53 protein-coding genes and 2 riboswitches (1 of these 55 running past the window's edge) are annotated in these 56753 nt (G+C 62.3%); of the genes, 15 read left to right on the top strand and 38 right to left on the bottom strand.

Going from position 1 to position 56753, the window contains the following annotated elements; all coding sequences use genetic code 11:
• On the top strand, positions 1-506 hold the 3' portion of the coding sequence (locus C8D99_RS05350) for an FmdE family protein (RefSeq protein ID WP_133957093.1). It extends 94 nt beyond the left edge of the window; 506 of the gene's 600 nt are visible here — the last part of the coding sequence; the start codon falls outside the window, past its left edge; its stop codon occupies positions 504-506.
• Between the two features lie 70 nt (positions 507-576).
• Here the strand turns inward: C8D99_RS05350 and C8D99_RS05345 are convergent, their stop codons facing one another.
• The 23 genes from C8D99_RS05345 to C8D99_RS05235 all read right to left on the bottom strand — a co-directional run bounded on the left by C8D99_RS05345 (position 577) and on the right by C8D99_RS05235 (position 24853).
• Entirely contained in the window at positions 577-1842 is a 1266-nt protein-coding gene (locus C8D99_RS05345; protein ID WP_243833838.1) for a hypothetical protein, read from the bottom strand.
• A 94-nt stretch (positions 1843-1936) separates the two neighbouring features.
• Complete coding sequence (locus C8D99_RS05340) at positions 1937-2341, bottom strand: OsmC family protein (RefSeq protein ID WP_166670018.1); 405 nt, start codon at positions 2339-2341, stop codon at positions 1937-1939.
• Between the two features lie 166 nt (positions 2342-2507).
• The gene (locus tag C8D99_RS05335; RefSeq protein ID WP_133957091.1) at positions 2508-3815 is read right to left on the bottom strand and encodes a DVU_1553 family AMP-dependent CoA ligase; all 1308 of its coding nucleotides are present in this window, start codon (positions 3813-3815) and stop codon (positions 2508-2510) included.
• Between the two features lie 97 nt (positions 3816-3912).
• Entirely contained in the window at positions 3913-4374 is a 462-nt protein-coding gene (locus tag C8D99_RS05330) for a DVU_1555 family C-GCAxxG-C-C protein (RefSeq protein WP_208321090.1), read from the bottom strand.
• Complete coding sequence (locus tag C8D99_RS05325) at positions 4374-4589, bottom strand: DVU_1557 family redox protein (RefSeq protein WP_166670017.1); 216 nt, start codon at positions 4587-4589, stop codon at positions 4374-4376. Before C8D99_RS05325 ends, C8D99_RS05330 begins: the two co-directional genes overlap by 1 nt.
• Positions 4586-6862: a pyridine nucleotide-disulfide oxidoreductase/dicluster-binding protein gene (locus tag C8D99_RS05320; protein ID WP_133957090.1), complete on the bottom strand. Its 2277-nt coding sequence runs from the start codon at positions 6860-6862 to the stop codon at positions 4586-4588. Before C8D99_RS05320 ends, C8D99_RS05325 begins: the two co-directional genes overlap by 4 nt.
• 63 nt (positions 6863-6925) lie before the next feature.
• The gene (locus C8D99_RS05315; RefSeq protein WP_133957089.1) at positions 6926-9670 is read right to left on the bottom strand and encodes a molybdopterin-dependent aldehyde oxidoreductase; all 2745 of its coding nucleotides are present in this window, start codon (positions 9668-9670) and stop codon (positions 6926-6928) included.
• A 222-nt stretch (positions 9671-9892) separates the two neighbouring features.
• A riboswitch (molybdenum cofactor riboswitch) is annotated at positions 9893-10011 on the bottom strand.
• 75 nt (positions 10012-10086) lie between these two features.
• Entirely contained in the window at positions 10087-10518 is a 432-nt protein-coding gene (gspG, locus tag C8D99_RS05310) for a type II secretion system major pseudopilin GspG (RefSeq protein WP_133957088.1), read from the bottom strand.
• Between the two features lie 32 nt (positions 10519-10550).
• On the bottom strand, positions 10551-11702 hold the full coding sequence (locus C8D99_RS05305) for a type II secretion system F family protein (RefSeq protein ID WP_133957087.1): 1152 nt from the start codon (positions 11700-11702) through the stop codon (positions 10551-10553).
• 3 nt (positions 11703-11705) lie between these two features.
• Complete coding sequence (locus C8D99_RS05300; RefSeq protein WP_133957086.1) at positions 11706-13214, bottom strand: GspE/PulE family protein; 1509 nt, start codon at positions 13212-13214, stop codon at positions 11706-11708.
• 17 nt (positions 13215-13231) lie between these two features.
• Positions 13232-15172, bottom strand: a complete 1941-nt coding sequence (gene gspD, locus C8D99_RS05295) for a type II secretion system secretin GspD (protein ID WP_133957085.1) — start codon at positions 15170-15172, stop codon at positions 13232-13234.
• A complete protein-coding gene (locus tag C8D99_RS05290; RefSeq protein WP_208321089.1) occupies positions 15169-15558 on the bottom strand; it encodes a type II secretion system protein in 390 nt (129 codons plus the stop codon). The genes gspD and C8D99_RS05290 overlap by 4 nt, the downstream gene beginning before the upstream one ends.
• Positions 15555-16457 (bottom strand): type II secretion system protein GspC, encoded by a 903-nt coding sequence (gene gspC, locus C8D99_RS05285; protein ID WP_133957083.1) that lies wholly within the window; start codon positions 16455-16457, stop codon positions 15555-15557. The genes C8D99_RS05290 and gspC overlap by 4 nt, the downstream gene beginning before the upstream one ends.
• Positions 16444-17064 carry a type II secretion system protein GspN gene (gene gspN / locus C8D99_RS05280; protein WP_133957082.1) on the bottom strand — a complete coding sequence of 207 codons (621 nt, stop codon included), beginning with the start codon at positions 17062-17064 and terminating at the stop codon, positions 16444-16446. Before gspN ends, gspC begins: the two co-directional genes overlap by 14 nt.
• Positions 17061-17612, bottom strand: a complete 552-nt coding sequence (gene gspM, locus C8D99_RS05275; RefSeq protein ID WP_133957081.1) for a type II secretion system protein GspM — start codon at positions 17610-17612, stop codon at positions 17061-17063. Before gspM ends, gspN begins: the two co-directional genes overlap by 4 nt.
• Complete coding sequence (gene gspL, locus C8D99_RS05270; protein ID WP_338024415.1) at positions 17609-18811, bottom strand: type II secretion system protein GspL; 1203 nt, start codon at positions 18809-18811, stop codon at positions 17609-17611. Before gspL ends, gspM begins: the two co-directional genes overlap by 4 nt.
• Before the next feature lie 15 nt (positions 18812-18826).
• Positions 18827-19750 (bottom strand): type II secretion system minor pseudopilin, encoded by a 924-nt coding sequence (locus C8D99_RS05265; protein ID WP_166670016.1) that lies wholly within the window; start codon positions 19748-19750, stop codon positions 18827-18829.
• A complete protein-coding gene (locus C8D99_RS05260) occupies positions 19725-20348 on the bottom strand; it encodes a type II secretion system protein (RefSeq protein ID WP_133957078.1) in 624 nt (207 codons plus the stop codon). Before C8D99_RS05260 ends, C8D99_RS05265 begins: the two co-directional genes overlap by 26 nt.
• Positions 20333-21208 carry a DUF2156 domain-containing protein gene (locus C8D99_RS05255; protein WP_166670015.1) on the bottom strand — a complete coding sequence of 292 codons (876 nt, stop codon included), beginning with the start codon at positions 21206-21208 and terminating at the stop codon, positions 20333-20335. Before C8D99_RS05255 ends, C8D99_RS05260 begins: the two co-directional genes overlap by 16 nt.
• Positions 21209-21513: 305 nt before the next feature.
• Positions 21514-23544 carry a ferrous iron transport protein B gene (gene feoB / locus C8D99_RS05250; protein ID WP_133957076.1) on the bottom strand — a complete coding sequence of 677 codons (2031 nt, stop codon included), beginning with the start codon at positions 23542-23544 and terminating at the stop codon, positions 21514-21516.
• Positions 23544-23837 carry a FeoA family protein gene (locus C8D99_RS05245; RefSeq protein WP_133957075.1) on the bottom strand — a complete coding sequence of 98 codons (294 nt, stop codon included), beginning with the start codon at positions 23835-23837 and terminating at the stop codon, positions 23544-23546. Before C8D99_RS05245 ends, feoB begins: the two co-directional genes overlap by 1 nt.
• Before the next feature lie 91 nt (positions 23838-23928).
• The gene (locus tag C8D99_RS05240; RefSeq protein ID WP_133957074.1) at positions 23929-24156 is read right to left on the bottom strand and encodes a FeoA family protein; all 228 of its coding nucleotides are present in this window, start codon (positions 24154-24156) and stop codon (positions 23929-23931) included.
• Positions 24157-24181: 25 nt separating this feature from the next.
• Positions 24182-24853, bottom strand: coding sequence for a metal-dependent transcriptional regulator (locus C8D99_RS05235; RefSeq protein ID WP_133957073.1), 672 nt, complete (start codon positions 24851-24853; stop codon positions 24182-24184).
• Between the two features lie 224 nt (positions 24854-25077).
• Here C8D99_RS05235 and C8D99_RS05230 point away from each other — a divergent pair, with 224 nt between their 5' ends.
• Entirely contained in the window at positions 25078-26382 is a 1305-nt protein-coding gene (locus C8D99_RS05230) for an MFS transporter (protein ID WP_133957072.1), read from the top strand.
• Here the strand turns inward: C8D99_RS05230 and C8D99_RS05225 are convergent.
• Positions 26369-28819: an HD domain-containing phosphohydrolase gene (locus tag C8D99_RS05225; protein ID WP_166670014.1), complete on the bottom strand. Its 2451-nt coding sequence runs from the start codon at positions 28817-28819 to the stop codon at positions 26369-26371. The genes C8D99_RS05230 and C8D99_RS05225 overlap by 14 nt on opposite strands.
• A 7-nt stretch (positions 28820-28826) precedes the next feature.
• Positions 28827-31253: an HD domain-containing phosphohydrolase gene (locus C8D99_RS05220; protein ID WP_133957070.1), complete on the bottom strand. Its 2427-nt coding sequence runs from the start codon at positions 31251-31253 to the stop codon at positions 28827-28829.
• A 183-nt stretch (positions 31254-31436) separates the two neighbouring features.
• Here C8D99_RS05220 and C8D99_RS05215 point away from each other — a divergent pair, with 183 nt between their 5' ends.
• Positions 31437-32351: an EamA family transporter gene (locus C8D99_RS05215; RefSeq protein WP_133957069.1), complete on the top strand. Its 915-nt coding sequence runs from the start codon at positions 31437-31439 to the stop codon at positions 32349-32351.
• Here C8D99_RS05215 and tatC read toward each other — a convergent pair.
• The 4 genes from tatC to C8D99_RS05195 are packed head-to-tail and all read right to left on the bottom strand — an operon-like array spanning position 32323 to position 35669.
• Positions 32323-33069: a twin-arginine translocase subunit TatC gene (gene tatC / locus C8D99_RS05210; protein WP_133957068.1), complete on the bottom strand. Its 747-nt coding sequence runs from the start codon at positions 33067-33069 to the stop codon at positions 32323-32325. The genes C8D99_RS05215 and tatC overlap by 29 nt on opposite strands.
• Entirely contained in the window at positions 33035-33226 is a 192-nt protein-coding gene (tatA, locus tag C8D99_RS05205) for a twin-arginine translocase TatA/TatE family subunit (protein WP_133957067.1), read from the bottom strand. The genes tatC and tatA overlap by 35 nt, the downstream gene beginning before the upstream one ends.
• A gap of 24 nt (positions 33227-33250) precedes the next feature.
• On the bottom strand, positions 33251-34720 hold the full coding sequence (locus C8D99_RS05200) for a 4Fe-4S binding protein (RefSeq protein WP_166670013.1): 1470 nt from the start codon (positions 34718-34720) through the stop codon (positions 33251-33253).
• A 37-nt stretch (positions 34721-34757) separates the two neighbouring features.
• Positions 34758-35669, bottom strand: a complete 912-nt coding sequence (locus tag C8D99_RS05195) for a DUF362 domain-containing protein (protein WP_133957065.1) — start codon at positions 35667-35669, stop codon at positions 34758-34760.
• A gap of 249 nt (positions 35670-35918) precedes the next feature.
• Here C8D99_RS05195 and C8D99_RS05190 point away from each other — a divergent pair, with 249 nt between their 5' ends.
• Both C8D99_RS05190 and C8D99_RS05185 read left to right on the top strand, forming a co-directional pair.
• Entirely contained in the window at positions 35919-37139 is a 1221-nt protein-coding gene (locus C8D99_RS05190) for an MFS transporter (RefSeq protein WP_133957064.1), read from the top strand.
• Positions 37136-37984 carry a MurR/RpiR family transcriptional regulator gene (locus C8D99_RS05185; protein ID WP_133957063.1) on the top strand — a complete coding sequence of 283 codons (849 nt, stop codon included), beginning with the start codon at positions 37136-37138 and terminating at the stop codon, positions 37982-37984. Before C8D99_RS05190 ends, C8D99_RS05185 begins: the two co-directional genes overlap by 4 nt.
• A 90-nt stretch (positions 37985-38074) precedes the next feature.
• Here the strand turns inward: C8D99_RS05185 and C8D99_RS05180 are convergent, their stop codons facing one another.
• Positions 38075-38326 carry a hypothetical protein gene (locus tag C8D99_RS05180; RefSeq protein ID WP_133957062.1) on the bottom strand — a complete coding sequence of 84 codons (252 nt, stop codon included), beginning with the start codon at positions 38324-38326 and terminating at the stop codon, positions 38075-38077.
• A gap of 284 nt (positions 38327-38610) precedes the next feature.
• Between C8D99_RS05180 and C8D99_RS05175 the strand changes: the two genes are divergently transcribed.
• The 7 genes from C8D99_RS05175 (at position 38611) to C8D99_RS05145 (ending at position 46562) form a co-directional block, all read left to right on the top strand.
• Entirely contained in the window at positions 38611-39465 is an 855-nt protein-coding gene (locus C8D99_RS05175) for a MurR/RpiR family transcriptional regulator (protein ID WP_133957061.1), read from the top strand.
• Between the two features lie 122 nt (positions 39466-39587).
• Positions 39588-40934 carry an aminotransferase family protein gene (locus C8D99_RS05170; protein ID WP_243833837.1) on the top strand — a complete coding sequence of 449 codons (1347 nt, stop codon included), beginning with the start codon at positions 39588-39590 and terminating at the stop codon, positions 40932-40934.
• Between the two features lie 41 nt (positions 40935-40975).
• Positions 40976-41926: a TAXI family TRAP transporter solute-binding subunit gene (locus C8D99_RS05165; RefSeq protein ID WP_133957059.1), complete on the top strand. Its 951-nt coding sequence runs from the start codon at positions 40976-40978 to the stop codon at positions 41924-41926.
• Between the two features lie 96 nt (positions 41927-42022).
• Positions 42023-43978: a TRAP transporter permease gene (locus C8D99_RS05160; RefSeq protein WP_133957058.1), complete on the top strand. Its 1956-nt coding sequence runs from the start codon at positions 42023-42025 to the stop codon at positions 43976-43978.
• A gap of 17 nt (positions 43979-43995) precedes the next feature.
• On the top strand, positions 43996-44703 hold the full coding sequence (locus C8D99_RS05155; RefSeq protein WP_133957057.1) for a CoA transferase subunit A: 708 nt from the start codon (positions 43996-43998) through the stop codon (positions 44701-44703).
• Positions 44687-45361, top strand: a complete 675-nt coding sequence (locus C8D99_RS05150) for a 3-oxoacid CoA-transferase subunit B (RefSeq protein WP_133957056.1) — start codon at positions 44687-44689, stop codon at positions 45359-45361. Before C8D99_RS05155 ends, C8D99_RS05150 begins: the two co-directional genes overlap by 17 nt.
• Before the next feature lie 19 nt (positions 45362-45380).
• Complete coding sequence (locus C8D99_RS05145; RefSeq protein WP_133957055.1) at positions 45381-46562, top strand: thiolase family protein; 1182 nt, start codon at positions 45381-45383, stop codon at positions 46560-46562.
• Positions 46563-46641: 79 nt separating this feature from the next.
• Here the strand turns inward: C8D99_RS05145 and C8D99_RS05140 are convergent, their stop codons facing one another.
• The 8 genes from C8D99_RS05140 to C8D99_RS05105 all read right to left on the bottom strand — a co-directional run bounded on the left by C8D99_RS05140 (position 46642) and on the right by C8D99_RS05105 (position 52862).
• Positions 46642-48417 carry a choline/carnitine O-acyltransferase gene (locus C8D99_RS05140; RefSeq protein WP_166670012.1) on the bottom strand — a complete coding sequence of 592 codons (1776 nt, stop codon included), beginning with the start codon at positions 48415-48417 and terminating at the stop codon, positions 46642-46644.
• Positions 48417-48728, bottom strand: coding sequence for a type 2 periplasmic-binding domain-containing protein (locus C8D99_RS05135; RefSeq protein WP_133957053.1), 312 nt, complete (start codon positions 48726-48728; stop codon positions 48417-48419). Before C8D99_RS05135 ends, C8D99_RS05140 begins: the two co-directional genes overlap by 1 nt.
• 277 nt (positions 48729-49005) lie before the next feature.
• The gene (locus tag C8D99_RS05130; protein ID WP_133957052.1) at positions 49006-49233 is read right to left on the bottom strand and encodes a hypothetical protein; all 228 of its coding nucleotides are present in this window, start codon (positions 49231-49233) and stop codon (positions 49006-49008) included.
• 27 nt (positions 49234-49260) lie between these two features.
• Positions 49261-50211 (bottom strand): magnesium transporter CorA family protein, encoded by a 951-nt coding sequence (locus C8D99_RS05125; protein ID WP_133957051.1) that lies wholly within the window; start codon positions 50209-50211, stop codon positions 49261-49263.
• A gap of 248 nt (positions 50212-50459) precedes the next feature.
• Positions 50460-50726, bottom strand: coding sequence for a GIY-YIG nuclease family protein (locus C8D99_RS05120; protein ID WP_133957195.1), 267 nt, complete (start codon positions 50724-50726; stop codon positions 50460-50462).
• Between the two features lie 23 nt (positions 50727-50749).
• Positions 50750-51316, bottom strand: a complete 567-nt coding sequence (locus tag C8D99_RS05115; RefSeq protein ID WP_133957050.1) for a manganese efflux pump MntP — start codon at positions 51314-51316, stop codon at positions 50750-50752.
• 168 nt (positions 51317-51484) lie between these two features.
• Complete coding sequence (locus tag C8D99_RS05110; RefSeq protein WP_133957049.1) at positions 51485-52102, bottom strand: hypothetical protein; 618 nt, start codon at positions 52100-52102, stop codon at positions 51485-51487.
• On the bottom strand, positions 52095-52862 hold the full coding sequence (locus tag C8D99_RS05105; RefSeq protein ID WP_133957048.1) for a ParA family protein: 768 nt from the start codon (positions 52860-52862) through the stop codon (positions 52095-52097). Before C8D99_RS05105 ends, C8D99_RS05110 begins: the two co-directional genes overlap by 8 nt.
• Before the next feature lie 155 nt (positions 52863-53017).
• Between C8D99_RS05105 and C8D99_RS05100 the strand changes: the two genes are divergently transcribed.
• The 3 genes from C8D99_RS05100 to C8D99_RS05090 form a co-directional block, all read left to right on the top strand.
• Positions 53018-54505, top strand: coding sequence for an HD domain-containing phosphohydrolase (locus tag C8D99_RS05100; RefSeq protein WP_133957047.1), 1488 nt, complete (start codon positions 53018-53020; stop codon positions 54503-54505).
• Positions 54506-54545: 40 nt separating this feature from the next.
• A complete protein-coding gene (locus C8D99_RS05095; protein WP_133957046.1) occupies positions 54546-54977 on the top strand; it encodes a thioesterase family protein in 432 nt (143 codons plus the stop codon).
• 10 nt (positions 54978-54987) lie between these two features.
• A riboswitch (cyclic di-GMP riboswitch) is annotated at positions 54988-55072 on the top strand.
• Positions 55073-55158: 86 nt separating this feature from the next.
• Positions 55159-56753: methyl-accepting chemotaxis protein (locus C8D99_RS05090; protein WP_133957045.1), on the top strand; the 1595-nt coding region annotated here is incomplete at its 3' end.

The following is a 56753-nucleotide window of genomic DNA, read 5'->3' as shown; positions in this document are numbered from 1 at the left end:
ACATGGTCGCCCTGGCACGGGAGCACCTCCCTGAAGGCATCCTGGTGGACGTAATCTGCGAGACGCGAAAATGCCTCGCCGACGCCATCCAGCTGCTCACCCCCTGTACCGTGGGAAACCATTGGATGAAGATCGTGGACACGGGAAGGTTCGCCGCCGTGTTCTACGACAAGCAGACCGGGGAGGGCGTCCGGATCTCCCTCAGCATGGAACGGCTGAAAGAGTGCCGGGCGGTGAACGAATGGTTCCTCAAGCTTGTACCGAAAAAGGACCAGGACCTTGAGGCGATTCTGGACGGCATCAACAGGGCGGGAGGGCGGCTGTTCGACGTCTGTCCCGTGGAGGTTGCCCCGGGGCTGCTCGAAGTCCGGCCGAAGGTGCCCCCTGTCATCTGCCCCGTGTGCGGGGAAGCCTACCCGCCGTACCACGGTCCCGTCTGCCGTGGATGCCAGGGAGTCACGGAATCCTATTACAGGGAACTGACCGTGTCAGGTACAAAAAAGTAAAGGGTCATATCACCAGAAGAGGGAGGTCCGGACTGTCCGGGCCTCCCTCTTCCGATTCGTTACAGGGCGATTATTTCGCCAGGGTTTCGATGATCTGGCCGAGGTACCCGGCAAGGATGACCGATCCGATGGTGACCGTGGTGAATCCGCCCACGAGCATCTTGGGAAGGAGGTGGCTCATGCAGTACTCCTTCTCCTTGGGGTTGTCGCATCCTGCCGTGGTGACCTCGTCGGTGATGATGAAGGTCGCCGGGAAGCCGAAGAGGCAGGTGACGGCGATGGCCGTCGCCATGGCCCAGGAGTATCCGAGGATCTTCGAGGTGAAGAAGGTGGAAGTGACGATCCCGACGAGGGCAACGCCGAAGCAGACCGCCAGCGGGTACACAAGGGAGCGTACCAGTTCCGGTGTGGCCTGGGGAAGGCTGACCCAGATGAAGATCAGGCAGAAGAACATGGCGTAGCCCATGGCGTTGGCCTTGTCAAGCACCTTGTGCTCCAGGAAGCCGGTCTCGTAGAACACGATGCCCATGATGAGGGCCATGACGAACTTGTGGAGCTGCAGGTAAGGCAGGCCGGCACCGAGAACCATGGCGTTGTAGTGCTGGGCGGCGAGAAGGGCAACCCAGCCGACGATGGCGGTCTTGGCAAGAAGAACGAAGGGGGTCTGCATGGGCTTGGGGAATGCGGGGAACAGCCTGATGCTCGGTACCTCTGGATCGCTCTTGGGAGCGTTCCCTGCCTTTGTTTCCTCCGCCTCGCCGCTGCGGAACTTCGCGAGAAGGCGTTTTGTCTCCGACTTCAGGCAGAGGGAGGCGATGGGGAGGCCGACGAAATTCTGCAGAACAAGAAGAAGGGTGGCGAAGACAGCAAGGTGCTCGAGCCCCACCTTCTTGGCGGCTTCCGACACGATGATGGTGGCCACGATGCCGCCGGAAATGGGGCCGGCCGCCGTAAGGGCCATTTCACGGCCGAGGATGGGCCCGGCGATGAAGAAGAGGCCGATCGAAAGGGCCACGAGGCCGACAAAGGCGATGATGACCGTCTTCCATTCCTGTTTGATGTCCCTGAGTTTCATGAGGGTTCCCATGTGGACAAGAATGATGGGAAGGCTTACCGCCGCGAAAGCCATGGTTCCCGTCGTCTGGAAGATGGTCTTGGGGAAGCCGTACCAGAAGCCGAACAGGAAAATGAAGCCCGTGACAAAGATCATGGAGAAGACGGCTTTCGTCTTGTAGGACACGATATCGCCGATGGCGTAGCAGATCATGACGAGCATCAGCATTCCCGTCGCCACGTCGGCGGCATTGGTCAATCCGAAATGTTCGAAGAAACTCATTCTATCCCTCCTGTTTCTCAAAAGAAAAAGTCGTCACGAAAAAACTCTCCGTATCTCCGGCTGTTTCCGGAGCATTTCGTTCACTCCCGTTCTTTTAGCGTTCCCGAACCACCTCCAGCTCTATCCTGGCCTTCAGCGAATTGCTGACCGGGCACACCCTCTCGACAGCGTGAAAAAACTCCATGAGCCGGTCCTCCGGAGAGGAGGACCGGAGCCGTGCAGTCATCCGGATCGTCCTGAAGCCGTCGGCGGCGGAATACTCCCCCTCCATTTCGAGCCTGAGGTCTCGCAGGTCCAGGTTTTCCTTCGGGGCCCGCGCCATGGCCACCATGGTGATGCACCCTCCCAGGGCCGCCAGGACCACTTCCATGGGTTTCAGGGTATTCTCCAGTCCGCCGTTCTGCTTCGACTGGTCCATGTCAAGGCAGTGTCCCCGTGCCTCGGCCACTACGGCAAGATCTTCCGGCCTCACCCGGGTGGAAACGTTCATTACTCCCATACAGTGCCTCATCTCCTCTCCCGGCAGATTCACCTGCAGAATCGAAAATGCAAAAACAGCGATGAGCAATTTTATCATAGTTCACCGTTTCGGGGTAATCTTCAGATTCGGGACGGGGAAAACGGGGCGAATTCAGGCGGCAAAAAGGAAAGGGTGACCTGCCGGTTCATTCGGGCCGACGCGGAAGAGCTTCAGGGAGAACCAGTCGCTTTGCCGGGGCCATATCCACATCCTGCAGGGAGGTAAGGCGAAATTCGGTCCCCGGAAGCAGTTTTTCCAGACCTGGGAGTGGCCGGAGTTTATTTCCGGCCTCCCGCTCAAAGTCTTCCGGAAGGGACACAACCCCGTCCGGCAATGAGGGTACATCGAGGGAAAAAACAGGAAATTGGCCCCGTATTCTGACTTCGTAGCCACCGAGCCAGGGGAGGGAGAACAGGACTTCATCCAGGTCCGCCAGGGAAACAAATCCGCCGGGAAGGACAAGACCGTTCGCCAGCCTCCCCTTTACGGAGATTTTGCGGAGGAAGGAGCCGCAGGAACAGGTTCCGGGGAGAAACCGCCCCGTGTCTCCGGTACGGTACCTCAGGAGAGGCGTCCCCTCTGCATTGAGGGACGAACAGACTATTTCCCCTTCTTCTCCGGCGGGGAGGGTCTCCCCCGTGCCCGGGGAGACGATCTCAAAGAAGAAACTGTCCTCCATGACATGCATTCCCTGCCCTTCACCGCAGGAGAGGGCACCGCCGTACCCCGTCTCGGTGAGGCCGTAGTGTCTGAAGGGAGTGCAGTCCCACGCCCCGGCCACTGCCGCCGCGAGGCTGTCGGAGGCATAATCGGAGCAGAGCAGGACCGACGACAGGCACTTCCCGAGAGGCGACAGGGAGTGCCGTGCCAGCCTGAGCGCCTGGGAAGGAAGGGCCACGAGGCAGTCCGGCCTCAGACGGGCAATGGTGTTGAGGGTGTCCTCTGCGTCAGGGCAGGAGCATAGCACGCCCTCCATCTCCGGTGCGAGCCCCCGGACGAGCAGGTCTCCCACGCTTCCCGGACGCTCTCCGGGAAGAAGGATGAGCACTCTGCTTCCCCGGGGCACCAGGGCGGTCATGCCTTCCGCGAAGATGCTCCGGGTCTTCTCAAGATCTCCTTCCGTGAAGAAGACCCTCTTGGGCGTCCCCGTGGTGCCGGAGCTCCGGGCGGTCACAATACGGGCGACATCATTCTGGGATACTGCCAGGAAGGACATGGGGTCCTTCGACAAATCCCCCGCCGAGGTGAAAGGCATTCCCCCGTATTCTTCCATGGAACGGGGAAATCCTTCAGGGAAAGGAGAGAGAAGGCCCCGGTAGAAGGGGCTGGTCCGCCGGGCACGGCCGACGGCCGCCCGGAGCGCTTCCAGACGGCTGTCGTCCAGGCTTCCGCGGTCCGTCCTTCCGCCCGCTTTCCGGGCGGCCCTGACATCGAAGGGAAAGGGCGTGTTCACTGGCGGTTTCCTCTCTGGAACATCCGTGTACCCGCCTGTAGGATGGTACGCCGGCGGGAACGCTCCGGGAGAAGGTCCCCCATTGCCTTTTCCGGGGTCACTCGGGCAGGGGCCTTCCTTCGAGGGTATCGATCCCGTTTTCTTCAAGGATCTCCATGGCCTTCATCCACACCGACCGGACAAGCAGGGGGCACCGTGTCTTTCCGAAGGCTTCCAGAATGTCCGCGCATCTGGCGCTTCCCCCGGGAAGGCCCGCCTCCGCCCGGAACCACTCCGCGAGATCCTTGAGCATGTCACGGAACCGGGGATGTTCCCTCTCGTCCCGCTGCCCCTTTCCGGCGTAGAAACCGAGCAGGCAGGCACCTCCGAGGAGGGCCCCGCAGGTCTCGCTGCCTTCCGCTACGCCCTTTGAAATGCCTCCCAGGGCGCGGAGGAGGTCAGTGTTTTCCCTTCCGGTCTTCTCCAGGGCCAGGAGGAGCAGTATCTGGCTGCAGTGGTACCCCTCCGCCGAGAGGGAGGCCAGCCGCATCTGAAAATCGTCCATCTCGAAGGTTTCCATTACTTGTCCTCCAGTATTTTCTCCACCTCGAGCATCTTGCCCGTGGCAAGCTCCTCGGGAACGAATGCCATGCCGCAGGACGGGCACGCCGGGAGATCGACGGAAAAGACGCTCCCCAGGTAGGTGATGTCCATCTTTTTCAGCTCCATGGGACATCCGCAGGAGACGCAGCGGTACTCCCTGTACTTTTCGAAGGACTTGAGCAGTTCTTTCACGGCGCTCTCCTCTCCGTTCCCTTCACTTCCATGCGGTGGCTCCAGCCGTTGAGCACCTCGAAAGTTCCGTTCTCCAGGGACCGGTAGACCACCCAATAGGTTACGGACGCGGGCTTCAGGCTGGTTATCAGCGTGCCGTCAGGCCGGGCGATCTTCCGGCCCGATGTCTCCCCGTTCCATATGGCCTGCCGCACTGTGCCTGTAAGGATTCGGCGCGACTGGAGCATTTTTTCCGTCTCTCCGTCCATAACAAGGGGCAGGGTCTCCCATTCCTCCTCCATCTTCTCTTCCTCCTCCCACAGGGATTTCCGAAGCTCCCGGACGAGAGCCGCCCGGTTCTCCCTCTGCTCCGACCAGGATACCGGCGGAAGGTCCTCCCCTGTCCCGTCAGGCGGCGGGAAGAACAGGTCCAGAAGGTGGACCGTCCTCTTTCCCGTCCGGGCGAAGAGATCCCGGCACATGGCACAGTAGACGAGGTAATCGGAGGGAGACTCCCCGCACCGTTCCTGTGCCGTTTTCGCCGCGAGACCGGGGTTGGCGCACTCCTGAAGGCCGCCGAAGCCGCAGCAGGACGTGAGTCCTCCCGACAGAGGCAGTTCCTCCGCCGCCGCCCCCGCACGGGAGGCCAGTTCCCGCACCGCGGCCCGCACCTCCGGCAGTTCCGCCGCCGTACAGGGGTCGTGGAGCACCGTGGAAGCGGAACAGACCGGAACAACATCGGGGACGCCCTTTTCCTGCAGGACAGACCAGAGGGAGACGGCCCGGATTTCAGGCAGCTCCTTCCGGAAGACCTCCAGGCAGCTCGTGCAGGCGGCGATTACCACCGGAGAGCCCATGGAGCGCCACTGGGAAAGAAACTCTTCACCCTCCTTCTCCAGCTCCTGCCGCCTGCCTGCCCATCGAGCCGGGGCTCCGCAGCACCGGAGCCAGAATCCCACACCGTCTCCTATGATCCTCCGGAGGTGTCCGTAGACCGCTTTCGTGGTGCGGGGAGAAATCCCCGCAAGGCGGCAGCCGGGGAAGAAAAGAAAGGCGCTCCCTCTGAGGCCTGGTTCATGGCGCAGGAGGGACGCCCCGGGAGAGTTCCCGAAGGCCATATCCTCCAGGGCGAATTCATGGGCGGACGGCGGCATCTTCTGCTGCAGCACCATCTCCTGCCGGGCCGTGAGGCACAGGTCCCTCATGGAAAAGCCCTCCGGGCAGATCCGTTCGCACTGACCGCACAGGGTGCATGAGTTGATCATGCCGTTGGCGAGCCTCGTCCCCTGGATCACCGAGAGGTTATTGTAGATCTCCCGGGCGAACTTTTTCGGGTATCCCCTGTAATTCTGCAGGAAGACGCAGGACTTCACGCATTCCAGGCACTCGCAGAGCAGGCACCGCCCGGCCTCGCGGACCGCATCGTCCCGGGAATACCCCCGGGGCGGAACCGGTACGGGGGGCACGGGTTCGATCCCTTCTGTATTCGTGAAAAGCCGGGTCTCATAGGGCCCCTCCTTCTCCCGGGAGGACGTGAGGGACGCTCCCTGGAGGAACCGCTCCACCGACTTCATTCCCCGGCGGCCTGCGGCAGCCCTGAAAATGAAGGATGGGGTGTTCCCTCCAGCAAAGACCCCCGGCACGGCGGTCTCCAGGCTGACGGGGTCTCCCCGTTCGAGGAGCTCAGGGAAGGAGCGGCACAGTGGATCGTCCAGGCCGGCATAGACGGCATCGAATCTTTCAGCCAGCCCTTCGGGAGTGACGGAAGCATCCCAGGGAAGGAAGTGAACGCCCAGCTTTTCCATCCATTCAAGCTCTTCCCTCACAACATCCTCCGTGAGAAGGGGAGAGAGGGAAAGAAGCTCACGCCCGCCGTTCTCCGCCCGGAACACGGTGACGGAATAGCCTTTCCCGGCGCCGTCAAGAGCCGCCGTAAGGGAGCTGATACCGCCACCCAGCACTGCCGCTGTGCGTCCCGTCTTCGGGACCAGGATCCGGGGCCTGCGGAAAGACCCCTCATCGGCGCAGAACCGCTCCAGCGCCCCCAGCTCGAGGGCTCCGCCCTTCTCCTGCCGGAGGCACGCATCCCGGCAGGGAGCGTCGCAGATCCGGGCGAGAATCCCGGGAAGGGGAAGGGTTTTCTGGATGATCTTCCGTCCCTCGTCGAACCGCCCCTTCACCGCAGCCTCGCAGAGGGCCCGGCCGTCGAGGTGGAGGGGACAGGCTGCCCGGCACCTGGGAGGCTCTTCCTGGACGCACTTGCTCTCGAATTCCACGAGGGTTGATTTTTCCATGGCGAAACCTCCGAAATGAAAGGGGGAAGAGGAAATTACCCCTTCCCCCGCTGCGGTACACGTCTACTTTTTCAGCGCCGCCAGGACCTTCTCGGGGTAGGCGGGAAGCTTGGTGATCCTCACGCCGCAGGCGTTGTAGATGCCGTTGATGACGGAGGCATGGGGGCTCGTGAGGGGAAGCTCTCCGATGCCGGCCGCGCCGTGGGGGCCGTCGGCCCTGTGCTCCTCGAAGTAGATGACCTCGATGTCGTCGGGGATGTCCTTGATGTAGGGGAACCCTGCCCCGGGCATGGTGGAGTGCTTCTCGATATCCTCGAAGTCCTCGGAGAGGGCGAGGCCGATGCCCTGGGCGATGCCGCCGTAGTTCTGTCCGTCCACCACGAGGCGGTTGTTGATCTTCCCGCAGTCGCACATGAGGGTCATCCGGTCCACGGCAGTCTTGCCCGTTTCCGTGTCCACGGTCACCTCGGCCATAAACACGCCGTACATGTAGATCACGAAGGGTTTCCCCTGGCTGTTTTCATCGCATGCGGCCCCCTCCACGGCGGACCACTTTCCGGCGAAAGAGGTCGGCTTTCCGGCGGCAACCAGTTCGTCATAGGTCATATACCCGCCGTCCTTCTTAAAGAAGCCGCTTTTTGGCTTCGCGGTCTCCTTGAGCAGGGTTTCGCAGGCCACCCGGATGGCGTTGCCCGTCATGACCTGGGACCTGGAGCCGCCCGCAGGCCCTGAATTGGGGCATTTCGCCGTATTGGGCCACGTAAACCGGAGCTTGTCGGGGGAGATGCCCAGGGGGCGCAGTGCCTCGTGGGCCGTTCCGATGGCGCCGATATCGGCACCCTGGCCGTGGTCCTCCCAGGCCGTACAGATGGTGATGGTCCCGTCGGGGTTCATGTCGACCCGTGCCTCGGAACCATCGGGACCGTCGAGCCCGCAGCCGTATACACCCACCGAGAGGCCGACGCCTTTTTTGTAGCGGGCAGTGGAGCCCTCGGCGGCTCTCTTCTTCGCGAGCTCGTACTTCGGCCGGAGCGCCTCGAGCATCTTCGGAAGGGAATAGGACTCGGGCGCCTGTCCCGTGGGAGAAGTGCTCCCCGGCCGGTAGGCATTCTTCAGGCGGATCTCCAGGGGATCCATGCCGAGCTTCTCCGCCAGTTCATCCATAAGGACCTCGGAGGAGAAGAGGGACTGGGGGGAACCGTAGGCCCTGAAAGCCGAGCCCCAGGCATGGTTGGTGCACACCGTCCGGCCCTCGCCCCTGATGTTGGGAATATCGTATCCCGCGCCCATGAACTGGGTGCCCCGCAGGGTCAGCAGATCGCCGAACTCGGAATAGGGGCCGTGATCCACGGAATAGTCGGTTTCCATGGCGAGGAGCTTTCCTTCCCTGTCGGCGGCGAACTTCATGTTGACGAAGAAGGGGGAGCGCTTTCCGGTGTACTGCTGCTGCTGCTTCCAGGTGTAGTTCAGCGCCACGGGGTGTCCCGTGGCCAGTGCCGCGGCTCCCACGAGGGCTTCCATGGTGGGGCTGAACTTGTAGCCGAAGGTGCCCCCGGAAGGATTCGTCACGAGAACCAGCTTTTCGGGCTCCACACCCAGACCGGGGGCGATCATGGCCAGGTGGAGATGGACGCCGATGGACTTGGAGTGGATTACCAGCCGACCCTCGTGGTCCAGGTAGGCGAATCCCACGTCAGGCTCGATGGGCATGTGCGGCTGCCTGCCCACGTAGAAGTCGTCCTCCGCGGTGACCACGTCGGAACGGGCGAAGATGGGGGCCGTATCCTCCCCTTTCTTGATTTTCTGGGTGAAATACACGTTTGGTGTGCCTGGATGGATTTCGATGGCATCCTCCGCCATGGCGGCAGGGGCGCTCATGTAAGCCGGAAGAACCTCCAGGTCGAGCTTCACTTTTTCGGCCGCCGCGGCGGCGTTCCTGTAGCTGTCGGCGCAGACGATGGCCACTGCGTCACCGTACTGGAAAATCTTCTCGTCGCACAGGATGGGGCGGTCCCACCCGTCGCCCTTGTTCGTGGGGAAGGTGATGAGTCCGGTAATCCTGTTTTTCCCCCTGATATCCTTGTGGGTGACGATCTTGTAGACTCCGGGCATCTTCTCCGCCTCGGAGGTATCGATACCCTTTATGTTGGCGTGGGAAACCTTCGCCTGGACGAGGGCTGCGTGGAGGGTTTTCTTCGGCATCTTGAGGATAAGGTCGGCGCCGTAGTCCAGGGTTCCGGTGACTTTTCCGACCGCAGTGGGACGGGGGTACCTGCTGCCCCAGATCCGTCCGTCACCAGGAAGGACGAAATCGAGATCCTTCACGTCCATCTCCCCCCGGAGCACCTTGGCGGCATCCATGACGGCGTCCACGATGGGCTTGTACCCGGTGCAGCGGCAGGCGTTCCTGTTGGCCTGGAACCAGTCCCGGACTTCTTCCCGGGTCGGATTGGGGTTGGTGTCGAGAAGGGCTTTTGCGGAGACGATGAATCCGGGGGTGCAGAAACCGCACTGGGCGGCCCCGTGCCTGATCCATGCCTTCTGGATGGGGTGGAGATTCCCGGGAGTGCCTATCCCCTCGATGGTGGTGATGCAGGCTCCTTCAGGAAGCCGTGACATCTTGTACACGCAGGAACGGGTATACGTGCCGTCGATGATCACGCCGCAGGAGCCGCAATGTCCCTGGCCGCAGCCTATCTTGGTTCCGGTGAGCCCGAGCTGTTCCCTGAGTACGGAGGCAAGGGTGCTGTCGTCCTCCACTATGATGTTCCGTTCGACGCCGTTGACAAAAAAGACTTTCTGAATCATCCTGTTCCCAGCTCCTTCCGTTCGTCGGCAGGGGGCGGGGCGGCAGAGCTCCGGACCTGTGCGCGGCCATGCGATGAGGACCGGAACCTCCGCCCCTTTCCTGTTCAATAAACTCTTCGCGCGGGGCTCTCCGTCAGGTTTCCGCTGAACCGACCCCTCCTTTCGCCTCGTGCAGATGGAAAAAATAAAAGCCGCCCTCAAGACATGAGGACGGCTTCGCCGTGTGCGGAAAAACGTCCTCCTTGCCAAAGGGGAGGCGCACCTGTTTCCGGATGCACCCTAACGGTCGCTGCCCGTGGGATAGATCCTTTAGGACAGGCGACTCGGAGGAAAAGATTGATATTCTCAGAAGTAAATTTCAAAAAAACACTAACTAGTTTGAGCCATTTTATACCATGAATTCTTTCCGGGCAAGCCTACTCCCAGTTGGTTATATCCTTCCCCGGACCGTCTCCTCCCTCTTCGCCGTCGGCACCGAGGGAGAACAGGTCGTATTCGCCGTGGTCGCCGGGGCGGCGGTAGACGAAGGGGCTTCCCCAGGGATCCGCCGGGAGCTTCCGGAGGTAGCCTCCCTCCCTGTATTTCCTCGGTTCGGGAGGAATGGAGGGTTTTGTCACCAGGGCTTCAAGCCCCTGGGCCGTGGAGGGGTACAGACTGCTGTCGAGCCGGTACATCTCCAGGGCCTGCTCGATCTCCCGGATCTGCACCGCCGCCGCGGTTCTCTTGGCATCCTCCCCCCTGCCCACCACCCTGGGCACCACGAGAGCCGCCAGCAGGCCGAGGATGACCACCACCACGAGCACTTCCACCAGCGTAAAGCCCTTCCGTTTCAGCTGCCTTTCTTTCATTGCACAACCTCCGTTTCAGTTCTGCCCGCCCGTCATCCCGCGAGACTGGACAGGTCAAATATGGGAAGGAGCACGGCGATGACCACGAAGCCCACTGCCAGTCCCAGAAACAGCACCAGGAGGGGTTCCGCGAGAGTGGCCGCCTTTTCCATGCCGTCCCGGGCCTCCTCCCAGTTCATCTCCGCCACCTGGCCGATGGCACCCGGCAGGTCTCCTCCCAGCTCGCCGATCCTGAGGATGTAGACCGCCTCCTCGGGAAAGGTGCCAAGCCTCTCCAGGGCACGGTCGAACCGGAACCCTTCCTTCACGAGCCGGGCGGCCTCCATCCACCGCTCCGGCCGGGAGTCCATGGAGGAGGCCATTCCGAGGGCCTGCACCAGGGGGATCCCAGCGGAGAGCAGGGTCTTCAGGTGGGACATCACCAGGGAGAGGGCGATATTTTCCCGGATGCGCCGGAAGAAGGGGAGGCTCACGGACCACTTTCTCTTCCGTGCCAGGAAAAAGAACCCCATCAGGGCAAGGACCAGCGCCGGCCACCATTCCCGGAGAAACGCCGCCGTTCCCAGGAGGATTCTCGTGGGAAGGGGCAGGGCCTGCCCCATGTCGGCAAAGAGGTCGGCGAGCCGGGGAACCACGTAGGTGAGCAGAAAGAGGACCACGGCGAAGCCGATGACCGTCATGGCCAGGGGATAGGTCAGGGCGGACCGGATCTTCCGCCGCTGCCCCTCCTGCATGGCGTAGAGGGCCGCAGCCTGCTCCAGCACACCGGGAAGGGCCGATGTCCTTTCGCCCGATTCCACTATCCTCAGGAGGTCCTCCCGGAAGAGACCCGTTTCTTCCAGCACGGCGGAGAGGCGCTTTCCTCCCAGCACGCCTTCGTGGAGATGAAGGCAGGCATCGGCCACCCGCCGGTCCGATGAATGGCGGCCCAGGAACTTCAATGCTTCGGCGAGGGGAACTCCCCGCTTCAGGTAGGAGGAAAGCCCCCGGCAGAACAGGGCATGGTAAGAGAGGCCGAAGCCCCTTCTCCGCCCGGCTTTCCGCTGAACTCCCTCCGCGATGTCCACCGCCGTGAGCCCCTGGGCGGCGAGCAGTTCGCCCGCCCTGACGGAGGACGGGGCATCCACCGTTCCCTTCCGGACCTTTCCTGTTTCGTCGTAGGCAGTATAGCGAAAGGCAGGCACGGCTTATCCTTCTTCCAGGGAGGGGCCGAATTCCCCTGCGGAGACCACCCGGAGCAGCTCCTCGGGGGAGGTCCTCCCCTGCCGCAGGGCATCGAGACCCAGTTCCCAGAGGGTACGAAACCCCTTCAAACGGGCGGCGGACCGTATCTTCGGGGTGGGAAGGCCTGCCGCCACCATTTCCCGGAGCTCGTCGTCAAGAATGAACTGTTCGTACAGCCCCACCCGTCCCCGGTACCCGGTGCCCATGCAGTGGTCGCATCCCCTGCCCCGGAAGACCTCCGTAAGGCCCTCTCTCCGAAAGAGGGCCGGCGCTTCGGCCCTGTACGAGCACTTGGGGCAGAGGGTCCGGACAAGGCGCTGGGCCACGGCGCCGAGAAGGGACCCGGCCGCGAGGTAGGGCTCCACCCCCATGTCGGTGAGGCGGATTACCGCCGAGACGGAATCGTTGGTGTGGAGGGTCGAGAGGACCAGGTGTCCCGTGAGGGACGCCTGGACGCCTATGTGGGCGGTCTCGTAGTCCCGCATTTCGCCTATCATGATGATGTCCGGGTCCTGCCTGAGGATGGACCGGAGGGCGGAGGGGAAGGTGACCCCCGCCTTTTCGTTCACCTGGATCTGCCCGACCCCTTCCAGGTCATACTCGATGGGGTCTTCCACGGTGATGATGTTCACCTCCGGCTTCGCCAGGGCCTGGAGGATGGCGTAGAGGGTGGTGGTCTTGCCGGAGCCGGTGGGTCCCGTGAAGAGGATAAGCCCGTGGGGGTTCCCGATGAGGGCGCTCATGGTCTCCCTGGATGAGGCGTCCATGCCGAGATCCTCCAGGCTGAGAAGCCCCGAGCCCTTGTCCAGCAGGCGGAGGGCGAGGCGCTCTCCGTGCTGCACAGGGATGGAGCTGACCCGGATGTCCACCGCCCGGTTCCCAACGGTGATGCCGATCCGGCCGTCCTGGGGGGCGAGGCGCTCGGCGATGTCCATCCGCGCCATGACCTTCATCCTGCTCGTCAGGGGAGCCTGGAGGTTCCGGGGAAGGCGGAGCCGGTCGTGGAGAACCCCGTCCACCCGGAATCTCACGAGGACCTCGTTCTCGAAGGGTTCCACGTGGATGTCCGTCGCCCGGATCTTCAGGGCTTCCCTCAGAAGGCCGTTCACCAGCTTGATGACCGGGACGTCCACCGAGTCGCTCTGCACGTCCTCCCTGAGGAGCCCGTCGCCGTCGTCGATGCCCGCCACGGCCGAGAGGGTGTCGTCGCCGATGCCTCCCCTCAGGTCGTACAGGCGGCCCCAAAGGTGCTCAAGGTCCTCCCGCCGATGGAGCTCCCACGCCGCCTCCCGGCCGAAGGACGCCGCAAGGACCTGGGCGGCGGGAAAGCACTCCGGCGAGGCCAGGGCGACCACAAGCCGCTCCCCGTCGTCCCGGAGGGGCAGGATGCCTGCGTTCTTCAGGGCGTCGAGGCTGACTCTCCCCCGGATGAGGGGAGCGATTTCTTCTCCGTCGGGAAGCCGTGGGACCATTCTTCCGTCTCCTCCCGTCATTTCGACTGCTGCTTCACCGATTCCCGGTACTCCTTCTCGAGGCGCTTCCAGAGCTTCTCCTCGGGAGCGCTCATGCCGTGCTCGCCGGAGACGATCTCCCGGGTGATCTGCTCCGCCTCGCCGGGAGTCTCGAGGATGTAGGGGGTCAGGAAGATCATGAGCTCGATCTTCTCCCGCTGCTTCACCGACCGGGTGAAGAGCCCGCCGATGAGGGGGATGTAGGAGAGGCCGGGGACCCTGCTCCGGAGGCTCTTCTCCACTTCCTTGATGAGGCCTCCCAGGATCACTGTGTTGCCGGAGCTCACCATGACGCTGGTTTTGATCTTCCGCTTGCCCGTCACGGGGGTTTCTGCGGTCATGGCGGTGAGCACGTCCTCGACAACCTGTTCCACATCGAGGGCGACAAGGTTCCCGCTCCGGATGGAGGGGGTGACGTGGAGGATGAGCCCCGTGTCCTTGTATTCGTAGCTGCTCTGCACGGCGTTCGGGTTGGATACGTCCGAAAGCTTTCCCTTGAGCTGGGGGATGACCTGCCCCACCTGGAGCTCGCTGGGGAGGTTGTCGGTGCACATGAGCCGGGGCATGGAGAGCACGTTCACAGCGTCGAACTTCTTGAGCAGGTCGAGGTAGGCGTAGACGAGGCCCATGCCCTTGTAGTTCGTTCTCGTCCCGTAGGTTCCGTCGCTCCTCCTGTACTCCTCTTCCGTCCTGGAGAGGTTCTGGAACCAGTCGATGATGTTGCCCGGCACCCCTGCGCCCCCCATGTTCAGCTGCCCTGCGAGGACCGCGTCCCCTGTGACTGCCCCGCCCCAGGTGGCCCAGTCGATGCCGGCGTTGTTGAGCTTCGTCAGGTTGACCTCGGCGATGAGACCCCGGAGGAGCACCTGGCGGGGCAGGGTGTCGATCTTCTGGATGATCTCCACCAGGGACTGGAAATGGTGGGGCGGCGCGGCGAAGATGAGGCTGTTGGACGGGATGTCGGGCACCACCGTGGTGGGGATCCTCCCTTCGGCATTCACCGCCTGGGACGCCTGGGCGGACAGGATCTTCGACAGCTGCTCCGCCACCACCTTGGCATCGGCGTTCTCCAGTTTGTACACGTGGAATTCCCCCGACTTCGGGGTGACGTCCAGGTCGGCGATGAGCTTCAGCGCCCGGTTGATGTGCCGCTCCTCCCCGGCGAGGACGATCTGGTTGCCCGGGGCGTCGGGGAGAACGGTGAGGCCGAAGACCGGGCTTCCCGGGACTTTCGCCAGGTTGGCCAGGTGGGCGGCGATGATCTCGGGGGATGCCTTCGTGATTTTCACCGTCCGGGACTTGAAGATCTTGTCGGCCCTGTCCAGGGTCCGGATGAGGTCCACCGCCCTGTTCACGTCGGTGGCCCTGCCGGTGAGGAGGATGTCGTTCCCCCGGCCCACGGGCAGCACGGTGACCATGCGGCCCGACGCCTGGCTCACCGCGGCTGCGATGAAGTCGGCTGTGACGAAGTCCAGGGGGACCACCTGGGAGACCGTCTGCTCCCCCTCCCCCGGCCCCATCCGCCCGGTGCGGACGTCGGATTCCGCCGAGCTTCCCGGCTGGAGGGGCACCACCTTGCCGAACCCGGCGCCCTGCTGCAGGGTGTAGCCGTTCATCTCCAGCACCGAGATGAACACCTGCCTGGCCTCCTTCAGGGGAAAGGGCTTCGGGGATATGACCGAGATGGACCCCTTCACACCGGGGGTGAGCACGAGGTTCTCGTTCAGCAGCTCCGCCATGAACCGGATGAACTTCACCATGTCCACGTCCTGGAAGTTGAACTGGGCGTTCCCGGAAGCCCTCATTCTCCGGGCCGATTCCACGAGGGCGAATTCGTCGTCCTGGGGCGGAGTCTGGGCCGGAGCCCCCGGTGCGAAACAGAACAGGATCAGTGCCAGAAGAAGCAGTTTCCGGATCATTGTTGTCTCCCCCTCGAGATCATGCGGTCAGGAACATAGAGGACCACTTCGTTTCCCCCCGCTGCGGCGGCGGGTCGTATGACGACTTTCCCGCAGGAATAGCCGGGAGGCAGGCCGTCCTGCCCCGGAAATTCGAATCTGCCGGTCTCCCAGGAGATTCCGTTCTCCCGGCCCCGGCTCTCCAGCTTTCCGCTGACCGCCCGAAGCCAGAAGTTCCTCGAGAGGGCGAGCTGTTCACGTCCCTGCCGGACCTCCCCGAGGGCGCGGAGGGAGAGAACGGCCAGCCTCATGCTGCCGGCGGCTACGAGACCCAGGACCGCCACGGCCACGAGCGTCTCGGCAAGGGTGAAGCCCCGTTTCCTTCCCCGTCCCATGGGGTCCTTCACCGGATGGTGTACTTCAGGGAAACGGGAGCTCCGCCCCTGAGAACCTGCACATCGAAGGCGCTTCCTCCCATGAGGGAGTTGATGACGTTCACCACGTCCCCCATGTTCCGGATCTCCAGGCCGTTGACCGACTGGATCACGTCGCCCTTCTCCACCCCCACGGACTCCAGAAAGCTGTTCCTGTCCATCCACTGCACTTCCACGCCCAGGGCCCTGTCGCCGTCGAACTTCGGCCTGAGCCGGAATTTTTTCATCTCGTCCAGGGGATTCATGAGCAGGTTGTCCACCGTCTCCCTGGGGATTGATCCCTGCTGCCCGGGACGGGCCGCCGTAACTCCCTGGCCGGGTATGTTCACAACCTGGGGAGGAGACGGCGGGGCCGAGGCCCTGGATGATGTGTGGCCGCTGTACCGGAGGAGGACGTTCACCACCGTGCCTCCCTTTCTGAGGACCACCCTGTCCTCGCCGGCCTCGGTCAGTTCATAGCCCTTCACCTGCTGGCCCCGGAGAAATACGGACTGTTTTCCCCCGTCGTCGATCCAGACCGCGATCCCCGGCAGCGTCCCGGCGAGCCGGATGCCCTCCAGCTCGTACAGCTCACTCACGGTAATTTCCGTCTCCGGCGCCTTCACCAAAGGCGCCTCAGAAGGCGGGGGGGCCGCCCCGAAGGGGTCCCCGGCGGCAAAATCCCTCAGGGAAGGGCCCTGCTCCTTTTCCGCCGGAAGCGGCGGCGCTCCCCTGGCCGATATTTTTCCGGTCTCCTCCACGGACAGGAGAAACAGCCGTTCCTCCACCATTCCGGCCGCCCAGTACCCTGCCATTGCCGAGAAAAGGGCCGCCCCGAGAAGGGGAAGAGCCAGCCTCGATCCTCCCCGGAGAAGGTCGTCAATTCGAGCCATGAGGGTTTCTCCCTCCCCTCTTCAGGATCCAGGCCCCGGGTTTTTCCTGCCTCAGGGGAAGGACGGACCGGAAGAGTTCCATAAGGGCCGCCCGCTCTCCTCCGATTGTCAGATTAGCCTCCTCCAGGGCGAAGCCCCGGGATGAAAGGACCGCCGTCCCGGAAACGTCAAGCTCCCCGGAAGTCCGGAATTCCAGCACCTCGACCCTGTCGGACCGGAAGACCAGCCTGGCCTCGACCGCAGCGAGAAAGAGGGGCTGCTCCCCCGGAAGGGGAAGGTTCACCGATACCCTCTCAAGCCTGAGCGAGGCCGCCGGTGCAAGGCCGGCTATGGTGCCGCCGGGCGAAAAGACAACCGTGATCCGGCCGGCCTCTCCCGAGAGGAGAGGGGACCGGAGCCGGACATTGAGGAGTACCGCCCCGGGAGGAAGGCGTCCCTCCGCTGACACGGAAGAAGCGTCAAGGAAAAAGCCCTTTTCCGACGCCGCCCGGACAGCCCTGCTCCAGGCCGCCTCCGTTCCTGCCCCGAAGGGAAAGAAGACAAGGAAGGACAGCCCGAACACCGCCGCCGAGAATAGAAGAAACAGGACCGTCCTTCCGGCTTTCATGGCCCCTGCCTCCCGAGAAGGAGCACCGCTGATATGGTCCGTCCCGGGGCCCCTTCGGCCGAAGTGCTCCGTACCGTCCGGAGGTCGGCGGAGAAGGAATGGATGCCTCTCCGCTCCGTCTCCTGGAGGAAGCGGGCCAGGCTCTCTGAGGACAGGGCCTCCAGCGTCACGGAGACGGCGCCGGCGCCCCCCCGTCCCGTGGTGCTGCTCAGGCTCAGCATGTTCGACCGGAGACCGAGGGAGGCCACGGCGTTGGAAACGGCGGTGAGGAGATCCTCCTCAACGTCGGCGGGAAGGGGAATCCGTCCTGTCCCGGCTGCCTGCCGGAGTGCCCGGTATTCCCCGGTCACCGCGGCGAGATCGTCAAACCGTTTTTTCTGGAGCTCTCTCCTTGCCCGGAGGTCCCTGCCGTCGCTCCAGAGGGAGAAGGCAGCTCCCCAGGCGAGAAGGGCCAGGAGCAGCAGGAGAAGGGCCCGGCGTTCCGCCCCGGGGCCGCTGTCGTCCTTTCCCAGGAGGGAGGGCATGGAGGCGTACAGGAAGCGTTTCACGGCTTTTCCCTCCTCAGGGACAGGGAAAATCTCAGTCCTCCGCCGGGGATCTGCTGGATGTCCCCCAGGGAAGCCCTGAACCCCCCGGAATCAGCCGCCGTCCGGAGGGCCTGGATGGCCTCCATGGTCTGGGCCGTCCCTGTCAGCTCGGCACTCTCGCCGGTGTACCGCATCTGGTCGAGGACCGGGAAGCCGGATTTTCTTCCCCCGTCTCCGCCGGTCCACGCCCTTCCGAGGTGGCCGAGAAAGAGGGAGAGGGAGCTGTCGTCCCCTCCGCTTCCCCGAAGTTCCGCCAGTTTGCCCCGGGCCTGGGAGAGAGGGTCCACGATCCGCTCCGACGGACCGGCGATCTCCCGGTAGAGGGCCGCCGCCTCGGCGGAAATCCTCTCCAGGGAAGAACGGACCTGCAGGGAGAGGGAGAACTGAACGGCGCAGAAGACCGCCCCGAGAAACGCGGCGGCGGCGGAAAAGTTTCTGAGGACCCGGGCCGTCCTCTCCCTGGCGAGAGCGGCTTCCAGGGCGGGCCGGGAAATGTTCACGGAAAGAAAGGCCGGAAAACGGGCCGCAGTCTGCCGGGCTGCCTCCAGGAGCTCGCCCGGGGACGTCCCCGTCCAGACCGAAGCTGCGAGTCCCTCTCGGCCGGAAGCAAGGGCGAATTCCCTGCAGAGGCGGACATCTCCGTCCATACCGCCGCCCTCTTCAGAGCCCCGGACTCCCTCTTCCTCACTGCCGCACCTGCAGAAGACGGGAACCCCTCCGGAAAATACGGCCGAGGCGGTAATCCCCATCCCGCGGAACACGGCGATCCCTTCGCCGTCCACCATGGAAGCCAGGGCCAGGGGAAGGGGCCAGCAGATGTTTCCCTGCAGGGGAACCCCGTCTCCGGGTACCTCGGAGGCCGCAACACACCACGCGGCTCCCTCGGCTCCCCCTCCTCCGGCGCCGGAGATCCACGGGATGATGTCCACGGCCTCCTCCCCGGAAAGCAGGGGGAGAAATCTGAGGGAGAGGGCGCTGCGCACGTCCTTGAGCGGGCGGAAGGGAAAGGAAAAGGGGTGCACCGAGAGGGTCCGGAAGGGGTACAGAACAAGGGCGCCCCGGGAAGGAAGACTGTTCCCGGTGCTCCTTTCTCCGGAGGGACTGCCGCCGTTTTCGAGGAGGCGAAATCCGTCCCCGGTCTTGAGGAAAAACGAGGAAATCTGACGTCTGGTAATCTACGGTTCCTCCCATCGGACCGTGTCGGTCACCGCACCTTTTTGTTCCAGTATAACCTCCAGGGGGGTCTTTTGACCATCGGCAAACTCAACGAGAAAGGACACCCGGAAATGGCTGCTCGTAAAGGAGACCGCGTTCATGAGCTGGGCCCTGGCCGACGCCGGAAAGGACGGCACGGAAGACAGGTCCTCCATGGAAGAGAAAACCCTGGTTTCTCTCGCCCGGACCAGTTCGGCGGCGATGTTCCCGTCCAGGCCGTCCAGGAGAGCCAGCACCTCCGCAGGAGCCGTGTTGGCGTTGATCTTTCCGTCGGACCGGAGGGTGACAAGGGGTCCGATCCCGGGGCGGCCTTCGGTTCCGTAGAGGATATCCGCCGTCATTCCCGGAACAAAAAGCAGCTCCTCCAGGGAGAGAAGGGGCCTGTTCAGGTACCCGTCCCGCTCGCCTCCGCCGAGGCGGGGTTCCCCGTCCCCGTCGAGAAAGTCCAGCACCACGGCTTCGAGATTCTCGGCCCCGGCCTGCCGCCACAGCCGCCTCCACGGTCCCGCGAGCTCGGACCTCACCGTCCGCCCGTCGGGAAGGAAGATCCCGTTCAGCGGGAAACGGTCGTTCAGGGGAATGATGGTCATCTCCACGGTCACACCCGCTTCGGGAAAGGCGAGGGTCCGGGGAGCGAAGACATCGTCCCCCGGAGCGTGGGCCTTTCCGGGGTGGAGCCCGATCAGGGCCTTCGCGGCGGGGAGGGCGGCTTCGCAGACCATCCTGGCCGTGAAGGTCCGCCGCTGTCCGTCGAAGGCTCTCACGGACCTCCTGGCGAAGACGGCGAATCCGGTGGAGGCAGCCAGCAGGAAGAGGGACACCAGGAGGACCGAGAGAAGGACAAGGCCTCTTCGTTTTTTACTCGGGAGGAAGCCAGTCCTCACGGAAGACCGCCTCCTTCCCTGTCCGGGCCTCGAACCTGACGCCCCTTGGCCTCGGGCCTTCATAGTCGTCGCCCCATTCGCCCGTTTCGGCGGAGAGAACGGAAATCCTCAGGAAATCGGCACCGGGGATAAAAAGCCTGCCTCCTGCGGGGTCGAGGTTTTCCCATTCCACTGCTCCCGGAGAAGCCAGGGGAAGGATCCAGCGGTATATCCCCGGGGCACCGTCCCTGCCCGCCCCGGGGCGGAACACCTTCCATGCCCTGACTCCAGGCTCGCCGCCGTAGTCGCTCCAGAAGGCAAGCCTGTCGTCAGCCAGGCCTCCAAGGAGATCCTTGCGGACGGCCGCCACCGCCGGTCCGCCCGGGAAATATCGGGGCGAGAGGCGCATCTCCGCGGCGATCCGCCCCAGGAGATAGTCCGAAACCTGTTCCTTCGCCGTCTCCGTCCTCGCTTCTCCGAGCCCCCTGACGAGAATCACCGACGGTGCGAAGGCGAGGGCGGCGATGAGGCCGAACAGGGCGAGAACCACCAGGACTTCGGCCAGGGTGAATCCACGGGAACGGCACGAAAGACAGAGCCGGATCAGTCGGGGAACCATGAGAGGGTGTACTTTTTCAGGAAGCCCACGGGATGGTAGGACATCTTGGCCACCCGCATCCCCTCGTCGCCCAGGTCCTCCTCCCGGTTGACCGTGGCGAAGGAGGAGGCGGTGTTCTGGAGAAACATGCGGTTGATGGCCTGGTAGGCCCCGTTGTAGGAGGGCAGGGCCTTTTCGAAATGGATCATCACCGTGTCGCCGGGGATGGCCTCGGCAATGGTGTAGGCCGCCGGCACTCCGTCCACATCCAGAAGGCCGCCGAGAAGACCGGGGATGTTCCGCCATTCCCGGACCATCTCCTGTACCGCCTCGTTTTCCCGGAGAAGGGCGGGGGATTCGGGGCGCTCCGCAAGCCACAGTTTCTGGGCTTCCAGGACGGAGTCACCGTCGCCGGAGCCCAGGGAACGGTACCGGAAGGCATAGTTTTTCACGAACTGGCGGATGTGGCTCCGCTTCCTGGAAAAGCGGTTGCCCCTCAGGGCGATGAGGTCCTGGACGGAATGAAGGTATTCCCACTGGGAACGAACTTCCCTGGCTGTGATCCTGTCCCGGAAGAGGTCGGTCCAGATTCTCGTCAGGCCGTCGGGGGCATAGGCAAATTCTGCCCTCCCGGGAAAGATTTCCGGGAGAATCTTCCTCCAGTCCGCCGATTCCCAGGGGCCCACGGGCGCCCACAGGGTGCCCGAACCGGTCCGTATCCAGCACATTCCCTCCCGGAAGGCCCAGGAGAAGCCGAAGATGTTCCTCCAGGCCCAGAGGCTGCCGAAGGAATAGTAGGATGACCGCCTGGGGCAGGCTTCATAGAGCTCTCTGTAGCGGTCCGCTTTTTCCAGGGAGAGGGGTTCGAAGAGAAGGTCCATGAACACCATCGTCCTTTCCTTGTTCGCCGGTCATGCTGGTGTTTTCCGCTCATTCTACCAGACCCGGGCGGAAAAGGAAGAAAAATGCCCCCTTTCATTAGTCCATGGGCAGCGGGGAGTGTTACCGGTGCTCGTTTGGGCCGCCGGCGCACATTGTCATCCGTAACAACTGCGCCTGAAACCGACATCCTTGTCGGTTTCTCGGCCTTGGCACTGCGCCCGGCAACACTCCCTCTGCCCTGAAACAAAAATAACAGCCCCTGTCCGGGAGGGAAGGGGCTGAAAGGAGTCTGTGACGCTTTTTCTTACCCGAGGCCGAGAAGACGGCCTCCCTGGTAGACGAGAACCGCGCCGCCGTAACCCACGAGGGTGGTGTAGGCGATCATGAAGAAGGTCCACTTCCAGCTTCCCGTCTCTCGCCTGAAGGCCGCCACCGCCGCCACGCAGGGGACGTAGAGCAGGGTCATCACGAGGAAGGCATAGGCGGAGAGGGGGGTGAAGAGGGTGGGAAGGGCCGCCGTGAGCCCGGCCTCCCCGGCGCCGAGCAGTGCGCCGAAGGTTCCCACCACCACTTCCTTGGCCAGGAAGCCGAAGAAGAGGGCCACCGCCGCCTGCCAGAAGCCGAATCCGGCGGGTTCGAACAGCGGGGCCAGCACTTTCCCTATGCTCCCCACGAGGCTTTCTTCGGATCCGTATTCCACGCCCCAGGGAAGGCTCGCCAGGGCCCACACGGCCACCACAGAGAGGAGAATGAAGGTGCCCGCCTTCTGAAGGAAGAGGAATCCCCGCTCCCAGGCGTGCCGGAGCACCATCCCCGTCGAGGGGATGTGGTAAGGGGGGAGCTCCATGACGAGCTGGGACGATTCTCCCTTGAAGAGGGTACTCCCCAGGATCTTGGCAGCCCCTATGGCCACCATGATCCCCAGTATGTAGAGGGAGAAGACGGCCGTTCCTGCGTGAGCGCCGAAGAAAGCGCCGGAGAAGAGAACGAATACCGGCAGGCGGGCCGAGCAGCTCATGAAGGGCAGGATGAGCAGAGTGATCATCCTGTCCCGGGGCCGTTCGAGTATCCGGGTGGCCATCATGGACGGCACGTTGCACCCGAAGCCCATGAGCATGGGAATGAAGCTCTTGCCGTGGAGCCCCATGAGATGCATGAGCCTGTCCATGACGAAGGCCCCCCTGGCCATGTACCCCGAGTCCTCGAGGACGGCGATGAAGGCGAAGAGGATGAAGATGTGGGGAAAGAACACCACCACGGATCCCACGCCCCCGATGAGGCCGTCCTGGATGAAGGAGACCAGGACACCGGAGAGTCCGGCGCCGGCCAGGAATTCTGCGGAGCGCTCCCCAAGGGATTCGAAGAGCCCTTCGAAGATCTCCACCAGGGGGTCTCCCAGGGCATAGGTGAGCCGGAAGATGGCCCATGTCACCAGGAAGAACAGGGGAAGGCCGAGGGTCCTCGACGTCACCACCCGGTCGATCCTGTCGGAAAGGGAGAGCCGTGTCTTCAGGGAGAGGTCCCGGGTGACGGACTCGGCGGTCACGCCCGAGACAAAGCCCCACCGCCGCTCGATCACCGCCGTCTGGAGGTCGTACCCCAGGGATGCCTCCACGGAAGCCCCTTCGCGGGAAAGAATGGCCTCCAGTTCACTGCGGAGGCCTGCCGCCTCCGCCGAAGCAAGAACGGCGGGGTCCCCTTCGGTGAACTTCACCGCCGCCGTGCGGGCGGGAAGCCCCGGAATCAGCTCCGGTTTCGATGAGAGGAAGGCCTCCATGCTATCGAAAAGAGGGGCGAGCCTCTCGCCGTAGGGCAGGGAGAAGGAATTCAGAGGCGCCGTCCTGTTCTTCAGCTCCTGGAGCACTCTCTTCTTGAGATCCTCGATCCCCTCCTTCCGGCGGGCCACCGTGGGAACCACCGGTATGCCGAGGAGGGAGGACAGTTTTTCCACGTCTATGGTGATCCCCTTTTCCGCTGCCATGTCCATCATGTTCAGGGCGAGCACCAGGGGCGTCCCCGTCTCCAGCATCTGCACGGCCAGGTAGAGGCTTCTCTCCAGGTTGGACCCGTCGGCCACCACGATGGCCAGGTCGGGGCGGCTCCGGAGAAGGAAATCCGCGGCGATCTCCTCGTCGAGGGATGCTGCGCCGAGGCTGTAGATCCCCGGCAGGTCCACCACCTTCACCTCGCCGTCCCCTATCCTGAACCGGCCTTCCTTCCGCTCCACGGTGACTCCGGGCCAGTTGCCCACGTGCTGGTTCGACCCCGTCAGGGCGTTGAACAGGCTCGTCTTGCCCGTATTGGGGTTTCCCGTGAGGGCTACCGTGTAGCCCATCACTTGCACCCCCCGCCGCATCCCGCGCAGCCCTTCGGGCGGACGAACACGGCATCGGCCTCGTCAACCCTCAGGCTGAGCTCGTAGCCCCTGAACCATACGGAAACGGGATCGTTCAGCGGAGCCTTCCGCTCCACCCGAATCTCGGTGCCGGGAACAAGGCCCATTTCCAGAATACGTCTCTTGAGCCCGCCGTCCCCGCCTATTTTCGAAACCACGCCGCCTTCACCCACGGCAAGTGAACTGAGTGCCTTCTCGGTCACGGTTCCGCAGCATCCGCCAAAAGCTCCCATAGTACCTCCTCCGATCTCCTTGATGTTCGCGTTGTCTAACTTGAATTTTTCGCTGAAAAAAAGAACCGGCCGGTTCTTTTTTTGTTCTTTTTTATCTGCAGGCGCCGTCCACGAAGACCTTCAGCGCCATCCCCTGACCGAGGGCAAACCGGGACTCCCCGACTTTCAGAAGAAGGGGGCCTCCGCCGTTCTGCACCACGCTGACCTGCACTCCGGGAACGAGCCCCAGCTCCGAGAGCCTTTTCGAGGCTTCTCCGCCCCCCGTGACCCTGGCCACAGTCACTTCGCTTCCTTCAGGCATAACCGTTATGGGACACATACTTTCTTCCTCCCCCCGGCGTGCCTCATTCGGGACACGCACATATCCAGACTGATGCTGCCTCTATTCTCCTGAGAGCCACTTCCGCCCCCCGTACATCAACCGTCAGAGGGTCCCCCAGCGGGGCTTCTCCCCTTCTGGCTACCACGGTTCCCGGAACAAAGCCCATCTCGAAAAGCCTCAGGCGGAGCGGCCCGTCGGCGGTAACCCGCGAAACCACGCCCTTTTCTCCCTTCGGCATCATGGAAAGGGGCCGGGGGAGCTTCCGTTCGTCTCCCATGACGGAGAGGAGGTCCTGAACCCATTCCCGCCCGTCCCTCCGGGCCCGGACGAGATAATCCACAAACCCGAGTATCCGTGCCTCCGCCTTTTCGTCCATCTCGTGCTCCATGGCGCAGGCCATGGCCATGGCCCGTTCACGTTCGAAGCCGAGGATGTCCTGGAAAAGGAAGGTCAGGTGTTCGTGGCGCCTGTAGATGTGGAGGGCCCGTTCCCTTCCGGTCTCGGTGAGCCGCAGGGCTCCGTACCGCTCGTGGGTGACCATGGATGCGGCCACCAGCCGCCTCACTGCAGCGACCACCGTCGCCTTGGCAACGCCGAGAGCGTTGGAGAGGTCGGTCACAGTGGCTTCCTTCCCCGAGACCTCCAGGGCAAAGATGGTTTCCATGTAATCTTCTATCCTCGAGGATACAGCCATTCAGTGCCTCCTTAAGAAGTGAGAGTTCACTCACTTTCAGGTTAGATCAATCTTACTTTCTCTTTTTCCCTTTGTCAATACCGGTTTCAGCAGTCTGCGGACCAAAGAGAATTCCGACAGTTTTTTCCCGGGATCGCCTCCCCGTGGACTTCGGAGGGAAAGGATGCTATCCTTCCCGGAAGCTCGTCAATGTCGGCCCCAGAATTCCACAAGGAGATATTTTCATGAAAAACAGCTTATCCAGGTCAAGCGAATCTGCCGGAGCGAGCGTCCTCTCACCGGGGCGGGCCCATTTTCTCTTTGGCTGCCTGGTAACGGCCTACTTTTTCTCTTTCTTCTTCAGGGTTTCGGCATCTGTGGTCCTGCCGGAGCAGGCGGCCCGCATCGGTATGGGAGCCGCTCTTACGGGTTTTCTCTCCAGCCTTTACTACTACGCCTATGCAGTCATGCAGGCCGTGTCGGGAGCCCTTCATGACCGGTTCGGTCCCCTGAAGGTAATGGCGGGAGGCATGGCCCTGGCGGCCCTCGGAACGGCCTTTCTCGTCGTCGAGCCTTCCCCCTTCACCCTCGGCGCCTGGCGGCTCCTTACGGGGATCGGCCTGGCGCCCATGTACGGGGGAGCCCTTGTCTACCAGGCGAGCGCCTTCACGCCCGACAAATACGTCTTCTACTCGAGCGTCACCCTTTCCCTGGGAGCCCTCGGCGCCATCGTGTCCGTGGCCCCCCTCGGGTGGTTCCTGGACGCCCTGGGACTCTCCCGGACCTTCGCGGGGCTTGCCGGAGTCAGCCTCGCCATGGCCTTCCTGCTCTGGAAGGAACGGGCATACGACCCAGTGCCGGCACGGCCGGTTTTCGCCGGACAGCCCGCCCGGTCGGTTATCTCCAGGCTCCGGGAGGCCTTCGGCATGATCGTCTCCTCCTCCTACCTCAGGAATTTGCTGGTGGTCTGGTCTGTCTCGGCGTCGGCCCAGCTTTCCTACCAGGGGCTCTGGGCGGTGTCATGGTACAGGACGGCCTACGGCGTTCCCGCATCGGAGGCAAGGAACTGGGCGTCCCTCATCAGCATCGGCATGTTCCTGGGAACGGTGATGCTCGGGAGGTTCTGGGGGAGGACTGAACAGCGGTTCAGGGCGATGTGCTTCTGGTCCCTTTTCAACGGCCTCTCATGGACGGCCCTTCTGCTCTCGGTAGCCTTTCGGCTGCCCCTTCCCCTGGCGGGGGTGTGCGGCTTCTGCGTCGGGGCGGCCAACGGACTCTGCGCAGTCCATTACGCCTCGGCCACCAAGGAACAGGCGGCAGGAGCGAACACGGGAGCCCTTCTCGGGACAATGAATACTGTAGTCATCGTTCTTGCGGTGGTGTTCCAGTGGGGAACGGGAGCGATCATCAGCCTTTTCCCGGGCGAACAGCCCGGAGAGCTGACTTCCCTGGGCTTTCTGGTCTGTTTTTCCCTGGTCACCCTGGTGATCCTGGGAAGCCTTCTCTCCCTGAGAGCCCTGAAGAACCCCGGCAGCCTCAGCGAACGCTGAGAATGCCGGAACTGTTTTCCAGTACGGCCACGCAGGCTTTCACTACCTCCGGGTCATAGAGCACTCCGCTGTATTTTTCTATCTCCCCCCTGGCTGCCTCCAGGCCGAGAGACGGGCGGTAGGGCCGATGGGAGGACATGGCCTCCACTACGTCTGCCACCGTGAGGATTCGGGCTTCAAGAAGGATTTCCTCCCCCTTCAGCCCCCTGGGGTACCCCGATCCGTCGAGCTTTTCGTGGTGCTGCCTGGCTATCTCCGCCACCGGCCAGGGAAAGTCGATCTCCCTGAGGATATCGTAACTCGAGCCGGCATGGGTCTTGATGAGCTCGAACTCCAGGGGGGACAGCCTCCCGGGCTTGCTCAGTATCTCGCTGGGGATTTCCACTTTTCCCACGTCGTGGACCAGCCCGGCGATACGGAGACCTTCAAGCCGCTCCCCGTCAAGCCCCAGGGCGGCGCCGATCTCCGTGGCCAGAAGGGCCACCCTTTCCTGGTGCTCGATGGTGTAGGGATCCTTCTTGCCCACAATCTGCCCCATGGTCCGGATCACGTCGTTGAAAGTGTTCCTGAGTTTTTCATACCCCCGGAGCACTTCCTGCTCCGACTCCCACCGGATCACCGATGCGGCAAGGTTATAGGCCGCGGCCCTGAGCACGTCCGTCTCGTCGGCCCTGACGGGGATGACGTTCCCCTCGAAGCTGAAGCCGAGAAAACCCCAGAATTCAGACCGGAAGAGGATGGGAACGGCCATGAAGGAAATTGGCCCGGCATCCTGAACAACTCCCTCCGGAATGGTGCCGAAGCCGGAAATCGGCCCGGTATAGATTCCCCCGTCCGCGAGGAGGGCATAGACGTCGGAAAGATTTTCTTCCCAGGAAAGGGTCTCCGGAAGAAGGGGAGCGCCCTTGGCCCAGGGTGCCGACGACCGGGCCAGGAGGCGGACGTTTTTCTTCCCGTCCGGGGCGGTGCAGTTGCGGAACAGGTTTGTCCTCCGGGCACCGAGAGCTTCTCCAAGGCTCCGCAGGGCAAAGTTCATGGCCTGCTGCCCGTCCTCCAGGGAGAGAAGGAAGCTTGCTCCCTCCGCTGCTGCCTCCACGAGCTTTCCGTGAAAACGAAGCCGCTCCTCGGCCCGTTTTCTTTCTTCGAGCTCCCGCCGGGATCCCTCGTAGAGCCTGGCGTTTTCCAGGGCGATGGACGCGGCAGCGGCGAACTGGTCGAGGGAGGCCAGCAGATCCCGGTCGATCTCCGGGAAGCCGTCGGTGTAGGCAATGGAGAGGACTCCCATGAACTTCTTCCCCTGGAAAAAGGGCATGGAGATGATGGTGGTGATCTCCGACAGCCTGGGATCGGGGGTCCGACCGGGATGGCTGCGGTAATCCCGGATGATGATCCTTTCCTTTTTTTTGAAAACATATCCGGAAATGCCCACGAAGACGGGACGGCTCTCGTTCACCATGGGAGCATACAGTCCGGTGCCGAAGGTCCGGAGGAAGGTGTTCTTCTTCTCCTGGTAGACGGAAAGGGATACGTGCTCCGTCCCGGCGAGTTCTCCCGCCTTCGTCAGAATGCGCTGGAGGAGGGCTGTGGAGTCCAGCTCCTCCATAAAGGAGAGGAACATGGAGTGAAGCAGTTCAAGCCGCCTGTTCTGGGCTTCCGCCCGGAGCTCCGCCTCCTTGAGGCCCGTGATGTCTATGGTGAGGCCCGTCACCCGCAGAAGCCCGCCCTCGCCGTCCCTGACAGGGAATCCCTTGAAGACCACCCAGCGGGATCCGCCGTCCTTGCGTGCGGCCCTGCACTCCACGTCGAGGAAGGTGTCTTCTCCGGCGAGGAAGCGTTCCCACGCCGTTTCAGCCTCCTCATTTTCCTTCGGGAAAAGAACCCTGCCGAAGAGGTCCTGCCTGGAAAGGGGAAACTCCCCGTCCTCCAGCCCGAGGATGGCTCCATGGCCCGAGCCTGAGAAAGTGTCGCTTTCCGGAAAATACTCCCAGATTCCCACCCTGGAGGCGGCAAGCACCCGGGAGAGCCTTTCCTCGCTCTCTTTCGCCCGCAGCTCGGCTGCCTTGCGGTCGGTGACGTCCAGCAGGCTTGACTGGTAGGCGAAGGCATTTCCGCTCCCGTCCCGGTGGAATGAGGTCCTGTCCTCGATCCACCGGACCTCCCCGCCCCGGGTGATGATCCGGTACTCGAACAGGAGCGAAGGAACATCCTCCATGGCTGCCCTGAGAAATTCTCTCTTCACCCGCTCCCTGTCCCCGGGAAAGACGAGGGACAGAAAGGGGATTTCTTCGAGAACGATTTCGGAAACGGTATAGCCGAAACGGTCAATGTTCCCTGTGACGAAATCCACGGGATGCCGCTCCTCCGGTTCGCCCCAGAGGACCACCACGGGGCTGGACGCTATGATCTGGTCAAGGCTGAGGACATCTTTTGCGCTCACGGACCTCTCATCCTCCTCTCCGGAAGGATTTTCCTTCGCCGGCGATGATTTCCGGATTCTTCCGGAGAACTTCCATGCAGGCGTCCACCACCGACGGGTCGAAAGCCGTTCCCCGTTTTCCCCTGATCTCCGCCACGGAGGCTTCAATGCCGAGAGAGGGGCGGTAGGGCCGATGGGACGACATGGCCTCCACCACGTCAGCCACGGCGAGAATCCGGGCTTCAAGCAGGATCTCCTCCCCCTTCAGTCCCCGGGGGTACCCGGAACCGTCCATGCGCTCGTGGTGCTGCCTGGCGGCCTCCGCCACGGGCCAGGGAAAATCGACCTCCTTCAGGATGTCGTACCCTGACCGGGCATGGGTCTTGATCAGCTCGAACTCCAGGGGAGACAGCCTTCCCGGCTTGCTGAGGATCTCCCCGGGAATCTCCACCTTCCCCACGTCGTGGACCAGGGAGCAGATGCGAAGCCCTTCCAGCCGCCAGGGGTCCAGTCCCATAACCGTTCCGATCTCCCGGGCAAGGACGGCAACCCGCTCCTGGTGTTCAATGGTGTAGGGATCTTTTCTTCCGACGATGAATCCCATGGTGCGGATCACGTCGTCGAAAGTCTTCTGAAGCCGTTCATAGCCCTCTTTCACCCTGTCGTCCGCTTCCCACCGGACCATGGAGGCCGCCAGGTTGTAGGCCGCCGTCCTCAGCACGTCGAGCTCCCCGGCGGAATAACGGGGAGCTTCTCCCTGAAAGAACAGGGCGAGAAATCCCCAGAACCGGGACCCGATAAAAACGGGAACTGCGGCGATTCCTCCCCGCATGTCCTGTTTCAGGGGACCGAGGTAGGCCCGCCCTGAAGCGAGACGCTCGTAGACAAGAGGATAATCCTCCGCACAGACCGGCCCGTTATCCACGGGGTACGGCAGGCCTCCTCCCTCACCCCAGGCAGCCGCTTCCGCAGCACCGTTCTCCGGCATATTCCTCAGAAGGACGGCCCGGCCGGCCCCCGAAGCTTCCGAAAGTGTCGCCAGGGCACTGCTCAGGGCGGTCCCGCGGTGATCATGGGAAAGGAGGAGCCCTGCGGCCTCAGCTGAGGCCGCAGCCAGGGCGGCATGGGCGAAAAGCCTCCCCTCGGCCCGGATTTTCTCTCCGATCTCCCGTTGAGAGGTCTCATGGAGCCTGGCGTTTTCCAGGGCTATGGAGGCGGCGGCGGCAAACTGGTCGAGGGAGGCAAAAAACAGGTCGTCCAGGCCCGGGCATTCACCCGTGAAATGGATGCCCACTGTGCCGAAGTCGTGAGGACCGTGGAAGAGCGGCAGGACAATGTTAACGGTAATGGACTCGAACCTGGGATCGGCAATCCGCCCTTCCCAGGTGCGGTAGTCCTTCGTAAAAATCCGCCGCCTCTCCCGGAGAGCCTGGCCCGTCATGCCTGCTGAAGCAGGCCGGGTCTCCCCCACCATCGTTTCATGCAGTCCCACGGCGAACTTGTGCCGGAGAACGGTCCCCCCCTGCTCCAAGAGGGAAATCACCCCGTTCCCGGACCCGGCGAACTCCACGGCGCTGCGGAGAATCCTTTCCAGCAGGGAATCCGTATCCAGGTCCTCCATCATCCCCAGGGACATGGAGCGCAGCAGCTCCAGGCGCCCGGCCTGGGAATCGGCCTTCAGCCGCGCCTCCTTCAGGGATGTGATGTCCATGGTAAGCCCAGTCAAGCCCGTCACCCGGCCCCGTTCGTCCAGGCAGGGGGAAGCGCTGACCGAAACCCAGCCCCGTGTTCCGTCAGGCCTCAGAACCGGGTGCTCCACAACCGAAAAACGGCAGTCTCCTTCCAGGAGATGTGCCCATGACTCTTCTATTCTTGCCAGGTCCGGGGAAGGGATGATATCCTCCCACAGCTTCTTACGAAAAAATCGGAGTTTTTCCTTCCCTCTGCCGTCCACAGGGAAACAGCCGGAGCCCACAAACTCGTCCGTCTCCGGAAGATATTCCCAGGCCCAGACTCCCGAGACGGCCAGCACGGACGAAAGACTCTCCTCGGTCCGGCGGGCGGCTCTCTCGAAGTATTGCCTGTCCGAAATGTCCAGAAGGGTGGACTGCCAGGCACAGGGCTCTCCGGTCCCGCCCCGGTGAAAGATCCTGTAATCCCGTACGGGGCGTGTCTCCCCGGTCGGCGTCACCAGGCGGTATTCCCGGACGCACTCAGCGGCGCCCGAGGAAGCGCACTCCGCCAGGGCCCTTCGGGCTTCCTCCCGGTCTTCGCCGAAAATGAGGGAGTCCAGGGTCACCCGGCCCTCCGTCAGGTCATCGGGGGACAAGCCGAACAGGGAGATGTTCCCCGTGACGAAATCCACGCGGGGGTTCTCCTCCATTCTCCCGCCGATCAGGACGGCAGGGCTTGAAAGAATCACCTGGTCGAGGCTCACGGACTGTTCGGGTACCATAACTGTCCTCCTCTCCCGGAACTGGTTCCTCTATGCGGAACACCGGGAGTCGCCCTATTCTAATTGAAGGAAGTGGGTTTGAACAGACTGTCCCGCGCCCGCGGCATCCTTTCGGAATAAAAATCCCCGGGGATTTGTTATAATACGGCGGGAGAAAAATTGAATACATTCCGGAGGTCCACCATGAACAGCGAAAAACCGTCCCGTCTGGCCTATTATTCGGCTTATGCGGCCCTCTATCTTATCTGGGGCTCCACCTACCTGGCCATCGGCTTCACCGTGGAGACCATTCCGCCCTTCTTCAGCGGTTCCATGCGGTTCTTCCTCGCAGGGGGGCTCCTGCTCGCATGGTGCCTGCTCCGGGAAAAGGAGCGGCCCACCCGGGCGGGGTTCGCCGCCGCGTTCAAGGTGGCGGCCGTGATGCTCCTGGGCGGCTACGGGGCCGTGGTATGGGCCCAGCAGACGGTCCCTTCGTCGGTGGCGGCCCTCATCATCTCCATCGAGCCCCTCTGGTTCGTCATTTTCGACTGGCTGTTCTTCAAGTCCAGGAAGCCCACCCTCGCCGAGAGCGTGGGACTGGTGCTCGGCTTCGGCGGAACGGTCTTCCTGGTCCTCGACCAGTCCGGCTATTCTCTCTCCCTGTCGGGAGAGCACACTGTGGGAATGCTCATCGTCCTCGTCGCCACGGTGAACTGGAGCATGGGGGCCCTCTACTCCCGCAAGGCCCCCGTGGCGAAATCGAGCCTGCTCTCCACGGCCATGCAGATGACCGCCGGAGGCGTGCTGCTCCTGATACTGTCGGCGGCCGCCGGAGAACCGGCCCGGCTCTCCCTGGAGACCATCTCTCTGAAGTCGGTGGCCGCCCTGGCGTACCTTGTGGTCTTCGGCTCCCTCATTGGATTCACGGCTTTTGTCTGGCTTCTGAAGGTGGACAGGGCGTCCAGGGTGGTCACCCATACCTTCGTGAACCCCCTGGTGGCCCTTTTTCTCGGCTGGAGCCTCGGCGGCGAGACGGTTTCCGTCCCCATGCTGGTTTCCGCCGGGATCATCATCTTTTCCGTGGTGCTGATCACCCGGAGCCATCCCGACGGCCAATGACGATCCGGGCCAAGGCGAGGGTGAGCTCGAACAGCAGGTAGAGGGGCACCCCGAGCAGAACCTGGGACACCACGTCAGGAGGAGTCAGCAGGGCCGCCAGCAGGCCGATGGAGAGGATGATCCACGGCCGGAGGCGGGTGATGGTCCGCAGGGAGACGATTCCTGAAAGCAGCAGGGCAAGAAGCAGCAGGGGGGCCTGGAACACCAGCCCCGAGGCGAGCAGGAGGGAAAACAGAAAGGATGCGTATTCCCCGAACCCCCAGAGAGGAAGGATGTTGTCCCCCTCCCCGAAGGCGAGGAAAAACCGGAGGGCCAGGGGAGCGATAACCCTGTAGGCGAAAGCCGACCCCGCGGCGAACAGCACTGGGACTATTCCTCCGCCGAGCAGCAGGTATCTTGCCTCGCTCCGCCTCAGGGCGGGCCGGAGAAAAAGCCAGCCCTGGACCAGGACGAGGGGGGCGGTCAGCACCATACCGCCCCAGAAGGCCAGCCGCATGTAGGTGAGCAGCTTTTCGTAGGGCCGGAAATAGTAGAGCGTCACGCCCAGCCCCTCGAGCGGGGCGAGCAGGAACGCCGCCGTGGCCTCGGCGAAGGAGAAAAGCAGGACGGCGGAGATGCAGAAAAACGCCAGGACCGAAATGATCTTGCCCCGGAGGACCTCCAGGTGGTCGGCGTAGCTTTCGCTATTTTCCCTGTCCGGGCTCCCCATCCTCTCCATTCTCCTTCTTCTCCGGAGATTCGCCGGTCTCGAGCCCCCGCTTGAACTCCTTCACAGCACTTCCCACGGCCCGCCCCACTTCGGGCAGCCGTTTCGCCCCGAAGAGCACCAGCGCAAGGGCAAGCAGCAGAAGTATTTCTCCCATTCCGAGATTCATGCCGTCATCTCCGTTCTCTGCCGGTTAAAATGGAAAATCTTCCAGGGGGGCCACTGTGGGCCCCTCGTTTCCGCCGGATACGGGACGGATCTTCCCGTGCACTGCGAGCCCCGACACGGTGACTGCCTTCGGCTCCGCCGGGCAGGCGTATTCGCAGGCCCCGCACCCGAGACAGACGGCAGTGTCCAGCTCGGGGATGGTCAGGCTCCCCCTGAAGGGAACCATGCGCATCGCCTGGGTGGGGCAGTGTTCCGAGCAGGCGCCGCAGGCAGTCCCATATTTCCGGACAATGCAGTTCCGCCGAAGGAAGCGGGCCTTCCCGATGGAAACGAGCTGTTTTTCTCCCGGTTCCAGGGACTCGATGGCCCCCGTGGGGCAGGCGTCGCCGCAGGCGGTGCATCCATACTGGCAGTATCCCCTCCCGTAGTCAAGGACGGGCTGGAAAAGACCCTCCGGCCCCCATTCACCCAGGGACGGACGGAGAATCCCCGCAGGACAGGCCACCACACAGGCAGTGCAGGCCACGCACTTTTTCGAGAAGTTTCCCCGGCTCTTCGACCCCGGAGGGGAGACGGGGAGCTTTTCATCCCACGACGAAGCGGCCGCAGCGACGGTGTCATCCTTCTTCGAGCTCCAGAAGGCAACTCCGAGAGCGGCGAGGGTCCCGGCCGCTATCCGGAGCAGGCCTCTCCTGGACAGGCTTTCCCCCGAACCGCCGAAGGAAAGGGCGAGGCCCCCTCCCCGGCAGGCATCCACGCACCGGAGACAGAGAACGCACCTGTCGGCGTCCACCTTCCGCTCCTCCACGGAGATGCACTCCTGGGGACAGACGGTGCCGCACAGGCCGCAGCCGGTGCAGCTCTCTCCGGAAAACCGGATTGAGAGAAGGGATGACCGGGAGAAGAACCCGAGGAAGGTTCCCACCGGACAGAGGCCATCGCAGAAGGGGCGCCCTTTCCGGAGAGACCACAGGGTCAGGACCAGGAAGAAGGCGGCGGTGCCCCAGAAAAGACCGGGCACGAAGGGAATGCTCCCCGCCCTGTGGATGACCCCGTACAGACCGCGGCTCTCGAGGAAACCGGCGAGTCTGTCAATCCCGCCGGCCAGGGAGGGGCGGAGGAGCTGGGTGACCCCCCTCCCGAAGGCGGCGTAGGGGTCCAGGAGGGCCGGAACGGCCGCCAGCCCGGCAGCGCCCGCCGCCAGAACGAGAGCGAGAATCCAGTACCGTGCCGGGGATCCGGGAACGTATCCCGAAAGGCGCCGCCGGCCGGCCCGCCATACCGCCTCCTGGAAGGTACCCAGGGGGCAGAGAACGGAGCAGTATGCCCTCCCGGCGAACAGGGCACCCAGGGCCAGAACGGCCGCGCCCCCCCACCACCGGAGAATGGAGGGAACTGCCTGCAGCGACGGCAGCAGAGGAGCCGTCTCGCCGGCCCGGAAAAGAAACCAGGCGAGAAACAATACCGCCACGGCGAGGGCAAGCAGAAATCGCACGCTCCCCGCCCGCCCTCTTTTCCCGGGCAGAGGCCTCTCAGAGGGCAATCCGCTCCACCCCCAGAGATTCGAGGTCCATGGTCCCTATCCCCATCCCGGCGGCGCTCCGGATGTAGGACACGTTCTTCGGATCGGCGCCGAAGATCCTCGCCGCCGCCGCATCCCCGGCCACGATGTCCGTGGACAGTATCTGGGCCTTGAGCAGGGTGACATCCCCCTCGGACGTACCCCTCGGGCCGTTGCGGGTCATCATACGGTAGGCGTCGATAACCGTCAGGGCCGGCTTCCGGAACAGGGAGACATCGGCGATGCACTGGTGAAGCCCCTTCGAGTGAAATTCGCCCCGGTTCCACACCGTACCCATGAGATTCTTCATGCCCATGGTGATGCCCGCCCCCCCGTGGTGCTTCAGCACGGGGACGTTGATGAACACGTCGCATTCGATCATGAGCTCGTGAACGGCAGTTTCCTTCAGGGCCCTTCCTCCGGGAAGGGGTACCTTCTGGTAATATCCCGAGGTATCAGCCGGGACGGCCACCCCTCCTCCGCGCTTCACCGCATCCTCCACGCCGCTGTTCCGGTAGCTGTTCCGCCACAGGTCGCAGGTGTGATCGAAGGCATAGACCCTGGACGCCCCTGCCTCCAGGCAGCGGCGGACGATCCGCTCCACCAGCCCGGGGTTGGTGTTCCCTCCTCTCTCGGGAGGGACGTCCCATGACATGTTGGGTTTGATCACCACTGTCTGGCCTTTTTTCACAAACCGTTCCATTCCCCCGAGGGCAGCCACCCCCCGGTCGAACATCTCTCCCGGCTCTCCTCCCCTCACCGCGGCGAGCCCGGGCAGCCCTTCCCGGGCGCCGAGGACTCTCCTGACGCTCCCCGGAAGCAGCAAAGCCGCCCCTCCGAGGCCGAGAGCCGCCGTTTTCTTCAGAAATTCTCTCCTGTCCATGGTTCAACCACCTCCGTTTCACGAAGACAGCGTATCATAGATTCACTTTTCTCTACATCCGCAGTCTTCCCGAATAACCGCTCCGGAGACTTCCCGGCGTCTTCTCTCTTCCGGTCTGAGAGAAGACCCGGCTCACCAACGGAATAAAAAAAATTCATTAAAAAAATTTTTATTGATTTTAACTCATTGACATGGCCCGAAGGCGGACGTATACTGCTCGCCGGGTCATCATCCGGGAGGAGGGCAATTATGAATTTTTCAAAGCGTCACGGGCTGCTGTTTTTGTGCTGGTTCACCTATATCGCGGCGTACCTCTGCAGGCTCAGCTTTGCGTCAGCCCTTCCAAAGCTTGCCGACGGTCTTTCCCTGCCGGCGGAATACCTGGGTCTCGCGGCCTCCACCTATTTCATCGTGTACGCCGTCAGCCAGCTGATCAACGGCTTTATCGGCGACAGGGTCAACCCCTACGGGTATATCATCCTGGCCACGGCGGTGACGTCGGCGGCCAATCTTCTCATCGCAGCCTCCTCCTCTTTTTTGAGCATAGCCGTCATCTGGGCAGTCAACGGGTTTTGCCAGGCCATTTTCTGGGGGGTGTTTCTTCGGCTGCTCTCCTTTTCTTTCCCGGCTGAAAACCGGAGGATGGTGTCGACGGTGATGTCCACCGCCAGCAACATAGGCATACTTGTTTCCTGGACAGGCCTTGGGCTTCTGTTCGCCCACCGCTCCTGGCAGGTCTACTTTGCCGTCCCCGGCGTGATCATGGTGCTGCTGATACCGCTGTGGCTCCTGATGTCACGTCTCCTTCCGGCCGGGGATATATTTCACGGGCACCGGGACGGCCGGAACCGGCCCGCTTTTTCTCAATCCCTGGCGGATCTGGGCAGAATGCGAATCCAGCATATTTGCCTGCTGTGCTGCCTCATCGGCTTCATCAAGGAAGGCATGGCGGCATGGGCTCCCACGATTTTCTCGCAGATGCTCAACCTCAGGCCGGGCAGCTCTCTCGTTCTGCTCGCCGTCGTGCCTGTGGCCAATATCCTGGGGGTTTTTACGGGCAGGGCCATGCTGGTGAGAACAAACGACGACTGCAGGACGACAATCCTCAGGCTGCTGAGCCTTGTGGTCCTTTGCGCTGCCCTGATGACCACCGTAGGGGACGGGCTTCCGCTGCTCATGGTGGCGCTGATCGGGCTGCTCTGCATGCTGGCCAACGCATCCGCCTGGGTCATCATCTCCTTCCTTCCGCTTTCCTTCGCCGGCAGAAACATGGTGTCCACCGTCGTCGGCATCTTTGATTTTTCCATTTACGCGGGAGCTTCGGCGGCATCGGGCCTCATGGGCTTTTTACTGGCCCGGTTCGGTTGGCCCTCAATCCCCTTCATGTGGATCGTCGTCGCCGGTCTCGCCATAACGTCGTGCCTGGGGAGGGCAGGGACTTTCCTGCGTACGGAGGGAAATTTCAGATGAATGCCCTGGAGCGGATGAAAGAAAAATACCACGCCATGTCAGGCGCCGAAAAGAGAATTGCGGATGTCATACTGGAAAATCCCGGGCTGGCCGTCAACATGACGGTGAAATACCTTGCGTGGAAAGCGGGCGTATCGGACGGCTCCGTCATCAATTTTGCCGGCAGCCTGGGCTACGGCGGCTTTACAAAACTCAAAATCGCCCTGGCCATGTGCGCCGAGGAATTCCGGGGCTGCGCTTTTGAAAGCGTATATTCCTGCGACAGCGCCGCTGCCGCCCTTCAAAAAATGAGCGAAAACGCCTCGAAGACCTTCGCTGACACCTGCACCCGCATTTCCCCCGATGCCCTGGAAAAAGCTGTCGGACTGCTTCTGAAAGCGCAGAGAATCGAGGTGTACGGGATGGGCGGCTCCGGATTCATCGCCGGAGACGCCGCATACAGGCTCATGCGCATCGGACTGAATGCCGCTGCTTTCAGCGACCCCATCATCGGCGCCATTTCCGCCTCCCGCCTGGGCCGGGAGGACGCGATGATCGTCATATCCCATTCAGGCCGGACAACGGGCATGCTGCGCGCTCTCCAGATAGGGAAGGAACGGGGCGCCGGGACCATAGCGGTCACCAGCTACGGAGAAAGTCCCATAGCGAAGCTCTGCGACGCGGCTCTGGTGGTTTCCAGCGAAGAGGCCGTGTACCACAGGGAAGCGGTGGTGGCCCGGCTGGCCCAGCTGCTGATCGTGGATACGCTGTGCGCCTGCATCGGATCACAAAGAGGCGCGGAAGCGATGGAACACATGGACGAGGCGCTGGGGTTCATCGCGGAGCACGGTACACGGGACGAATGACCCAGTGACGCCGCAAAAAATGAGCACCGGGAGCCGGGGATGAAACCGTCCCCGGCTCCCGGTGCTCTCCTGCTTCTCAGGCAGCGAAGATCACGGCGTCCTTGTCTCTTCCAGCATTTCTTCCAGCAGCCTGCGTACCTCTTCGGCTTCGGCCTCGTACTTCGCCGCCATTTCCTTCCTCTTCTTCTCGGGAATTTTCGCGGCTGCGGGATCGTCCTGAAGGTATTTTTTCTTCTTCTCCAGGATCCGCAGAAGCTCTTCCCTGTCCCGAAGAAGCTTTTGCCATTCAAGATAGCTTTCCTGGTCTTCGTTTTCCTTGACAAAAGCCCTGCTCACAGTCATTTCCCCCCTCTCCGACGGAGAACGGCGGAATAATACACAAGGCCACGGAGTACTCCGGGGCCCTGTTCGCTCTCCATATTTCGACAGAAAAAACTGCGTAATTTGTACATATTATCCTCCATCCCCCCTTTTTTTGCAACCGGGTTTCCCCCGGACTACCTGAAAAAGGCACATCAAAAGGCACATCAAAATTTGACACTGCAGATTTTTTCGTTTATTATCCGTGAAGGAAAAACTTCTTATCTGTCATTTTATTGGCGCTTTTCCTTCAAGAAGGAGGTCCCATGCTGAAAGAACGGATTACTCTCCGATTGAAAGAAATGACCCCCGGCCAGGCGGCGGTGGCGCGGTTCCTTCTGGACCACCGGAAAGAAGCCGCTTTCCTCACGGCGTCCCAGCTCGGCGAGCGGGTCGGCGTGAGCGAGACCACGGTCATCCGGCTCTCCCACCTCCTCGGCTATTCAGGCTACCTGCAGCTCCGTTCCGAAATGACCAGCAGCCTCATCGACCATCTCTCCACCCTGGAACGGATCAAGGACTACGGCACCTCCCCTGAAAGCGACCTCTACGAGCGCGCCCTCCGCAAGGACATGGAAACCCTGTCCGCAGCCCTCACCTCCGTTCCCTCCGCGGAACTCGACGCCCTCGGGCAGGCCATGGCCGAAGCCGGCGCGGTATATCTCGCCGGGTACCGGAGTTCCTCTTCCCTGGTCTGCTACCTCTCCTTCTATCTCTCATGGATTCTTCCCAACGTCCGCACCATCAGCACCGACATGCCTTTCGAAATGCTCGCCAACGCCCCCGCAGACAGCCTGGTGCTCGGCATCAGCTTTCCACGGTACTCCCGCTGGACTGTGGACGTGCTCGAAACGGCTGAGAAGCTCGGACTGACAACCGCCTCCGTCACCAACGACCTCACCAGCCCCCTGGCCGCAAAATCAAAATACGTGGTCACGGCTCCCTACAAGCCGGTGTCCTTCATCGACTCCTTCGCCGCTCCCATGAGCCTGCTCAACTGCCTCATTCTCTCCGTGGCCCGGAGCCTCGGCACCGGCGTCACGGAAAAGCTTGAAACGCTCGAACGGCACTGGAGACAGGAGGGAATCTACATTCCCGACAGGATGAAGCCCCTGCCGTAGCGCCCTTTTCAGGCAGGAATTCATTAGCGGGCCTCGGGCCTCCCAAAGGGGGTATGAAAAAGAAAGAACTGCTGCAGCGCTTATTGTTTCAGAAACTTATACAGAAAGGAGCTGATTTTTCGGTGGATCTTGGACATCTGATTCCGAGAAGCTTCAAAGGAAATCTGCGGACCGCCGTGCGCGGCGAGGGAGTGTACCTGTACGACGAGGAGGGCAACGCATACTTTGATGGATGTTGCGGCGCCCTGCTTTCGAGCATAGGCCACGGCGTGAAGGAAATAGCCGACGCCATGTACCAGCAGCTTCTCACCATGGAGTTTGCCCATCCCTCCCGCTGGAACAACACGGTCTCCATCGAGGCGGCAGAGGAAGTGGCATCTCTCACCCAGGAGGGACTCGACTACGTCTGGTTCGTCAGCGGAGGAAGCGAGGCCATCGAATCGGCCATGAAGATCGCCCGGCAGTACTTCGTGGAGCGTGACGGGAACGGCTCCGGCAAGTTCGAGATGATCGCCCGGTGGAACTCCTACCACGGGAGCACCGTGGGAACCATGGGTCTCGCCGGAAGCATGGGACGGAGGCGGACCTTCGCCCCCCTTTTCAAAGAAAGCCCGAAGATCTGCGCCCACTACTGCTACAGATGCCCCCTGAACCTGAAGTACCCCGACTGCGGCGTAGCCTGCGCCCGCTCCCTCGAGACCGAGATTCTCAGGCTAGGCCCCGAGTCGGTGGCGGCATTCTTCGCCGAGCCCATCGTGGGGTCCACGGTGGGCGCCCTTCACCCTCCGAAGGAGTACTGGCCCATCGTCAGGGAGATCTGCTCGAAATACGACGTGCTGCTGGTGGCCGACGAAATCATGACCGGAATGGGCAGGACGGGGAAAGCATTCTGCACACAGCACTGGAACGTGACGCCGGACATCATCTGCTCGGCGAAAGCCCTTTCAGGCGGATACGCCGCCGTGGGCGCCATGATCGTAAAGAAGGAAATCGCCGAGACCATCCGGGACGGAAGCGGCGCTTTCCAGCACGGGCATACCTACAACGGCAACCCTGTCACCGCCGCCGCCGTTACCGCGACCATCAGGTACATGAAGAAGAACAATGTGTTCGAAAACGCGGCTGAACGGGGCAGGCAGTTCGACGAAAAAATCCCCGCCCTGCTTGACATCCCCATCGTGGGAGAGGTTCGTGGCATGGGGCTCATGCGGGGCATCGAACTCGTGGCCGACAAGGCGACCAGAGCCCCCTTCCCCGCGTCGCTGAAGACCGCTGCCTTCGTCACAGAGGAGTGCATGAAGAGAGGGCTCGTGATCTATCCCGGAACAGGGCAGATCGCGGGAGTCGCCGGAGACCAGTTCCTTTTCGCCCCTCCCCTGGTCTCCACCAAGGAAGAGCTGGACGAGATGACAGGCCGCCTCGAAGAAGCCCTGAAGGCTTCGGCGGAGGCGCTCAGGAGCAAGGGGTAGACAGCCCCTTCGATCATCAGAACAAAAGGAGGAATTGTTTCATGAAGAAGAGCATTCTCGCACTTGCGCTCATTGGTGTACTGGCATTCGCCTCGGCGGGATTCGCCGCCACCTTCATCACCATCGGCAGCGGCGGCGTGGGCGGCACGTACTACCCCCTCGGCGGCGCCATGGCGGAAGTCCTCACCAACGCCGGAATCGACGTGAAGGCCACGTCAAGGGCCACATCGGCATCCCGGGAGAACTGCCGCCTGGTGGCTGCCGGCAGGGCCCAGATCGGCATGACCATGGGATCGGCCCTGTACCAGGCCATCACCGGCACCGAGGCCTTCGAGCCCGACGGCAAGCTGCCCCTGCAGATCCTCATGAGCATGTACCCCGCGCCCCAGCACCTGGTCACCGTGAAGGGAAGCGGCATCACCAAGCTCGAGGACATCAAGGGGAAGAGGGTTTCCGTCGGAGCGCCCGGCGGCGGCGACCAGATCCTCACCAACCTCATCCTGAAGGCTGCTGGAATCGATCCCGAGAAGGACTTCACGAAGCAGCAGCTCACCCAGCCCGAAGGTGTCATGGCGCTGAAGGACGGCAATGTGGACGCCGTGTTCTGGAACTTCGCGGCCCCCGGCTCGGCGGTCATGGAAGTGGCGGCCCAGCGTGACGTGGTCATGATTCCCCTTGAGGAAGAACTGGTCAAGAAGATCATCGCCGACAACCCCTTCCTTATCCGTCACACTATCAAGGCCGGCACCTACGACAGCGTCAAGGAAGACATCCTCACCATCGCCGACAGCAACTACCTCGTGGTCAGGAACGACATGGACGAGACCCTCGCCTACAACCTGACGAAAACCCTTATTGAGAACCGGGACAAGTTCATGAACATCACCACCCAGGCCGCCCACTTCGTGCCAGAAGAGGCCAGCGTGGGCATCACCGAGTTCGCCGCAGGCGCGAAGAAGTACTTCAGGGAACAGGGAGTCGACATGAAGTAGCCCCAAGCGGGCAAAATGCCGCAGGCCGGCCGGAGAGACTCTCCGGCCGGTTTTTCAGCAGGATCACATCTTTCTCCCTAATGGAGGTTCATTTTTATGACGACGGAAAACAATACCACCTTGGAACACAGTCCTCCGCCTCTTGAAAAAGAGGTGATTGAAGGACGGAGGAGAGAACTCTCTGGGTGGCAGTACTGGGTGGTGGCGGGCATAGCCCTTGCGGCGTCGCTGTTCCACCTTTATACAGCGGCGTTCGGCCTTCTCTCGGCCATGTACCAGAGGGGCGTCCACTGGATGTTCATGGGAAGCCTCATCTTCCTTGTCTATCCCGTGTCCAAGTCCCGGCCGAAGAATAAAATCGACATCTGGGACTGGGTGCTCGCGGCCCTCATGGCGGGAGGGTGCCTGAACATCCTGCTGAACTGGGATGCCATCGCCATGAGGGAAGGCATGCCCATCGCCTCGGACATTTATATCGGCACCATGATGATCATCCTGGTCATCGAGGCAGGGAGACGGTCCATGGGATGGCCCCTTCCCATCGTGGCCATCATCGCCACCATCTATGCCCTCTTCGGCCCCTATTTCCCCGGCGTCCTCGCTCACGGAGGCTTTCCCCTCGAGGAGCTCGCTCCCTTCCAGTACCTGAGGACCGACGGCATCTTCGGCGTTCCCCTGGGCGTGTCCGCCTCCTTCATTTTCCTTTTCGTCCTTTTCGGCGCCATTCTGAGCGTCACCGGAGCAGGCCAGTTCTTCATCGACCTTTCCCTCGCCCTGACGGGGCGCAGCCAGGGCGGCCCCGGCAAGGCGGCAGTCGTGGCCAGCGGCCTTATGGGAACGGTCTCCGGAAGCTCGGTGGCCAACGCCGTCACCACGGGCGCCTTTACCATACCCCTGATGAAAAAGGCCGGGTACACGTCCAATTTCGCAGGAGCGGTCGTGGCCGCATCCTCCACCGGCGGGCAGGTCATGCCCCCGGTCATGGGGGCGGCGGCATTCATCATGGCCCAGTTCCTCGGTATTTCCTACTGGGACATCGTCGTGGCCGCCGCCATCCCCGCCACGCTGTATTTCATCTCCATCATCGCCATGGTCCACTTCCGGGCGGGCAAGAGAGGAATTCAGAGTCTCACCGAGGAAACGGCACCGAAGGTGGGGAAAGTCCTCAAAGAGGGCTGGCACCTGCTTCTCCCCATCATCACCCTTGTCATCTTCCTGGCCCTCGGATATTCGGCGGTCAAGGCCGTGTTCTGGTCCATCGTCCTCATGGTTTGCGTCTCCTGGATGGGCAAGCCTCAGTACCGCATGACACCGAAACGCCTTCTCGACGCCCTCATCGCGGGAGGCATGGGAGCGGTGGAAGTGGCGGCGGCCTGCGCATGCTCCGGCCTCGTCATCGGCGTCATCGGCATCACGGGCATAGGACTGGCCTTTTCCTCCTTCGTCATCAGCCTGTCCCAGGGCATCCTGCCCCTGGCCCTCATCCTCACCATGATCGGGTCCATCATCCTCGGCATGGGAGTCCCCACCACCGCCCAGTACATCATCACGTCCACCCTGGCGGCGCCGGCCCTGTTCCAGATGGGCGTGCCGCTCATGTCGGCCCACCTGTTCTGCCTCTACTTCGGTGTGCTGGCCGACGTGACGCCCCCCGTGGCCCTGGCCACCTACGCGGCCGCCGGCATCGCGAAGAGCAACGCCATGAAGACGGGCTTCACGGCTCTTGTCACCGCCATGGCGGGGTTCCTCGTTCCCTTCATGTTCGTCTACAATCCCCACCTGCTCTTCCAGGGCAACATCCTGCAGGTGGCCTTCTCCTTCGTCACGGCACTCATGGCGATCATCGGCCTTTCCGCCGGAGTGCAGGGCTACTACATCGCCCCGCTCTCCGTTCCCGAACGGATCGCCCTGCTCATCGTCCCCTTCCTGCTCATCGTGCCGAACCTGACGACGGACATCCTGGCCCTCGCACTTCTCGTGGGGGTGTACCTGCTCCAGAAAATGAAGGCGAAAAGAAACGCGTCGCCTGCTCCTGAAAACACACAATCCTGAGGAGGTGTTCCAGACTCATGGCCCATAAACTCATCAAGCCCGTCATGTCTGCGGAGGAAGCGGTTCAGAACGTGAAGCCCGGCTCCTCGCTCATGGTGGGCGGATTCAACTACGCAGGCGTTCCCTACACCCTCATCGACGCCCTCGTGGTACAGGGAACGAAGGAGCTTCACCTTATCTCCAACGACACTCTCTACGCCAACGACCAGCACCCCGAGGGAGTCGGCCACGGGAAGCTGGTGGTGAACGGCCAGTGCCGCAAGGTGACCGCATCCCATATCGGGCTGAACCGGGAGACCCAGAGACTTTTCAACGAAGGGAAAATGGAGCTGGAACTCGTCCCCCAGGGAACCTTCGTCGAACGCATCCGGTGCGGGGGCTTCGGCCTGGGAGGAGTACTGACGCCCACAGGCGTCGGTACGATTCATGAAGAGGGCAAGCAGGTCATCGAAGTCGACGGGAGGAGATACATCATCGAACTTCCCCTCAAGGCCGACGTGGCCCTGATCCGGGGGCACAAGGCCGACCGTTGGGGGAACCTCACCTACTTCGGCACGGGGCGGAACTTCAACCCCGCCATGGCAACGGCGGCGGAGCTTGTCATCGCAGAAGTGGACACCATCGTCGCCGAGGGTGAAATCGACCCCAACGATGTGGTTACCCCCGGCATGCTCGTGGATATTCTTGTACTGAAAGGAGACGGATACTATGCTTCCCGTACTTGATGAAGAAGTCATCCGCCACAGGATAGCGAAACGGATCGCCCTCGATTTCGAGGATGGTTCCGTGGTGAACCTCGGGATCGGCATTCCCACCCTGGTCTCGGACTATCTTCCCGAGGACGTGCACGTGCTGCTCCAGACGGAAAACGGCGTGGTCGGGGCGGGTCCCAAGCCCGAAAAGGAAGACCTGCGGCTCATCGGCGCCGGCGGACGGTGCGTGTCCCTGCTGCCGGGATCGAGCCTGGTGGCGAGCGACATGAGCTTCGGCCTCATCCGGGGAGGCCACCTCGATGCCACGGTCCTCGGCGCCCTGGAGGTGGACAGCTTCGGCAACCTGGCGAACTGGATGATCCCCGGCAAGATGGTGCCGGGCATGGGAGGCGCCATGGACCTCGTCACGGGAGCCAGGGCGGTCTACGTGGCCACCACCCACTGCGACAAGAAAGGCCGCCCGAAGCTGGTGAAGGAGTGCACCCTGCCCCTCACGGGAGCGAAGGTGGTCAGCGTGGTGGTGACGGAGTTCTGCGTCGTCCGCAAGGTGAACGGCAAAATGGTGCTCTGCGAAATATCCCCGGAAATCACAGAGGAGGAGCTTCGGGCCAACACCACCATGGACTACGACATTTCCCCCGACCTCTGCCCCATGAAGGGCATAGAATGAAAGGAGTGGGTACCGGACCATGGGTAAACCGGTTATTCTGAGCGCCTGCAGGACTCCGGGCGGCAAGTTCGGAGGCAGCCTGAAAGGATTCGAGGCTCCCGACCTTGGAGCCATGGCACTGAAAGAGGCGGTAAAGCGGTCGGGCGTAAACCCTGACGACATCGGCGAGGTCATCATGGGCAACGGGTGGCAGGCGGGCGTCGGCGCCAACCCTGCACGGATCGCCCTTTTCCGTTCGGGGCTTCCCCAGTCCATCCCCGCGTTCACCGTGAACAAGCGGTGCGGCTCCAGCCTGAAGACGGCCATGCTCGCCGCGGACAAGATCCGCCTCGGCGACATGCAAGCCGTGGCCGCAGGCGGCATGGAGAGCGCGACCAATGTTCCCTACCTGCTCAGGGATGCCCGGTGGGGATTCCGCATGGGCGAGAAAGCGGCCGAGGACTCCCTCCACAAGGACGGCTTCAACTGTCCCCTGGCAGGTATGCTCATGGGCGCCACGGCGGAAGTCCTCAACGAGGAATACTCCATCACCAGGGAAGAGCAGGACGAGTATGCCCTGAACAGCCACAGAAAAGCTGTGGCCGCCATTAAAGAAGGCCGCTTTGCCTCCGAGATCGTGCCGGTGGAGATACAGGACAGAAAAAAGGGAACCATCGTCTTCGATACCGACGAAATACCACGGGAGGACACATCCATCGAGTCCCTCGCCAGACTTCCGGCGATCTTCAAAAAGGACGGCTCCATCACTGCCGGGTCCAGCTCGGCCCTCTGCGACGCCGGAAGCGCGTACATCGTGGCTGACAGCGACTGGGCGAAGGCCAACGGGTTCACTCCCCTGGCGGAGATCACGGGGTATGCCAGCGGCGCCCTAGACGCCGTCCACATGGGGCTCGGCCCCACGGTGGCCATGCCGAAGGCCCTGGAGATGGCCAAAATGTCCCTGGAAGACATGGAGATCATCGAGATCAACGAGGCCTTCTCCTCCCAGATTCTCGCCTGCCACAGGGTGATGAAGTTCGGCATGGACAGGCTCAACCCCTGCGGAGGCGCCATCGCCCTCGGTCACCCCATCGGCGCCACGGGGGGCAAGATCCTCGCGACGCTCATCTATTCCCTCAAGGCGCAGAAGAAGGAATTCGGCATCGTCAGCGCCTGCATCGGCGGCGGCCAGGGCGTGGCCATGGTGATCCGGAACCTGTAGCGTCAGTACAGGCGGACAACAGACAAAAGCAGGGCGTCCGGAAAATGAACCGGACGCCCTTTATTTGTCTGAAACAGCCTTATTCCTGTTCCCGCAGTACTTTCCCCATGGCTTCAAGGGCATTCCGCAGGCGGGAAGCGTATTCCGGCGCCAGGGAGCCGTCCCGTTTCCAGGAAGACACGTGGAAGATGAAGTGATCCCTGCGGGAAAGATACCGGACACCCAGCCCTCCCGGCTGGACGGGACCGTAGCCCGCGAGGGCGAAGCCCTCTCCCGGCGTGGTGCTGCTGGATACGGGGCAGGACGCCAGTTTTTCCCAGGCCGGGGAACGGAAGAGGGCAGGCTCTTCCTTCAGGCCAAGCTCCCTTCCCCTCTCTTTCCACAGTCCCCTCAGGAGCTGGAGGTGTCCCTCCACGCCCCGTCCTTCCAGGCATTCCCGTATCCTTTCCCTGTGGGCCCGCTGGGCTTCGAACAGCATCTCCCGGAGAGCGCCGGAAGATGCCCGGCCTGAACGGAAGCCGTCGATAAAAGCTACCGCTTCCCGGGTGAGCGGGCGGGTTCCCTCCGTGCGGCCCCCTGCGAAACGGCGGAGCTGCACCGACTCGTAGACGCTCCTGCGCTCCCCCCACAGTTCCTCCGCCGCCATGAGCATGGCGAGCTGGACAAAGGCGTCGGGGCTGACATTTCCTTCTTTCACCGCATCGGTCCCGAAGGCGTCGAACCTGAGAACGGCCTGAACCCTGGAATCGGAAAGGATCCGGGTTTTTTCCGGAATCCCGTCAAGGAAATCCCTGAACTCCCCGGAGAGGGCGAAGTCCAGCCTTACCGGTGCCGGAAGCCCCGACGCTCTGCCCGTCACGGAAGGGGCACGGGAAAGGATCTCCTTCACGAGGCGCCCCACGTGGGTCCCGTCCCTGGAGGCGTGTTCGAAGTTTATCCCGGCCTGACCGTCCGCCGTGACGATGAGCTGGAAGGACTTTTCATACCAGCCGTTCTGCCCTCCGTCGAAGAGAAAGTGCCGTGCCCGCTCCTCGGGGCTGGAGCCGCACGGGCCGTCCAGGCGGAGGACAAAAAGGGATTCCTCCGCGAGGGAGAGAAGCCGTTCGTTGTCTTTTCCCCCTTCAAGGAGAAGCCGCCGTCCCAGGGCCGCCTCATCCCGATGAAGGGTTGTGATCAGTCCAACGGGCGGGGTTTCGTCCGGAGGAAAGGAGGCCATCTCCCGGAGATGACGGGCCGTCTCTTCCACATCCCTCAGGCCGTCCTCTTCCGAATACAGTTCGAGGAGAAAGGGTACCCCCCCGGAGAGAACGAGGGCACTGCGCCCGGCGGGGCCGGTTTTCGTTCCCGTCGCCTGCACGTCGGCTCCCGGCAGGGCCCTCCGGGAAGTCCTGAAGAGCCGTTCATATTCCTTCATGCACAGGGGTGCTCCCCTGAACGTGTCCGGTTCTAGGGTCCCCCTGTCGATCTCGGTGCAGAACGCCGCGGCCGACAGGGCCAGCCGGGCGGCCAGTCTGAAGGGACAGGACTCTCCGGGCAGCGTGTCGGATGCGAAGAGGTAGAAGGGGTTGGAGTGGACCGGCAAAGGGGCCCTTGACGCCAGGTACCATCCCTCCCAGTAGGGAACAAGCCTGCCCAGGATGTGATCCCCTTCGTCGTTCCGGATCCTGTCGAGTTCCTCCTGAAGAACCGGACCGCAGAAGAGGGCGAACTCTTCGGCCGCCTCCTTTGACCGGGCCGGTTCGCTTCCCGTAAGAAGGGGCTCCGCCCATTCGATAAGCCGATTTCCGCTCCGGACAGGATCGTCGAAGGGCGGACGGGGAAGCCCCGGTCCGCCTTTCCCTGCGGAAACAGCCATTACTTCCCCGAATCCGCGAGCGCAGCGGCGACCTTTTCCGCCGCCGGCCCGTCCACCCATTCCCGCCAAAGGTCCGGATGCTTCTTCAGAAACGCAGCGGCTGCTTCTCCGTGGCTGAGACTGTTGTCCTCTTTGCCGAATCCGTGTTCGAGAATAAAGCCTGCCACCCTGTTGTGAAACTGGACGCTGTCCCAGCTGAAATCAGCGAACACAACAGGAGGCTCTTCTCCTGAAGCCTGCAGAGGCGTACCGAAAAGCGCGGCCGGCACCAGACACAATACCAGCAGAATACAAAATGCGTGTTTTTTCATCTATCTGCTCCTTTCATGGATTGAGCCCTTCGGAAGGACAAAGAAGGCAGGAAAAGCCAGGGAACGGAATTCTCAGCCGGACTGCCGGGGATCTGTATCGACAGGATTGCTGCGCAGACAAAGCACTCAGCTTTGAAAAACTAATGAAATTATTATACTGCAAAAAAACTGTGAGGTCAAAAAGCGGCCGACAGCAGAAGAAGGACGGGGGCGAGACCGGAGCTGCCGGGGGGAGAAAGAAAAAAGCCTTCCCCTTTCGCCGGGAAGGCCTTTGCACCTACCTGAAAAATGGCAGGATCAGCCGCCGCTCCACGATCATTCTCACCAGGAGGGAGTCGGACCAGTCCTTGCCCAGGTGAAAATAATGGAACAGAAAATCGCCGAGGACGACGATGAGAAAGAGGGCAATGACAGACAGCAGAAGGGCGATGATCTGCTTCCAGAGCACGCGTTTTTTACCGAGGTACTCCCAGGGCTCCCTTTCTTCCCTTCTTTGTTTCGCCATGGTTCCCCCTCCTCCCCCTTCGGGGCTTCACAGCATGTGCTTCTTCCAGAGCAGGAAGGCCGAGCCTCCCGCAAACAGGGCCGAAATGGCCAGAACGCCCCAGAAGCCCAGGGGATGCCCTCCGAGAGGAACATGGACGTTCATTCCCCAGAAGCTGGCCACCACCGTGGGAATCGCCAGGATGATGGTGATTGAGGCGAGGAATTTCATGACCATGTTCAGATTGTTGGAAATAATGGAGGCGAAGGCGTCCATCATGCCGCTGAGGATGTTGCTGTACATCTGCACCATCTCGTATGCCTGGTCGTATTCGATTTTCACGTCCTCAAGGAGTTCCTCGTCCTCCTCCCGGACCTTCACGATCTCGTGCATCTGGGCGTTGGCGCAGAGCCGGATGAGTTTGTCCACCACCGACCGGTTGGACCGCAGGGCGCTGGTGAAATAGGTAAGGCTCTTTTCGAGGTCAAGGAGCTGGAAAAGCTCTTCGTTCCTCATGGACTTTCTTAGATTGGCCTCTATGGCGTTGGACCGGCGGTCGATCTGGACGAGATATTTCAGGAAAAGTGTGGCGGCCCGGAAGAGCACCTGGAAGAGGAAGCGGGTCCGCTTGAACGTGCTGACTGCGGCCAGAGACTGGGGCGAGGAGGGCAGGACGTCGTTCTGCTCCAGGGCGACGGTGACGATGTGCTCCGTGGTGATGATGACGCCCATGGGAATGGCATCGAAACGAAAGTTTCCCTCCACCTTGGGGACGTTGATCACCACCAGCAGGCACCCGTCGTCGGCCTCGATGCGGGATGCTTCCTCCGGGTCCAGGGCGGCGGCGAGAAAATCGGCGGGGCATTTCGCGGCCCGGCTTACCGTGTCCATCTCCTCTTTCGAGGGCGCCGTCAGGTTGATCCAGCTCCCGGGTTCCAGACTCTCCAGGGTGAGAGAAGCGTTCTTCTTGTCGGGAAAGGTTTTCAGTATGGAAATCATGGAATTATCCCCCTTCGCGGATGTTCCTCCGTCCGGGCGGGAATTCCCGGAACCGGAGGGCTTGAAGCTGTCGGGGGCGATAAAGGAGAGACAGGAACTGCCCTGGAGCCTCCCTTCACGCCCGGCGGGCGCCGGACGCGAAAAAACCGTCGGGACGCCCTCAGCGGATGTGGCCGCACAACGGTTCTGGTCTCGCGCTACTCTCGCTTTCCATGCCGGTCTCCCTTCCTGTTCGTGAATAGTGCATATTATAGTCCTCCCTCTCCGGGAGACACAAGAGGAACACCGATGCGCTCCGCCGCCAGTCTTTCCTTCTCCTGCCTGGACATTCTCTTGATAGCCAGCTCCCGCCGGAGGGCATCTCCCTTCGAGGGAAGACGCTCGCTGAAGACAAGCCTCACCGGCCGCCGCCCCGCCGTGTACCGGGCACCCCTGCCGAGGTTGTGGGCTTCCACCCTCGCGGCGAGGTCGAAGGTCCAGCCGGTGTACAGCGTTCCGTCGGCGCAGAGCACCATGTACACCCAGGCGTCTCCCCTGTCTACCCCATGAGATGAACCCTCAGGATGTTCGCCCCGATGAGGCACAGCACCAGTCCTCCGGCGAACTCGACTTTTCTGCCGAGAAGCTGCCCCACGCGGAACCCCGCCAGGACGCCCCCGAAACAGGCGAAGGCCGTTATCGCCCCGGACCATGACGCCAGCACCATCACCGGGGCCCCCACGGCGGCGAAGCTCACCCCCACGGCAAGGGCGTCGATGGAGGTGGCCACCGCCACAGTCAGGAGGGCGATGCCGCAGGAGGGATCAGAGGGAGGACAGGCCGGGTCCTCGGGCTTGAAGGATTCGCGGATCATGTTGCCCCCCACGAGGGCGAGGAGCCCGAAGGCTACCCAGTGGTCATAGCCGGAAATAAAGACCAGGAAGCGGCTGCCCAGAAACCACCCGGCCAGGGGCATGGCGAACTGAAAGCCGCCGCAGGCTCCCGCGACCCTGAGGGCCGCCGCGCCGCCCGTGGCGGCTCCGAGGCAGGCTCCGATCCCGAGTGACGCCGCCAGGGCGTCCATGGAGAGGGACACGGCGGAGAGAAGCATCTCGAAAAAATACATGGGAGACAACCGACCTTTCAGGGAAGAATACGCTGATCTTCAGTTAAGGATACCATTTTTCGGCTGTCCCGTCCCCGGAACAGGGAGCGACCTGCGGTCAGGGGTATTTCTTCGGGCACCCCCGGCCGTTCGAAGAAGCGGCTGAAATTCTGCTGAAGACTCCGCCCCTTATCTGAACACGGAAATCCGCCCTGTCTCGTCCCATTTAATGAGACAGACCAGGGGTTCACGGATCTGGACGCTCGTCCTTACGTGATGGAGGGGTTTTCCCGGCTCCTCGAGCCGGAAGAGGGTGAACCGGTCCCGGGGCATGGTGCGGAAATCCTCCCTCCGCTCCACCAGGTCCAGGGGGAAAAATTCAGTCTCGGCGGCCCCGAAGAGCCTCTCCCACAGGGGACGGTCTTCCGCGGCCAGCATCTCCAGAATGGAGTCCATTCCGCCGGCAAAAGATTCTTCACCCTTTTTCTCCGAAGGCTTCTCCGGAGCCGTGGAAGTTTTTTTCGCCCGGCTCCGCAGGGCGGGCGTTTTTTTCTCCCCGGCCGCCTTCTTTCCGGAAGCCGCCGAAGGCTTCTTTTCCGGAGACGACGATGTCTTCTTTTTCGCCGGCGCCGCCTTTTTTTCCGCAGCTTTCCCGCCGGCCCCTTCCGGAGCCTTTTCCGCAGGTGCCGCAGCTTCTTCCGAAACCGTTTTTCCTGCCGTTTCCGCGGCGGGGGAAAGGGGTTCCTCTCCGGCGAACACTTCTCCCGTGGAAAGGTAATTTTTCAGGCTGGGTCTTTTTTTAGCCATCGTTCTTCCACCTCTCGAGCAGTTCATCGGCCGCCACGGAGTAATCGAGGGCGCCGTTGCTTTCCGGATCGTATCCGAAGACGGAGACTCCAGCCCCGCTGGCTTCCACAAGACTGATGTTCTGGCGGATGTACCGCGAGAATACCCTGTCGCCGAAATGACTTCGGACCTCCTTCTCCACTTCCCTGTTCATGATGATCTTGGGGTTATGCCTGGTGAGGAGCACCCCCCCGATGGCCAGCCCCCTGTTCAGCCTCTTGCGGAACAGCTCCACCGTCCTGGAAAGGAGGCGGAGTCCCGCGAGGCTGTAAAACTCGCTTTCCAGGGGAACAATAACCTCGTGGGACGCCGCGAGGACGTTGCGGGTGAATATGCCGAGCTGGGGAGGGCTGTCGCAGAAGACGCAGTCGTAACCGGAGAGGCCGGCCGACTCAAGGGCGTCCCGCAACAGGGTGTCCCTCCCGGGCTGGCTTTCGATCTGCATCTCCGCCATGGCGAGGTCGAGGGTGCTGGGAATCACGTCAACCCCCTCCCGGGAAACCTTGACTTCTTCAAAGGAGACGTCTCCAAGAAGGAAGTCGTAGATATAGGGATGTTCCTCCGGAACGGAGATGCCGAACCCGGCGGTGAGGTTGCTCTGTGGATCGAGGTCGAGAGCCGCGACCCTGAGCCCTCTCCGGGCGAGGGCGACCGCAAGGTTCTGGCATGCGGTGGTCTTGCCCACGCCGCCCTTCAGATTGCAGAATCCGACGATTCTCATGAGAAACCTCCTCGATTAGGGGATGAAAAGTCCGATGGCCGTCCGGTACAATATAACAAGAAACACTGCGAGGGGAAAGGGCTGATTTTTCACCGTCCTGGAGTATAATTGACCGGATAGTGCATTTTTTCAGGCAAAGAAGGAGGAACCTCAGAATGGACCGAACAGACGCCGCTCCCGGAAACGGGAAATCGGGCTTGGATACCGGAGAGCTTTTATCCTGCCTTATGGCGGGAATCGCTGAATTCGTCTTTATCCACAATCTCACCGGGAAAATCCGGGAGGTCAATTCTGCGGCGGTGAAGGGACTCGGCTTCACCGTCCAGGAACTTTTGTCGTCCGACATGACGGCAGTCCTGGCCTCCCCGCCCCCCCTCCGGGTGAAACAGGCCTGGAAAAATCTGGATACGGGGCACCCGTTTTCTGCGGAAGGAATCGTCCGGCGCAAGGACGGTACCTCCTTTCCGGCGCTGCTTTCCTTTTTCCCCCTTGTCAGGGGGGAGGAACCCGCCGTCCTGACCATCGCCAGGGATATCACAGACCTCAAGGCCGCCGGGGAGGGGCTCTCCAGGGGATCTTTCAAAGACCCCCTCACGGGGCTCTACAACAGGGCATTCTTCGAAGAGGAACTGAAACGGCTCGACTGCGACCGCCAGCTTCCCCTCAGCATCATCATGGGAGATCTCAACGGCCTGAAAATGGCCAACGACGCTTTCGGCCACCAGGTGGGAGACGCCCTGCTGAAGGCCGCGGCAAAGGTACTGAGGAAAATTTGCAGGAGCAGCGATCTCCTCTTCCGGTGGGGAGGGGATGAATTCGTCATTCTGCTTCCCCATACCCGGGAGGAGGACGCCGCCTCCATCGTCAACCGCATCGAAGATGCCTTCCGGAAGATACAGGTGAAGGACATGCCCGTTCCTCCCAGCATGTCCCTCGGGTACAGCGCGAAGCTTCACCGCTGGCAGGATTTCGCCAACGTGTTCCGGGACGCCGAGGGGGACATGTACGATAAGAAAATCTCAGAAAGCAGGAAGATCCGGGAGACAATTCTCGGGAGCATCTTCTCGTCCCTTGCGGAGAGCACTCCTGAAACAGTCGAACACAATCTTTCGGTGAGGCGGCTCTGCCGCATGCTGGGCAGACGGCTTGGCCTTGAAAGGCTGGACCTGGAAAAGCTGGATCTCGCCGCGTACCTTCATGATATCGGGAAGGCCTCCATTCCGCCGAGAATCCTGTCCAAAACAGGCCCCCTGACGGAGGAGGAATGGGAGGACGTGAAACGCCACGCCGAGGCGGGATACAAGGTTGCCTCCTCTGCCACTCCGGACGTGGCCTCTGTGGCGGACGAAATTCTCTCCCACCACGAGCGGTGGGACGGCACGGGGTACCCCTCCGGCCTCCCGGGGGAGGACATTCCCCTGCTCTCCAGGATCATCGCCGTCGCCGACGCCTTCGACGTCATGACCCGCGGGACCCCCTACCGGCCTGCCAGAAGCAGGGATGACGCTCTCAGGGAAGTGAAGGAACAGGCTGGACGGCAGTTCGACCCGAAGATCGCCGACTTTCTCCTGGAAAACCGGGGAAAAACCGACGAAGAAACGGCGGAGCAGTTGCCCCCTGTGAGAGATTTTACTGTAGAATAGACGGAAGAGGGAGTATATCCACAAGAAGGAGGGATGTTCCATGCTGAACCTTTCCGAACTCCTGCAGACGGGGCTGAGCGCCGAGGTGAAGAAGACGGTGGAGCTGGAGGATACCATAGGCAATTCTTCTCCCTACCTGAACCAGTACCTTTCCACATCAGCCTGTGCCGCCCTGGCCGTTCAGGCTGCCATGGCGGCGACTGAAAACCTGCTTCCGGAGGGTTACCTCTCCGTGGGACGGAGAATCGACCTCGAACACGAGATCCCGGCCATGCTCGGGACCACCGTGACAGTGAAGGCCGTCCTCAGGGAAGTCCGGGGGAACAGGCTCATCTTTGACGTCACGGGTACCGACGCCCTCGGGACCATTTTCCGGGGAGTCAACGAACGGGTTGTGGTCAACCGCCTCGGCCTGGACGAGAAAGGCGCGGAGCGGGCCCGGCAGCTCAAGGAACTCAAGGAACGACTGTAGCATTCATCTGCACCCCATAGGGCAAACCGGGCGAAAGCCGGGGACGCAAAGCTTCGGGTCTACAGCCTTCGGGCCATGACAGCCGGGCCGCCGGAGGTAAATTTAGCAGAACAGCCTTCGGACGCCGAAGGCTGTTCTTTTTCCACCATCACCAATCACCTTCAGAGGGGGGAGTTCTTCCTTGAAACTGAACAGACTCGCAACGCGCATTCTGGCCGTGGTCATCGTTCTCCTTGCGCTGGCAGTGGGAGGCATCGGATTTTACGCCATGCACATCGGCGGGCAGGGGCTCGAGGATTCGGCCCGGCAGTACGAGATCACCCTGGCGGAATCTCTGTCATACCGCATGGACGCCACATTCAACAAGTTCGACGGCATGCTCCAGGCCCTTTCGGCCCTTGTCACCACCAGGTTCACCAGCCTGCCCAATCCCGACGTGGCGGACATCGTGGTTCCCCAGTTCGGCGCCCAGAACGGCAAGTTCATGACGGACCTCGGCATCCAGTCTCCGGAGGCGCGGAGACTGTTCATCATTTTCAACCCTGAGATCTACGGCACGGAAAAGACCTTCATGGTGGCCTTCGAGCGGGCTGATGCAGGATCCCTCTTCATGTTCCTCGACGGAAAGAACATGTCCCCCGCCCAGCTCATCGACAGAAATGACCCCTCCTCGGCATGGTTCTGGAGGCCCCTTGACACCATAGCTCCCTACTGGGGGGACATCCAGCGTTCCGAGAGCGGGGAGGAAGTGGTGGTCTATTCCCAGCCGGTCCTCATCGACGGCCGGGTTGCCGCCATCGTCGGAATGACCTTCTCCTTCAATTTCGTCAGGACGGTCCTCGATTCGGTAAAAATATACGACACGGGGTACGCCTTCCTCCTCAACCGGGACCTGAAATATCTCCACCACCCCACCCTGAAGTTCGAAGGACCGGGATTCCGGGAAGTGGTCGACGGCAGCTTCGCCAAGTACGCCGATGCCGTAATCAGCGAGAAGAAGGGACGGATAGACTACCTGTGGAACGGTGTCCCGAAGACCATGTCCTACTGGACCCTGGCGAACGGGTACGTGGTTTTCGCGGCGGCAGACGTCACGGAGTCCCTCTCCGCGGTGGGAGCCATGCGCCGGGCGGTCTACATAGGCATCATAGGCGTCCTCGTGGTGGCCTCCATCGTGGTCATCCTCTTCTCCCGGAGCCTCGCCCGTCCCCTCCGGGCGGCCGCCGAGCGGGCCCGGTACGTGGCCGAGACCGGCGACCTCACCGCCTCCGTGGAGGCGGACACGTCCATCGAGGAAATCCGGAACGTGGCCGACGCGGTGAACCGTATGATCTCCGGGACCGCCGGGACGGTCAGGGAAATCCTGGAAAGCGCCTCGAAGGTGCTCTCCCGGGCGGAGGACATGAGTGCCGCCTCCGAGCAGAGCAGCGCCTCGGTGCAGGAAGTGATCGGTCTCGTGGGCAAGGTGTCGAAGAACACCCACGACACGGTGAGCGCCATCGAGGAGGCCAATGCCGGAGTGGAGGAAGTGGCGAGCGCGTCCCAGGCGGGAGCGAAGGCGGCTGCCGAATCGGGGGAGCAGGCCCAGGAAATCTCTCTGGCGGCGGAAAAGGGCGGCAGGGCCCTGGACGAAATGGCCACCCTGATAGAAGACGTCTCCGGTGCGGGGAGCCAGGTCAGTGCCGCCGTGACGGAGCTTGCGAAGTCGGTGTCGGGCATCACGGGATTCGTGAACACCATCACCCAGATCGCGGACCAGACGAACCTTCTTGCGCT

The organism is Aminivibrio pyruvatiphilus (assembly GCF_004366815.1).
GTDB lineage: Bacteria > Synergistota > Synergistia > Synergistales > Aminobacteriaceae > Aminivibrio > Aminivibrio pyruvatiphilus.
Note: the sequence above shows the minus strand (reverse complement) of the source record. Positions and strands in the feature narration are given on the sequence as shown.

Bases quoted from the DNA above. Each gene is read 5' to 3' on its own strand.
- C8D99_RS05345 (WP_243833838.1), bottom strand. From the start codon at position 1,842: ATGAGTTTCTTCGAACATTTCGGATTGACCAATGCCGCCGACGTGGCG.
- C8D99_RS05340 (WP_166670018.1), bottom strand. From the start codon at position 2,341: ATGGGAGTAATGAACGTTTCCACCCGGGTGAGGCCGGAAGATCTTGCC.
- C8D99_RS05330 (WP_208321090.1), bottom strand. From the start codon at position 4,374: ATGGAAACCTTCGAGATGGACGATTTTCAGATGCGGCTGGCCTCCCTC.
- C8D99_RS05320 (WP_133957090.1), bottom strand. From the start codon at position 6,862: ATGGAAAAATCAACCCTCGTGGAATTCGAGAGCAAGTGCGTCCAGGAA.
- C8D99_RS05315 (WP_133957089.1), bottom strand. From the start codon at position 9,670: ATGATTCAGAAAGTCTTTTTTGTCAACGGCGTCGAACGGAACATCATA.
- gspG (WP_133957088.1), bottom strand. From the start codon at position 10,518: ATGAAAGAAAGGCAGCTGAAACGGAAGGGCTTTACGCTGGTGGAAGTG.
- C8D99_RS05300 (WP_133957086.1), bottom strand. From the start codon at position 13,214: ATGGTCCCACGGCTTCCCGACGGAGAAGAAATCGCTCCCCTCATCCGG.
- gspD (WP_133957085.1), bottom strand. From the start codon at position 15,172: ATGATCCGGAAACTGCTTCTTCTGGCACTGATCCTGTTCTGTTTCGCA.
- gspC (WP_133957083.1), bottom strand. From the start codon at position 16,457: ATGGCTCGAATTGACGACCTTCTCCGGGGAGGATCGAGGCTGGCTCTT.
- gspN (WP_133957082.1), bottom strand. From the start codon at position 17,064: ATGAAAGCCGGAAGGACGGTCCTGTTTCTTCTATTCTCGGCGGCGGTG.
- C8D99_RS05260 (WP_133957078.1), bottom strand. From the start codon at position 20,348: ATGGTTCCCCGACTGATCCGGCTCTGTCTTTCGTGCCGTTCCCGTGGA.
- C8D99_RS05255 (WP_166670015.1), bottom strand. From the start codon at position 21,208: ATGGACCTTCTCTTCGAACCCCTCTCCCTGGAAAAAGCGGACCGCTAC.
- feoB (WP_133957076.1), bottom strand. From the start codon at position 23,544: ATGGGCTACACGGTAGCCCTCACGGGAAACCCCAATACGGGCAAGACG.
- C8D99_RS05245 (WP_133957075.1), bottom strand. From the start codon at position 23,837: ATGGGAGCTTTTGGCGGATGCTGCGGAACCGTGACCGAGAAGGCACTC.
- C8D99_RS05240 (WP_133957074.1), bottom strand. From the start codon at position 24,156: ATGTGTCCCATAACGGTTATGCCTGAAGGAAGCGAAGTGACTGTGGCC.
- C8D99_RS05235 (WP_133957073.1), bottom strand. From the start codon at position 24,853: ATGGCTGTATCCTCGAGGATAGAAGATTACATGGAAACCATCTTTGCC.
- C8D99_RS05230 (WP_133957072.1), top strand. From the start codon at position 25,078: ATGAAAAACAGCTTATCCAGGTCAAGCGAATCTGCCGGAGCGAGCGTC.
- C8D99_RS05220 (WP_133957070.1), bottom strand. From the start codon at position 31,253: ATGGTACCCGAACAGTCCGTGAGCCTCGACCAGGTGATTCTTTCAAGC.
- C8D99_RS05215 (WP_133957069.1), top strand. From the start codon at position 31,437: ATGAACAGCGAAAAACCGTCCCGTCTGGCCTATTATTCGGCTTATGCG.
- tatC (WP_133957068.1), bottom strand. From the start codon at position 33,069: ATGGAGAGGATGGGGAGCCCGGACAGGGAAAATAGCGAAAGCTACGCC.
- tatA (WP_133957067.1), bottom strand. From the start codon at position 33,226: ATGAATCTCGGAATGGGAGAAATACTTCTGCTGCTTGCCCTTGCGCTG.
- C8D99_RS05195 (WP_133957065.1), bottom strand. From the start codon at position 35,669: ATGGACAGGAGAGAATTTCTGAAGAAAACGGCGGCTCTCGGCCTCGGA.
- C8D99_RS05190 (WP_133957064.1), top strand. From the start codon at position 35,919: ATGAATTTTTCAAAGCGTCACGGGCTGCTGTTTTTGTGCTGGTTCACC.
- C8D99_RS05185 (WP_133957063.1), top strand. From the start codon at position 37,136: ATGAATGCCCTGGAGCGGATGAAAGAAAAATACCACGCCATGTCAGGC.
- C8D99_RS05180 (WP_133957062.1), bottom strand. From the start codon at position 38,326: ATGACTGTGAGCAGGGCTTTTGTCAAGGAAAACGAAGACCAGGAAAGC.
- C8D99_RS05175 (WP_133957061.1), top strand. From the start codon at position 38,611: ATGCTGAAAGAACGGATTACTCTCCGATTGAAAGAAATGACCCCCGGC.
- C8D99_RS05165 (WP_133957059.1), top strand. From the start codon at position 40,976: ATGAAGAAGAGCATTCTCGCACTTGCGCTCATTGGTGTACTGGCATTC.
- C8D99_RS05160 (WP_133957058.1), top strand. From the start codon at position 42,023: ATGACGACGGAAAACAATACCACCTTGGAACACAGTCCTCCGCCTCTT.
- C8D99_RS05155 (WP_133957057.1), top strand. From the start codon at position 43,996: ATGGCCCATAAACTCATCAAGCCCGTCATGTCTGCGGAGGAAGCGGTT.
- C8D99_RS05150 (WP_133957056.1), top strand. From the start codon at position 44,687: ATGCTTCCCGTACTTGATGAAGAAGTCATCCGCCACAGGATAGCGAAA.
- C8D99_RS05145 (WP_133957055.1), top strand. From the start codon at position 45,381: ATGGGTAAACCGGTTATTCTGAGCGCCTGCAGGACTCCGGGCGGCAAG.
- C8D99_RS05140 (WP_166670012.1), bottom strand. From the start codon at position 48,417: ATGGCTGTTTCCGCAGGGAAAGGCGGACCGGGGCTTCCCCGTCCGCCC.
- C8D99_RS05135 (WP_133957053.1), bottom strand. From the start codon at position 48,728: ATGAAAAAACACGCATTTTGTATTCTGCTGGTATTGTGTCTGGTGCCG.
- C8D99_RS05130 (WP_133957052.1), bottom strand. From the start codon at position 49,233: ATGGCGAAACAAAGAAGGGAAGAAAGGGAGCCCTGGGAGTACCTCGGT.
- C8D99_RS05125 (WP_133957051.1), bottom strand. From the start codon at position 50,211: ATGATTTCCATACTGAAAACCTTTCCCGACAAGAAGAACGCTTCTCTC.
- C8D99_RS05120 (WP_133957195.1), bottom strand. From the start codon at position 50,726: ATGGTGCTCTGCGCCGACGGAACGCTGTACACCGGCTGGACCTTCGAC.
- C8D99_RS05115 (WP_133957050.1), bottom strand. From the start codon at position 51,316: ATGTATTTTTTCGAGATGCTTCTCTCCGCCGTGTCCCTCTCCATGGAC.
- C8D99_RS05110 (WP_133957049.1), bottom strand. From the start codon at position 52,102: ATGGCTAAAAAAAGACCCAGCCTGAAAAATTACCTTTCCACGGGAGAA.
- C8D99_RS05105 (WP_133957048.1), bottom strand. From the start codon at position 52,862: ATGAGAATCGTCGGATTCTGCAATCTGAAGGGCGGCGTGGGCAAGACC.
- C8D99_RS05100 (WP_133957047.1), top strand. From the start codon at position 53,018: ATGGACCGAACAGACGCCGCTCCCGGAAACGGGAAATCGGGCTTGGAT.
- C8D99_RS05095 (WP_133957046.1), top strand. From the start codon at position 54,546: ATGCTGAACCTTTCCGAACTCCTGCAGACGGGGCTGAGCGCCGAGGTG.